A 57671-nucleotide genomic window follows, 5' to 3' on the forward strand; every position below is an offset into this window, starting at 1 on the left:
AGACGCTGAGAAAGTAACGTAACAATAAGTAGCAGTAAATCGATCGCAGCACGCATTGACGTCGATAACGTTTTATCTGCTTCAATTTGTGCTTTAATATTGTCGATATTCGACTCGATATCGATCCCACTTACTTTCATTTATTCACATCATAATCAAAGGAAAGCAACAGAATAACGCGTTGAAATGATCAAGCAAGTCGATCCCTTTTTTATTTTTGATCGTTTTCAATAAGCAAGGTTTAGTGCTGAGTAGTTACGGACCATCAAGTATTTTATATGGTCAATCAGGTCCTGGCGGCTTGGTTAATATGGTGACAAAAAAGCCAACTGCACAAACAATTTTTAATGTAGGTGGCGATGTCGACCAGCATGGCTCAACTCGCTTTATGGTTGATGCCGGTGGTGCATTAACAGAAGCCGAAGACTTACGTGCTCGCGGTATTTTAGTAAAACAAGACGTTGAATATTGGCGTGAATATCAAAACGGTGAAAACCGTGAGCGTGACCGATTTTTAGGTGCCTTAGTTGTAGATTACGATATTGGCGACAACGCACTTGTTCGTGTTCATTATGACCGTACCGATGACAAAGCAGGCTTAGATACTGGTGCATGGATTGATGATAACGCCAATGTGATTGGTGATGATAAAACGATTCGCGATATGTCTTGGGCATTTACTGACATTACTGTAGAAAACTTAGGTATAGATTTTAACGTATATTTATCTGATAACTGGCAGGTAAACCTAGGTTATAACGAGCAAACTTTTGAACGTCAGCGTTTTGAGTCATCACCTAGTCGAAGTTCTTACATCTCACAAACGAATACATACACCTCGAACCCATACGATCGTTTTGATGATTGGCAGTTTACCACCGCATTCGTTGATTTTATCGGTGAATTTGAAACTGCGGGCATTGAACATCAGTTTTTAATTGGTGCTAATTCACTTGACTACTTTTACCGCCAATTACGCACCTCTGCAGACTCTTTTAACTTCACTGCTGGTCAAAATGAGCCTGCTCGACCTGATATAAGCTATAAAACACCAGATAGAACAAGCGAAACTGAATACGATTACTACGGTATTTATATACAAGATTTAATTACTTTTTCACCACAGTGGCAAGTTTCACTTGGTGGTCGTTACGATAAACAAACAAGGAAAGGTAGAAATAACGAATCTTTCGTACCTAAATTTGGTGTGCTATATCACCCCAATGAATCAGCGACGATATATACTAGTTACTCTGAAGGATTTGAACCTCAAAACGAAACCATTAATAATCAAAATGATATTAATGATGGTATGAAGATTGATGCGGTTACCTCTGAGCAAAGAGAAGTAGGCATTAAATGGCAATTGTTTGATGATCGCTTAATGCTTAGCAGTGCACTTTTCGACATTAGCAAAACAGGCACGCTCGTTACTGAAGATTTACCTGTCGCTATTGGCGATATTACAACTATTACCACTCAAATTGGTGAACAACGTCATAAAGGCTTTGAACTTGCAGCACAAGGGGCGGTAACTGATCGCCTATTTGTGATGGCATCAACCATGTATTTAGATGCAAATTACGAGCGCGATGCTAAATTACAAGGTAAACGCCCTGCAGATGCACCTAAATGGTCTGCATCACTTTGGACTCGCTACGAATTAAACGATGCGATTGCGTTCAATGCTGGTGCTTTTTATGAAGGGGATCGCTTTGCTGATAGTAAAAATACAATTACCAAAGACGCTTATACGCGTGTAGATGTGGGTGCAACTTATAAATTTGTTATGAGTAACACCGATATTAACTTACGCCTTAACGTTGAAAACTTATTTGATACCAACTACCTTGGCGGTGGTGGTACAAACAATGTAACGGTCGGCGAAGGCACTAGCTTACGTTTAGCAGCGCAGTTTAATTTCTAAATTAGTTAGTAATTTTAAAAAGCCCGCACGTTAAACTGCGGGCTTTTTACTTTTTATCTCATTATATTTTTTAAGTCGGTCATTTAATGGTTAAATAGTCGGTAAATATCTAACAAGCCAAGGTCAATAATGAAAAAAATCATCACAGGGGTTCTGCTTGCTAGCAGCTTTTTGGTAAGTGCAGCAGAGCCTGAGTTTACAGCTCAACAACTTAAGCAAGTAGCTGAGCTCAGAACAAATGCTAGCAACAGTGACTTAAGCTATCAATTACTGGAATCTCTTACTACTGAGATAGGCCCACGCCTTCCTGGTACAGAAAATGATAAAAAAGCCGTTGCATGGGCGCAAGCTAAATTTCAAGCGCTGGGTTTTGATAAAGTATGGCTAGAAGAAGCCACGTTCCCTGAATGGCGCCGCTTCAGTGAAAGCGGTAAAATTCTTACCCCGAGTGAACAAACACTACATTTAACCGCACTTGGTCATAGTGTGAGCACACCAAAAGACGGTATTACTGCTGAAGTTATATTATTTGAAACCCTTGATGAGTTGATCGCAGCCCCAGCAAATAGCTTGAAGGGTAAAATTGCTTATATTAACTACCGTATGAACCGCGACATTGATGGTAATGGTTATGGCCCTGCCGTTCGTGCACGCTCAACTGGCTCTGTTGAAGCCGCTAAAAAAGGTGCAATTGGTTATATGATGCGCTCAGTCAGTACTGCACATCACCGTTTTGCACATACTGGTGGTAGCCACTATAAAGACGGTGTAACAAAAATCCCTAACGTAACAATTGCCAACCCTGATGCCGACCAAATTGCTCGCCTCATTGCGCTGGGCAAAAACGTTACTGTAAATATCAATGTGCAAAATGAAGATCGTGGTCAAGGTACTGGCTTTAATGTGATAGGCCAATTCAATGGTACCCAAAACCCTGAACAATATGTACTTATTGGCGGTCATCTAGATTCGTGGGATTTAGGCACTGGTGCGCTCGATGATGGTGCAGGTGTTGCATTAACAATGGCAGCAGCAAAACATATTAGCGAAATAAAGCGCCCTAAGCGTAGTATCCGCGTGGTATTATTTGCCGCCGAAGAACTGGGGTTATGGGGTGCTAAAGCCTACTTTAAGCAACATGCTAAAGAGCTTGATAATATTGTTGCCGCAGCTGAATCTGATTTTGGGGCTGATGTAGTATATGGCTTTGAGTCAAATGTATCTGCGCAGTCACTCCCGGTGGTGCGTGCTATTGCTAAACAACTTGCCCCACTCAATGTTCAATACATTGCAAAAAATACCGCTAACGGTGGACCTGACTTAATTCCATTGAAAAATGCCACCAGCGCACCTATTTTTGATTTACACCAAGATGGTACCGATTATTTTGATTACCACCACACGGCTGATGACACACTTGATAAAGTAGATCCTGAAAAACTGAAGCAAAATACGGCCGCTTATGCTGTGTTTGCTTTTATGGCTGCTGATGCTAGAACAACAATCAAACCAAAACCTGCAAAATAATACATATTTTCTTACAGTTTGCAGCTTTGCTTCTCACCTTCCTTGTTTTAACTTATGTAAAACAAGGAAGGGACCAAGGACTACATGCTACTTTTTAATACCAGCAACTCACTGTCATTCTTCAGCAAAACAAAAACCTGCCCACAGTGCAACAGCAATGACTATCAATTAAAAAACCATAGTCGCTTTTTACGTTTTACTATCCTACCTATCCTGCCACTGGCATGGCGATATAAATACCAATGTGCTAATTGCCGCCACAGCGAACCTGTGTCAATCATCAAATTGCCATTGTTAGAGCAACTGTCATTAGTAAAGTATTTTGCAGGCTCACTCTTACTGATATGTTTATGTATATATTTTTACGCACAACATCTTGAGGAACTCACAACAAAGAAAATGATTCTAGATTCACCTCAAGCATTTGATACCTATTTAGTAAAAGCTGACAAGTTTTCGCATGAGCCATTACGTCCAGAAAATTTGAAAGTGGCACAAGTACTCGAGTTCGACGAAAAATTTATTACCTTTCAAGTCAGCAATTATCGTTACAAACGCGATCGAGCAATCACAATGGCGATGCGCACCAGCTTATTGGTGCAAAAAGATTACTTTTCATCAAAGACATTGACCTTACCCCGCAAGGAAGTAAAGCGCTTATACAATGACGGCACTATTTACAATGTACTTCGCCCATATGCATACAGTTTATATGGTGGGTTTGTTATGTTTCCACCGACACCAAAACCCTTATATGAAGGTGTAAAGCTCAATAAGAATAATCAGCAAGGGATCGTATATTATAAAGATGGCTTATTTGAAGATGCATTTGAAAGCTTTTTGCTCGCCAGTAAGGAAGGTTCTCAGTGGGGACAACTTAATACTGCGCAAATGTATCGTGATGGTGAAGGTATAACAAAAGATATAACTCAAGCTATCTATTGGTATCAGCAAGCTGCACAACAAAATAACCATAAAGCAAAAGTGCAACTCAAAGAGTTATGCCAAGAGAATAGCTGCAAATAAAAAATGGCAAGCTATAAGCTTGCCATTTTAATTATAAAAATCATATTTTTACAAGGTTAAATGCTGGTCTAAAAATGCCAACACCTGTTTATAATAACGAGTGCGATGCTCTGGCTTGTAAAACCCATGCCCTTCATCTTCTAATAACTCGTAAACATAAGGATGATTCGCTTTTTTAAGCGCGGCCACAAGTGATTCAGCTTGTTCAATAGGTGCTCGCTCATCTTCCCCACCATGTACTATTAACACAGGTGCTTTTAACTTATCGATATTGTAGCTTGGGGAGAAGGCCTTTAGTTGGGCTTCATCAGTGCCAAGTACATTTTTAAGGTAACGCTGACCACTCTCACGCTCTGCCACATCGCCTTCATCAAACATCAGTGGTAAATCGTAAACACCAACAACACCGATAGCACACTTAAACATATCAGGCTCTATAATCGCACTTTGCAAGGCTGAGTAACCACCAAAACTGGCCCCCATAATACACATGTTATTTTTATCAACAGTTCCCTGCTCAATTAGGTGTTTTACGCCATCAATAATATCATACTGGATCTCAGCTCCCCACTTTCTATGCCCTGCATGCTCAAAGTTACGACCAAAACCACCCGAACCTCTAAAATTCACTTTTAATACCGCCATACCGCGATTGGCTAACAGCTGTGCATCGGGATCAAACCCCCACCAATCGCGCGGACCATGAGGGCCACCATGAGGCATAACAACCAGAGGCAAGTTTTTCTCTGTCGTATTGTTAGGGAGTGTTAAATAGCCATGAATAGTTAAACCGTCGCGGCTGGTGTAGCTAATTGGTCTTGTTTCAGCCATTAATTCAGGCTTTAGCCAACTACGTGCTGAAAATAAATAACGTAGCTTGTTAGCTTGTGCATTAAACATATAATAGTCACCAGGATTTCGGTCACTTGATGCAATAATGATATTAGTATTGCCATCTTCAGTGCTACTAACAAGTTGCACTTGATTCCCCTCCAACGCTGCGAGTAATGACTTTAAGTGCACACTCTTCTTTGACTCACTATCAACAAAAGCATACGTTGGATAATTTAACTCACTTTCAATGGCGAATAGCTCTTTTGATGTTTCATCCACCCAGATCTTCTTTGGCGATACACCTTCTTCTTTATGAATCAATTCCATTGCTTTGGTTTTTAAGTTGAGCTTGTACAAACCAGCAGCCTCACCACTCACTGACGCGGTTACATAAATTGAACTGCCCGTGCTATCAAAAGCGTGTAGCTGCACATCACCGTAAACCAAACTACCTAAATCAAGTTCTTGCCATTCTCCACCAGATTTTCCACGAGTATAAATTGTTGAACTTATATAATCATCCGTTGAGACTGCTATACGCACATTACCTTTATGATCTGTTAAAAATTGCGCCATTCGAGATGGTGAACGCGTTACTTTACGGCGTTTTCCAGAAAACAAATCAACTTCATAAACCACTGTATGTGGTTCAGTATTAGAAGACCACGGATATGTTACTATTAACATTCTACGATTATCATGGGTCAAAGGATCGAGCACAAAAGAAGTGCCATAAAGGGGCGTCGCCTTTTTCAAACGAGAGCCTGTTTGCATCTCCCCTTGATAGCCAACTAGGTACTTCCCTCGGGAACCATCAGCATTTACAGCAAATAATTCACCATGATACTGAGGATGATCTTGCCAACCTTTAAGATACTGTTTTTCAAGAACAACTCGTTCATTACTCACCCAATGGTAATCACCTATTTGTGCATTACCAGGAAACCTCACTGCATGGCTCATTTTAAAGCCATTGGTATCAAGAATAACTAATACGCTCTTCCCTTCAGGCTTGCTAATAACAGATATATAACTACCATCAGGTGAAAGCTTAACTTGACTATACTCACTGCTTTTACTGAAGCTTTCAATAGACAACGACTTTGTACTTGCATAACTACTAGCACTAAATTGTGCTATAAAAAAAATTAATACTAACAGCCACTTTTTCACGGCAATTCCTTTTTATATTATTATTAAAAAAACAAGATATTACCTATTATACCAACACCCCCTCCTTAGAAACAATTTATTTACTACCTGCATTAGTATGTCGTAATAGTCGGATAAAACTGCAGAGGTTTATAACGTAAGCTAAGCCAAACAGAAGAGCAATCAACATGACCAGAAACTCAAACCTATAATGGATTAAAAATGCCAATTAGAATCACTACAAAATTAATTGGCCATCACAGCTTAACACTGAAGATAATTGACGAGTGATCGATCCATTTCTAGTTACTGAAAAACTTACTAACAGTGTTAAGTATTGATACCCATGAGCAGATAAACGAAACGATACTTACCCTTGATTTCGTGCTAAATAAAATACATCGTTAGGTAATCAAGCGAACTCTACACATCCACATGAATATTAAGTACCACCAATCAATTTAATAATACTCTAACACTTTGCCGACAAAGTTAAGTTGTCGGCTTTTTTGCTATAAATCTCACCACAATATAATGTATTAGCACAATCATCGCACCAGCCAACAAACCTAAAGCACCATCAAACAAAAGCGGCGCAATTACCTCTCCAGCACTTCCTAAATGTGATAAGCCATAATCAGTAACAGTTTGTTGCCAATGATGAAGTATACTAATACCGTGCACTAAAATACCGCCCCCCACCAAAAACATAGCCACAGTGCCTGCAAAAGCCAAAAACTGCATTAAACGTGGGGCAGCCGCTAGTAAACCCTTACCTAATATTTCTTTAAAGCGATTACCTGTTTGCTGGGCTTGTTTAAGCAAATATAATCCGGCATCATCCAGTTTTACTATCCCAGCAACGAGACCATATACACCTATCGTCATCAGTACGGCAATTACACTTAGTACAAGTGCCTGATTAATTAAACTCGCTCCCGCAACAGTCCCAAGAGTAATTACTATTATTTCTGCTGATAAAATAAAATCTGTCCGGATTGCCCCTTTTATCTTTTGTTTTTCATATTCAACTAAATCAGTATCTGCCGCCTCATTATGATCATTAGATTTAGCCGCAGGAAAAGCTTTCTCCACTAACTTTTCAGCACCTTCAAAACATAAGAAAAGACCACCTATCATTAATAAGGGCGTTATCAACCACGGCAGCCACACACTGATCAACAATGCCGCAGGAACTAACATGGTTTTATTTAAAAATGAGCCTTTAGCAACAGCCCATACAACGGGTAATTCTCGATCTGCACTTACCCCTGTCACTTGCTGTGCGTTTAAGGCTAGATCATCACCGAGCACACCCGCCGTTTTTTTAGTCGCAACCTTGCTCATAGTAGCTATATCATCCAATAGCGCAGTTATATCATCAAGCAATGTTAAAAGGTTTGTGCCTGCCATCCTTGTTCCTTAAATTTTAAAATTATTTGATTTTAACATAGCGTAAAGCGACACTTTCACCAACGGTTAATTTTCGTTTGCTATGCTGTGCAAATACCATAACTCAAGGATACCTTTTATGTATAAAGCACTACTATTGACTACGAGCTTATTAATCACACTCAGCGCCTGCACACAGCAGGAGAATATTGATACATTTACATGTGATAGCAAACTCAACGCAACCATAACCAACCAAGATGAAGAGTCTGCAACGCTTGATTACAATAAACACCAATATCAACTAATAAGGCAACGCAGTGCATCAGGCGTAAAATACACCAACGAAAACGTGCTATTTTGGACTAAAGGCAAAGAGGCTATGCTGATTATCGATGGCAATAAATACCACTGCAATTTACAATAACTCAATATCCTCTCATCCTTATATTTTATAAAAAGACTGCTACACTCATTATTTAGCCTGTATTTATGAGTGTGCTATGCAAACAATTGCAATAAAATATAAAGTGGTATTTGCATTTTCCGCAATTGGTCTGCTGATGCTAGCCAGTAGTAGCTTTTTTTATTGGTCTCTTGGCAAAATTAGCATCGCGAACTCAGATATTGAAACGCTCGCAGTCCCTGTACAGCAGCAAAGTAAGGCACTGCAACTATCACTGCTGTCGATCACTAAATTTAATGCCGTCGCGTATAGCCAAAGTACAGTAGTAAAATTACAGCAAGAGCAGCAACGCACAATAGCTGAGCAAAAAAAGCTAAACGAAAAGCTCTCTCAACTGCAGCAACAGCTACAAGATCAGCCAAAAATGCAATCGCTACTATCACTTATAGGTAATAGCTATACAAACCTCGCTGAGACTAGCTCCAGCATGTTCAGTGCAAAAAAATCTGGCTTAGACGCTGGCATTGCTGTCGAAAAATCAAGCAGTTTTTATACAGAGAATCTCGCTACTTTAAGTAACGCGCTACTTGATTTAGAGCTTTTAGAAGTAACCAGTCAACAACAGCGATTATTGGATTCAATCGTGGGTACTGCAACTCGAATAGATGATCTACTTTTCACTCTTGCCAGTAATGTAAAAAGTATTAAGTACATTAGTTCACTAAAAGTGCTTAGCGAGCACCAACAAGACACCGATTTTTTACTTGATAATATTCGCTCAAACTTTACCTATTTACAGCAACAAGCCAGTGAACTACACAATGCAGCAAACTTTACGTCTCTTACAGCTCAAATGGCTGACGTTAATGAACAACTAGCTACCATTTACCAGCAGCAAAATACAATGCTTACTAATCGCATTTTAGCCGAAAAAACATTCACAGATTTTCAGCAACAATTTCAAGATACCGAACAACTAATAATCCAACTTACTCAACTTGCTGATCAACGCTTTACAGCCTTACAAAACGATGCAAAGTCAACAATAAGTACAGGCTCTACATTGGCTGTAATTATTAGCCTCATACTGATTTCATTTGCAGCTTTGATCTCTGTGCTGACTACAAGATCAATGCTTAAACCCTTAAATGCGGTAAATAAAGCGCTATCCAGAATAGCATCAGGAGATTTATCAAGACGTACTCACCCACGCAGTGATGATGAGTTCGGCGCATTATTAAATAATATTAATCGGCTCAGTGATGATTTAAGTAAATTGCTCGTTGATATCAGCGACAATGCACATACTTTGGACCAATCAGCAATTAGCACCAGCGAACAAGGGCAGCAAATGACTCTTGCAGCACAGCAGCAACTTACACGAATCGCAGACGCGACATCACTTGCCGAAAATATGCTAAACAATTCTCAAACAGTATGTGAACAAGCTGATATTACCTCTAATGAAATAGCCAATGCTTCGCAATTTGCTAATGACGTAAACCAAATTGCTGATAGGAATAGTCAGCGAATTGAAGCGCTACTTACTCGTCTTGATCAAGCAGTACTTTGTACAGAAGAGCTCACGCAACACACCCAATTAATTGGCGCAATTGTAGATACTATTAGCAGCATTGCCGAGCAAACTAATTTACTTGCCCTCAATGCTGCGATTGAAGCCGCCCGAGCGGGTGAAAATGGCCGCGGTTTCGCTGTTGTGGCCGACGAAGTTCGCTCTCTTGCTGCGCGAACGCAAAGTTCAACGAGCGAAATCCATACCATGATCCAAACGTTACAACATCAAGCCAGTTCTGCCCATCATGAAATCAACGATGGCCAACAACAAGCCCAACAATGCGTAACAAACAGCAGTGAGCTAAACCAAGCAGTCGATAAAATAAAAAGTACCTTAGCCACAATTAACCAAATGAGTCAGCAAATAGCTAACTCTTCACACCATCAACTTGATAACAGTAATGATATTAAACAAATCATGGCTAAAGTAACTATACAAGCACAAAACAATGCTAACCACGCCAACACTTTAGCCAGCCAAAGTGAGAATGTAAACCAACTAGCTCACTCTTTAGCAAGTGCTGTTGAAAGGTTTAAATTTTAATATGCGGACTATTCGCTTCTAAAAACAACTCAAATTCATCATTCGGTAAGCCCTTACTATATAAAAAACCTTGTATGTAATCGCAATTTAAATTGCGTAGAAAATCCTCTTGTTCTTGAGTTTCAACCCCTTCGGCAATCACTTTTAGTTTTAAATTATTTGCCATGGAAATAATGGCACTGACCAAAGCACAATCTTCAGTGTTATCAGGTAGTTCTTTTATAAACTCGCGATCAATTTTGAGCTTAGTTAACGGAAAGCGCTTTAAATAGCTTAAAGAAGAGTAGCCGGTCCCAAAGTCATCAATTGCTAAACCAACGCCTTGGGCGCGAATTGCTTGTAATTGCTTTAATGTTGTATCACTACTATCTGCAAGCACTGTTTCAGTAATTTCAAGACTTAAACACTCTGCTGCGAGTCCTGTTTCAGCCAAGCACTCTTTAACTAATTCAGATACATTCTGTCGGACAAACTGCACACTAGAGAAGTTAACCGTAATAAAGAAGTTACCATCGAGCTTACAACACCAGTTACTGGCTTGCTGACATGCTTCACGCAATACCCATGCGCCAATCGGCACTATCAAGCCTAGCTCTTCACAAATAGGGATAAAATCAGCAGGCGAAACATGACCTAATTCTGGGTTATACCAACGCAGTAGAGCTTCGCAACCGAGCCTTTCACCATCAATACTTATAATTGGTTGATAATGAATCGTAAACTCATTGTTACTGAGCGCTTTGTGTAACGCCCCCTCAAGCTGACTGCGAGCTTGTGCCTGTTCATGCATGCCTGGTGTAAAGAACTCAAAACAATTTCGCCCCTTTTCTTTCGCTTTATACATTGCACTATCTGCATTGCGAATAAGAATTTTACGCTCCAAGCCATCATCAGGGTAAAGCGTTATACCCATACTGCCCGAAACAAATACTTCATGCTCTGCGATTACAAAAGGTGAGTTCAAAGCATTAAGTACTTTTAACGCAATATGTTCAATTTGATTAACAGTATTGATGTTCGTCAGCAGGAGAGAAAACTCATCCCCCCCCAAGCGCGCAACAAGGTTACCACTACTCATACACGCCTTTATTCGTTTTGACGCCTCTAATAATAATAAGTCTCCCGTTGCATGTCCGAGGGTATCATTCACACTTTTAAATCGATCTAAATCAATAAAGCAAATAGCTAAGCGTTTTTGCTCTGCTTGAGCATGCAACATTTGCTGATCAACCTTATTATAAAAGTGCTGCCTATTTGGCAAGCCTGTTAACGTGTCTAAATTAGTTTGTAGCCACATTTCTTGTTCATTTTCTTTGCGTAAGCTAATGTCGTTTAGAATTGCCACAAACATTTCTATATTTTTTGTATCATCAAAAACGACTGCAATACTCAGCCAGCAAGGGTAAATACAACCATCTTTACGTCGGTTCCATATTTCACCTTCCCACTGCCCTTGTGTATTTAATTGCAAATACATCGCTTTGAAAAACTCACTATTATGTCGGCCAGAGTTAAGTAAACTTGGCGTTTTCCCTAAGGCATCATCTTGTGAGTAACCTGTAATATTTATAAAAGCACGATTCACCATAATGATTTCGTTTTTGCCATTGGAAACAAACACTCCCTCATTAGTAGTCGCAAAAACAGTACTCGCTAAACGTTGTTGACGTCGCGTGGCTATACGCTCTGAGATATCATGTATAAAATGAATGCTTCCCAAGTGACGAGCATCATTATCAACCACTTTCGTACAGGTATATTCCCCCCAAAAATTTCCTTCTGCACCTTTATATTCATGCTCATTAATTGCATCGCTAGATAGTGTTTGGCTCACCTCAAACTCATACATAAAACGACCAAAAAGTGGCATTTTAGCGGTTAGTATTTGTTGTGCTTTTTTATTTGCAGCAGAAATACGTTGGTTCGGTTCAGCAAAAATAAGTAAGTCATCAATACTATCAAAAATAGCTTGCAGCTTAGAGCTATCTTGCTGCGCTGCTCGCTTTGCTCTTCGTAATCGTGTTGCCAGTACACTTAAAATTAGTAATAGTACGCATAGTAAAGCAATTGAAATAATCGCTAGTAAAAGCTGATCACTTTGCTTCTTTTCTATTTCACCTATTTGTATACGAATTAGCTCTTCGAGGTTTTCTTGGTAACGCCATAACTCTTTTTCTAAGCTTCGTTGTGAAGAGATATCATGAATCACCGACAACAGCTGTGTTTTACCATTAACATTAAAGGGGGTTGAATAGACACTGACAGTACGCATATCACCGCTTGCTAAACGATGTTTAAAAACAAAATAATTACGACCTTCAGTACGTGCAGCTGCACGCTCTTGTGCCACCTGCTCGTTAGTAAAAATATTAATTTGCTGAATAGATTTTTTTTCCAGCTCACTTACATTGAAACCATAAAATAAGGCCGCGGCATCATTTGCTTGAACAATATCACCTGACTCAGGGTCAATAATTAACATAATAGCACTGTGGTTTTTAAAAAGAGCCGGGGAAATAATAGTGGATAAATCATCGGCAGCAATACCCGTACGACAATGAAGGCAGGCCATAAAAATAATTACTTTTAAAATTAATACCTTATCAATAAAAGTTTTGCGCAAGTGAACCCCCCTTTCTTATCTAAAGTATAACTATAGCCCAATGAAACTTTAATGTGAGAAAGGCAATAAATGAAAAATAATAATGTAGCATAAACAAAGCCGAGTAAACTCGCTAATAAAAATGACTCAAGTATAATGATTCTAATTTAAGCCTTAAAGCAGCCGACAATGAAATATAAAGATCTCCGTGATTTTATCAAATTACTAGAAGAAAAAGGTGAGCTTAAACGTATTCACCAAGAAATTGACCCTTACCTAGAAATGACCGAAATAGCCGATCGCACGCTGCGAGCTCAAGGCCCAGCTTTACTGTTTGAAAACCCCAAAGGGCATTCGATGCCTGTTTTAGCCAACCTATTTGGCACACCTAAACGTGTTGCTATGGGCATGGGTAAAGATGATGTTAGTGAGCTTCGTGAAGTTGGTAAACTACTGGCATTTCTAAAAGAGCCAGAACCACCAAAAGGCATTAAAGAAGCGCTAGGGCAAATTCCGGTATTTAAGCAAGTACTTAATATGCCAGCCAAAGAAGTAAAAAAAGCACCTTGCCAACAAATTATCATTGAAGGCAATGAGGTAGATTTAACTAAACTGCCAATCCAACATTGCTGGCCTGGCGATGTAGCTCCCCTTATCACTTGGGGCTTAACCGTCACCAAAGGACCTTACAAAAAGCGTCAAAACTTAGGTATTTACCGTCAACAATTACTTGGTAAAAACAAAATAATCATGCGCTGGCTTTCACACCGTGGCGGCGCGCTTGATTTTCAAGAATGGTGTAAAGAAAACCCTGGCGAACCTTATCCTGTATCAGTCGCACTTGGCGCAGATCCTGCTACAATTTTAGGTGCAGTAACGCCTGTACCTGACACCCTAAGTGAATACGCATTTGCTGGCTTACTTCGTGGTAGCAAAACAGAAGTAGTTAAGTCGATATCAAATGATCTACAAGTGCCTGCCAGTGCTGAAATCATATTGGAAGGCTATATCATGCCTGGTGAAGTAGCGCCAGAAGGCCCTTATGGCGATCACACTGGTTACTACAATGAAGTGGATGAATTTCCAGTTATGACCGTCACACATATGACGCATCGCAAGGATCCAATTTACCACAGTACTTTTACCGGCCGTCCACCAGATGAACCTGCAATTCTAGGCGTTGCACTAAACGAAGTATTCGTACCAATCTTACAAAAGCAATTTCCTGAGATTGTCGATTTTTACTTACCGCCTGAAGGTTGTTCATACCGCATGGCTGTCGTGACCATGAAAAAACAATACCCTGGCCATGCTAAACGCGTAATGATGGGGGTATGGTCGTTTTTACGTCAATTTATGTACACTAAGTTTGTAATCGTGTGTGATGACGACGTCAATGCCCGAGACTGGAACGACGTAATTTGGGCTATTACAACACGCATGGATCCCGCTCGTGATACAACTTTAATTGAAAATACACCGATTGACTATTTAGATTTTGCATCACCTGTTTCTGGCCTTGGTTCTAAAATGGGTATGGATGCAACCAACAAATGGCCTGGTGAAACAACGCGCGAATGGGGTGAACCTATCGTTATGGACCAAGCCACTAAAGACCGTGTTGATGATATTTGGCAAAGTCTTGATATTCTATAGTTTGATCATCTAACTGATGAATTAACAGTCTATAAAACCCCTGTGCTGATATGCTAGAATTGAGAAATTCGAATGCGTATCTGCAAACAGTGCTAAAAGGTAAACCATGCAAACATTACATGCTGACGTTGTTGCTATCAGCCCATTAACTGAATTTGTTCACAAAGTTATTTTAAAACCAATTGAAAGTGTTAAATTTGAAGCAGGCCAATACTTACAAGTTGTGCTTGGTGAGAAAGACAAGCGTGCATTTTCAATTGCTAGCCGTCCTTCACAGTGTGACGAGCTTGAATTACATATTGGCGCATCTGCAGTTGACTCATACGCCATGCAAACCCTTGAACATTTACGTGATGCACACACTAACAATACCAAAGTAACCATTGAAACGGGCTTAGGTATTTCGCAACTACGCCTACAATGCGAACGCCCGATTATTTTACTCGCTGGCGGCACTGGTTTTTCATACGCAAAATCAATGGCTGATCATTTAAGCGAAATTGGTTGTGACCGCCCTGTTTTATTTTACTGGGGTGTACGTGAAGAATCGGCTTTATATGCACACACTGAAATGCAAACGTGGGCTAATAGCCGAGAAAACTTTACTTTTATCCCTGTCGTTGAAAACCCAACAGACAGCTGGACAGGCCATACTGGCTACGTACATAAAGCCGTGATGAGCGATATTGCCTCCCTTTCGCCATATGATATTTACATGGCAGGGCGTTTTGACATGATTGGCATCGTACGAGATGATTTTATTGCTCATGGTGCAATCCGCGAAAACATGTACGCTGACGCATTCGCGTTTATTAAGTAATAAAAAAATCCATTATAGCCAGCTTAATTATTTCAATTGCACCAAATTGATATAATTAAGCTGGCTACTGACACTCCCTGACAATACATTATGGTTTACTGTTCGCTCTTAAACAAGGAGCACAATTATGACCACTAACGTAATCGAAGTTATCACTTTTAAACTAAATAACGACACAGATTTGGCACAATTTCATATCGCCAATAATACCTTCCAAAACTTTATCGACAAGCAGCCAGGAGTGTTTTATCGCTCACTTGCTAAACAAGCAGAAACCCAGCAATATATTGATGTTATATACTTTGCGACTCCCGCAGATGCGAAACGAGTGAGTGATATGTTTTTTGAAAACGAGCAGTGCCAACAATTTGCAGCATTAATTGAAAAACAAAGTGTACAATTAACCCATTACGAAGTATTAAGCCAAACAGCTTGCCAGCAAAGTTGAGTCACCTAAAGTCTGAGTTAAATTACTTCCTAAAAATCCGCGTAAATACATTAACTTAAACGATAAAGGATACGTTCGTGCATAAATCAGAGCGGCTGTTTCAATTAGTAAATATGCTAAAAGGTCGCCGCTTTGCGGTTACTGCAAATGAACTTGCTAATCGACTGCAAGTATCTCAACGAACCATTTATCGCGATATTCAACACCTTCAAAGTTCTGGCGTGCCCATTGAAGGTGATACGGGGGTGGGTTACCTAATAGCACACTACGATCTTCCCCCAATGATGTTTACATTAGAAGAATTACAAGCGCTTCTACTAGGTAGTAAAATGGTGAGTGCATGGACTGACCCACAATTAGCTGCCAAAGCCCAAGCTGCAATAGCTAAAATAAATGCCGTATTGCCTGAAAAGCTAAAACAGCAAGTCGAAGAATTACCTTATTTAGTATCGGCCTTTAACCATGATAAAACCCATCAAGAAATTACATTGCAACTTCGTAAAGCTATTACCAATAAAACCTGTATTGAATTTCATTACCTAGATGTTAACCAGCAGCCAAGCCACCGCATTGTAGATCCTCTTGGGCTCGTATATTGGGGCGCAAAATGGACGCTCATCGCTCACTGCCAATTACGTAATGACTATCGGGAATTTCGCTTAGATCGCATTCAAAGCATTACCTCACTAGCGAATACATTCAATACCAGTTCACACAAAAGTCTCTCACACTATATTGAGTTAGTTAAAGCAAAATACCACGTTGATATTGATTGCCCGGAAAATAAATAAATTACCACCAACTGGTGATCTGATTGTTTTAACCTATCAGAGCAATCAACATAAACAATTTCCCAAAAACCCATTCATTAACCATACTTTGTACAAGTCATTAACGGGGAGAGACCCAAATGTTAAATACAAAAGTAAAAGATTTTATGCAACGCAAACTACCCAATATCACACCTGAAACTGAAATGACTACGGCTATTTCAGAATTACAAAAATTCAAACTGATGGGGGCACCTGTATTTAATGAGGATAAGTGTTTGGTAGGTTTTATTTCTGAACAAGAACTACTAAAACCTTTAATGCAAAATAGTTATTTTTGTGATGGCGTAGTCAAAGTAGCTCAGCTGATGCAAACTGATGTAGTTACCGTCAGCGGTGATACCAATATTATTGAACTAGCCGAACAAATGAAAACGGGAAAGCCAAAAAATTACCCTGTTGTAGAGGGCACAACGGTGATTGGTATGATTGGCCGAAGCGATATTCTTAAAGCTCTTTTTGACAACTACTTAAGCTGTCAAAAAGAACATTAGGTGGCGTACGTCGCTGCTATTTAGCAGCGGCACTGTGTTTTAACTGTTGCTTTTCAGCATCACTCAAATAGGCTATCTCGAGTGCATTTACTTGCGCTTTTTCCATGTCAGCTTGCGTCAGACCAGCAGCTGGTGCGGCAACTGCATATTCATGCTCAATTTCAATGCCTTCAACAGCAGGATCATCCGTATTAATACACGCTAAAATACCATGATCTAAAAAGCGTTTCAGTGGATGCACATCTAAGCTAGCAACGGTACTCGTTTGCACATTACTGGTTAAGCATGATTCAATGCCTATGCGATTATCTCGCAGATAGTCCATTAGCTTTACATCTTCAATCGCTTTTACACCATGGCCAATACGCTCTGCTCCAAGCTCATTAATTGCTTGCCAAATACTTGCAGCACCAAGTGCTTCGCCCGCATGAATAGTAGCGGCTAGGTAGGCATTTCGGACCTGTTTAAAGTGATCAACAAATAGCTCTCCCGGAAAACCAATTTCATCACCGGCTAAATCTACAGCCACTAAATCATTTTTAAATGCAAGCAACGCATCAAGCTCTTGTTGACAAATTTTGGTGCCATAAGTACGTGACATAATGCCAATTAAATTAGCTTTAACACTGCTGCTTTGAGTGGCACTTTTTATACCATCAACCACGGCTTCTACAACGCCTTGCGGATGCAGCCCTTGGCTTTGCGCCATATAATAAGGGCTAAAACGAAGCTCAACATAATCTAAACCTTGCGCTTGTGCATCTTCAATGTTTTCAATTGCAATACGACGACAGGCATCATAATCACCCAGTACGGCGACACCCCAATCTAATTTTTGCAAAAAGGCCATTAGGTTTGGTTCTGGATCAATGACTTGCACATGCGGTATTAGCGCCGCCACATTATCGGCGGGTAATTTGATATTGAACTGACGGCCCAAATCAAGAATAGTTTGCGCACGAACATTACCGTCTAAATGGCGATGGATATCTAGCAAAGGGAGTTTTTTATTAATCATAATTAGCACTCAGTCAGTTAAATTTGCGCGGATCATACGCACTTAAATAGGTAATTCAAGTTTAGATGATTTTGTTTTCTTTATTGAGGTCATTTGTCTGCATGACAAAGATGAAAACATTTAAAATAAATGCCAAAAACGCTTTATATACCCAAGCCACCTCAAGATGCAGTTTCAGTTGGAGTTAAAAGCGATTTAGGCAAGGCATTGATTGCAAATAATGGTTGTTCCCTTGTTAAAATCATTCCCTTATAAAAGTAACGCTGTATAAATCGCTTTTAAACCAACCCGTTGGGCGTTTCACAGGCGCTTACTTTCAGCGTTGTTACTTATTAAAAGGGATGACCATTATTGCAAAGTAACGCCTTGATATTAAACACCTGTGAAACGCTGAAGTCTGCATCTTGAGGCGGCTTGGGTATACACTTATTGTAAATAATGCCACATCGTTTTAAATAATTTATCAGCATCAATTGGTTTAGTTAAGTAATCGTCCATACCTGTTGCTAATGCTTTTTTCGCATCCTCATCATGCGCATTTGCTGATAAGCCAATAATAGGCAACTCGCTCATAAATAGCTCATTACGAATAACCTTAGTCGCTTGTAAACCATCCATATTAGGCATTTGAATATCCATAAGAACTAGGTCATAAGGTGTCTGTGACACTTTTTCAATCGCCTCAAAACCATCATTAGCAATATCCGCAACGCACCCTTTTGTTTTTAATATTGCAGTTGCAACATGTTGGTTTAGGGGGTTGTCTTCTACTAATAATATTTTAAAATCAACAAACGATAAGCTGCTTGTATCTATGTCGTTGAAGCGTGTTTCTAACTGCTCTGTTTTTGCTAGCGGTGAAATGCGTGGCAAAGTAAAAGTAAATGTAGAGCCCAGTCCTTGCTTGCTTTCCAGGCCTATTGCCCCTCCCATTAACTCAACCAGCTTCTTGCAAATACTTAAACCCAAACCTGTACCACCATACTGGCGTGAAGTAGAACTGTCAGCTTGTGCAAACGGTTGGAATAATTGCTGTTGAGCATTGTCGTTAATACCTATGCCGGTGTCATTTACACTAAAATAAGTAACGCTCTCACTTTGCCATATTTTTAATGTAATAGTCCCTGTTGCGGTAAACTTAATGGCATTATTTAGTAAGTTTAATAACACTTGCTTTAGCCGAATTGGATCGGTATCTATCTGTAATTGTGCGCCACGATCTAACTCCAACTGCAAATTGAGTGCTTTAATATCCGCCTCAAATTGCACTAAGTTCATAACCTCATCAATAAGGTGATTAACCTTTATGGGTTCTTGTGCTAAATCAAGCTTATCGGCTTCCATTTTTGAATAGTCGAGCACATCATTCAGCACCCTCAAAAGCACGCTAAGTGCACCATCAGCTTGTTCTATGTAACGGCGACCTTGTTGCCAATCTTGCTGTTGCAACGCTAAATAATGCAAACCTTTAATACCGTTTATTGGTGTGCGTACTTCATGACTCATGTTCGCTAAAAATTGGCTTTTGATTTGACTCGCTTCATCTGCTTTTTGTTTTTCTTGACGTAAAATCCGTGTTTGCTGAGCAACTTGCTCCCTCACCTGAATATTAGTACCCGTTACTGATATCAAGAAGGTAATTAACAACCAAACAAATAACATACCCACTATTTGTGCAAGCCAATACATGACCCATGATGTTTTTGATTTAGGCTCAAATAGCTGCACTTGCCAAATACGCTTTCCAAGTAAAAGTTGATACTCGTTAAGCAATTCAACATTCGCACTTTGAGTTTGATAAATTAATTGCTGATCATTCTCATCTGTTACATCGTAAAAATGGGCGCTTATCTTACTGTCATGATTAAACCATAACGATTGAGATAAGCGCGATAAACTCACCACCCCAACAACAAACCCTTTAAAATCACCCTGAGTATCTAAATCTCCAAACACAGGGAAGAAAAACAATACACCATTACCATCAGCATTACTTTGGACTAACCCTATAGGTTCACTTATTACCAATTCATTCAATGCTTTTGACATCATTAACGCATCATATCGCTGCTCATTGGAAGCCAAATCAAACCCAAGTACAACCTCATTTCCTACTATTGGATGGGCATATTGCACAGGGTAGTACTCATCTCGAATTGAGACAGGCTGCCAGCTTTGTCCTGATGACTTTTCTTTAATATAAAAATCATCAACCCCTTCAAGCTGAATACCCTGTTGGTATTGGGTTAGCTCGGCTTTAGTAACACGCGGTACCCATTCAAATGCTAAAATTTCATGGCTATAATCCAACTGCTTTGAAGTGAAGCGCTTAAACTCTTGGTAATTAACCTCATCACTACTGGCAAAAAAGGTCGCGAGAAGAGTCAAATGCCCTGTTATTTCAGATATTTTATGATTGATTTCAGATTGCACAGCAGCAATCTTAGCACTTTGTTTTTGAATGTTTTTTTCTTTTTTGACACTAGCCGCAGCGTAAAAACTCAGGCTAATCACCATATAGATAAATAACGAAGGGAGAATAACCTGTAGTCGATGGCGCATTTGTGAATAATTGAACGCTGCCAATATTAGCGGTGTAAAAATCAACACCCCTATACTGTCGCCAATCCACCATGCTATAAAATTATCAACGGCGACATGGGCAGGAATAACCTGATTATAAACCAACAGTGTAGTGCCTATTGACGCTGCAATAACACAACAAATAGGGCCTGCAACAATTAAGCTATGAACGCTGCGTTTTAAAGATGATAAATCTAAAGGGGCTTTAACTACATTTACAATGAGGTAGCTACCAAACCACGCCTGAAAAGTTGCAGCTAAAGAAACTATTAAAGCCTGAAGGAATACTTGCCAATGTAATATATCAACAACACGATCAAGGTGAGCAAGATTAGTAAGCAGTGCACCGAGCAAAATCCCCGCTAAAGCTCGGCGCCCACATAATAAAAAACCAGCTAAAGCGATACCCGATGGCGGCCATGAAGCAACAGCATATCCATCAACAGTCAATAATAAATTACTAAAAAAACCAGTCGTAAAATAAGCAAAAGCAAGGCTAACAGTCAGAGTAAATATATTCTTCATATGCTCTGGCGCTCCTATGCCGATATAAGCCTATTTAGATTATAGGTAAAGATCTAGCGCTTTTTGTGGCTGTGCACTTTTACTATAACTAAGCTGAGCTTGTGCTAAGTAATCTTTACTGTTTTCAGGGTTTAACGCCTTATCAAATACACGTGCAGCAAGCTCGTATTCGCCATGTGCATTCGCTAAACACGCTAGCGATAGTAATAAGTCTTGATTATCTGGTTCTTTTTTCAGCGTATCTTGTAAGCTCGCCTGTAATTTCAGCGCATCTCCCGGTGCAGAAACGTTTAATACTTTGGCAAGATCATTATGTTGCTCTGATTTTTTAAGCATTTTTAATAAAGTTAGCTCAATTTCATTTAAACGCCCTACTTTTGCCATCACAGATAAATAAGCCATATGCGCTTTTACTTTCAAGCTTTTTGAGAGCTGTTGATATTTATCAATTAACTGCGAGTGCGGCTGTGCCATAAAATAAGCTGTGAATAATGACGACCACTGTGTATCGGTTAATGCTTGTTTACTTAATAAACGTGGCATAAATTGCTCAAGAGCCGTCCACTTTTGTTGTTGAACTAACACTTCCGCGTACATTTTCAGCTCTAATGCAGTTGCTTTTTTAGCTTCTGCTAATGCTTTTAAATCACCAGTCACCGTACTGCAATCGCCTGTGGCTAACCAAAGTTTAGCTGCTTTTAATTGATTTTCTGCTGAAATTTTCTCAAGTAAGGTAATTGCTTTATTTATCTCACTTTTTTGCAAAGCGGCTTTAGCTAATAAAGCATAGCGTACATCATGCCAATTATCCGCCACACTATTGTTTTCCAGCGCAAGCTCTAACTGCTCACTATCGCTGTTAATTAAACTCCAAATACCTTGTTCAATGGCTGCTTGCTTGCGCTCTTCACTGCGAGCAAAAAAGCGATGACGAGTATTACTGTATAAAGACCAAACATAGCGAATGAGTTTATAAGTAACATACAGTCCAAGTGCAATAACTAAAAATGCCGCACAAAAAGCAACAATTGAGCCCTCTAATGTAGTGTGATTAAACGAGATAAGTACATAGCCAACTTCACCAATTAACAAGGGTGATACAGCAAGCAAAATTGCGATGGCTAAAATAACCAAAATAATGCGTATCATTGTGCCCACTCCTTGACCTGCTCAGTACTTTTCAAAGTGATTTCAGGGTTAAAGTTTAGTGACTCTTTATTTAAGCCTGCCAATGTTTTAAGTACACTTTGTGTATGTGGATCATCTTGCTTAAAGTAATCACTCACTAATACATGAGCTTGGTTTAAAGCGGTAAAATATATACTTGCTTGTTTAGTTAAAAGTGCATCTTGCGCTTGAGATAAATACAGACTTAAACGCTGCTTAATTAAATGACGCTCTTGCTCTGTTAATAAAGGCTCAATTGCAATATCTTCACGTTGACGAATTTTAATAAAATTATCTTGCAGCTGTTCCCATGTTTTAGCTACGTTTTGTTGCCAGTCACTGACATCTTCACTCAAAGCATCTTGCTTCGTCGTAATTGCTACTTGTGGTAACGCCACCGCATTAAAATCTAACTTATCTATTTGTTCTAACACACCGTGAAGTTGTAAATAAATCGCTTCAGCAGGGATCGGTTTTACGATACTAAGCGCTTGCATATCACTATGAATTGCTTGGCGAATAGCACCGGTTCCTGGATGCTCTGCTAGCAAAGCATCTAATCGCGCCAGCACTGCGGCTGCACCTTTATAATCTTTCTCAGCCCATAACTTAAACTCGGCCATGCGTTGTAAACTTGTGACTTCGTGCGGATTAAGGCTGTATGCTTGTTGCTGAGCACGTTGCAATGCACTCTCTAGTTGCTTAGCTGTATTATCCGCATTCTCAGCCAAACTAGCAGCTACTTTTTGCTCACTATTAAATAACGCTTGTTGCAGTGTTTGCTGCGCTGCTTTCACTGCTTGCAATTCTTTACTCAATAATTGATTGTCAGCAGATAGCTGAGTAACTAATTGATTGGCTTGCTGCTCTGTATTAAATTTTTGATAAAATTGATAACCCACACCCGATGCAACGATTAGCGAGATAAGCAACGCCAAGCTGCCTGTTTTACTTATTTTTTGTTTATTATTTTGGTTCATCATGGGTTCTTTTTTAGCAGCTGGAGAAGTTGCCGCTGACTTTGCTGTTTGATTAGTTGATGATGCTGTTTTTACTTCAGCTGCCGGTGTTGTTGGCTTTGCATGTTCGCTCATAGTATTACCTTGACTGATGCAGGTAAACATAGCGCTATCGCTCGCACCTGCAGCAATGTGAATATTTTCCGAATTTACATGTTGTAGCTTGAGGTGTTCACAAATACGACTGCTAGCAACATAAAACTGGCACTGTCTTAACCATTCTAGTTGTTTTAAAGGAAGTTGATTAAAAATAGCATCAACCGCCGCATTACTAGTAATGACTATACCTTTAACATTAAGGCTTTGCCAGTGGTCTAGCCAGTTGCTTGGTTCCCCTTCGATTGGGGCTCGCTGATAAATCACTAAGTTATTTAAAAAAGCACTGCGCTGCTTTAATATTTTAGCTATTGTAGGACGACCATCTTTCCCCTTAACAAGCACAATATTTTGCCCGTCAATCTGTTGCAGCGACTGTAATGCAAGTAAACCTTCCGAATCATGCTGCTTAGGCACCGCGGCACGCACACCAAACCCTTGCCAAATGGCCTCTGCGGTTTTTTCACCTACAGCGTAAAACTGCGCTTTGGTGTTTATATCTGGTTTAAGTGCTAATAAAGCTTTGACCGCATCTTGGGAGATAAAAATAATTTTATCTGCGTTCAACAAAGGGGTTAATTGAGCGCTTTGTAGTGTGAAGTAATCAAGTGTTAAAACTGGAAATAAGGTCGCCTGATAACCCCCTTGCAGCAGCTTTTCTGCAAGGTCAGCGCCTTTTCCCTCTGGGCGAGTTATCAGGATATGTGACATTTATGCGTCTCGGTATACGTCAGCTAAAATTTTATCTGCACCTAATGCTAGTAGTTGCTCAGCTAATTGCACGCCCAACGCTTCTGCATCAATCGTGTTACCGCTAATTTCAGCGCGTAGTATTTCACTGCCATCGATAGCACCCACTAAGCCACGAAGATGAACCTGTTCGCCATCAACTAAAGCATAGGCACCAATAGGAACTTGACAACCTCCTTCTAAACGACGATTCATAGCACGCTCAGCATTCACGCGAATACGCGTTTCACTGTGCTCAAGTGGTGCAAGCAATGCTTTGGTAGCCTCGTCATCAATACGACACTCAATACCAACAGCCCCTTGTCCATTGGCCGGTAGCGATACTTCAGGCTCAATAAACGCTTTAATACGCTCATGCATGTCAAGACGAATCAAGCCAGCCGCAGCTAAAATTATCGCATCGTATTGGCCGTCATCAAGCTTTGCTAAACGGGTATTTACATTACCGCGTAGATCACGAATCTCTAGATCCGGGCGCAACGCACGAATTTGACACTGACGACGCAAGCTTGAAGTACCCACAATTGCACCTTGTGGTAACTGCGCAATATCAGCGTATGTATTGGACACAAACGCATCGCGCGGGTCTTCACGCTCACAAATCGTGTGCAGCGCTAAACCTTCTGGAAAATCTACAGGCACATCTTTCATTGAATGCACGGCAATATCAGCACGGCCATCTAACATAGCTTGTTCAAGCTCTTTAACAAATAACCCTTTTCCACCAATTTTAGCCAGAGGTGTATCTAAAATAATATCCCCTTGAGTCGACATCGGCACGAGCTCAACAGTAATGTCTTTATGAAAATGCTCAAGTTGCGCTTTTACAAATTCTGCCTGCCAAAGTGCTAAGGCGCTTTTTCGGGTTGCTATACGAACGAGTTTATTTGTGTTTGTCATAATAAAAAGTATCCAATTTATGTTCTTTACTTAGCCCTGCGCTGCAGCGTTTATCTGGCTAATATACGAAATTCTTTTTGTGCTAATAAGTGACCTTGCTGATCAATCACGTCAACACGCCAGTGGCCAAGTTGCTCTGATAAAATATGCTTCTTTGAATAAGTACGATAACGCGGTGATGTGACATCAAGTTCAATACTGGCCATTATTTCGTTTTCATAACGCCAAACATGGGTCACTTTTTGCCCTTGTAAATTTTTAAGCTCACTAAAAAAAGCTATAGTATCAACAAATTCACCAATTCGAATATCCGCTTTTAAGACATTAACAGGCTCGCGCCCCACTACATCACGCGTCAATACTGCTCGGCTTACTTTGTCTGTATCTATTTTTGCACCCAACGCAACACTTGCAACATGGGCGGTACTGGCAAAACTTTTTGGCTGAGCGACTGTTGAATCAGTCTCATCTGATACTGTCGTAATGTCAGCTTCAATATTCAGTGCTGTTGTTTCACTTAGTTCTGACTCATCGTTATTAGCGCTCTGTAAATCGATGGCATGTTCAATCTCAGCCATCGAGTTATTTGTAATTAGCGCAGGCTCAACCTGCACATCATCACTTTGTTCAATTATAGGCGTAACGAAAGGGAGACCTTCATCAGCACCCTTCGTAGAAACTAATATCGGTACGTCATTTGACACATTAGGCAGATCATTTTGCTCAGCATTAACCGAGCCCAATAGGCTATAAGTAAAAACAACTAATGCAAATAAACCCAGTAAAGTCACAGTGGCAATGCGTTTCCAATGCCATTGATAGGTTACTGACGGTGCACTTGGTTCTGCACGCCTCATATTTGCTGTAATTACTATTTTTTGTTTCATTTTAGCCTCGGTTACTCAACACTATTAACTTAAGCGAGCAATTAACCATTGGCGAATAGCCGCTAGTTCTTCCCCACAAACCTGATGGCCCATTGGGTATTCTTGCCAACTTACATCCATGTTATGCGCTGATAATATGTCAAACGCATGACGACCCGCGCCGTAAGGCACAACCTGATCTTGGCTTCCATGAGCCATAAATACAGTTAAGTCTGTATGTTTTGCTTCTGCGGTTAATTTCTCTGGCACGCACATATACGTTGAAAGAGCCATTACTCCTGCAAGCTTTTGCTCTAAACGTGGAGCTAAATGCAGTGAAACAACACCGCCCTGAGAAAAACCAGCCAATATTATTTTATCTGCTGGAATACCTTTTTCAATCTCATGGCTGATCAACGCTTCAACTTTGGCGGCAGATTCCCGCACCCCAGTTTCATCCGCACGTTTATCAAGATCCATTGATTTAATGTCATACCACGAGCGCATTTCCATACCACCATTAATAGTGACGGGTTGCACCGGCGCATGTGGAAATACAAAGCGTACGCCTAAATCATCAGGAAGTGAAAGTTGAGGTGCGACCGGTAAAAAACCATCACCAGAATCGCCTAGGCCATGTAACCAAATAATCGTTGCTTGATGCTTTGCTTTAGCTGGATATTCAACAAACTCTAAACTCATAATTCAGACTGCCATTGTACAGGTTGGCCGGCTTGACGAGTTGTTGCTTCATTCATAAACTGCCAAAATTCAGCACCAGAGCGGTTATCTATCCATTTATCGCCACGTAATTCAAAGTGGTGACCATTAAATTTTGTTGCAACCCATACTTGATGTAATGGTGCTTGCTTATTAATTACAATTTTACTGCGATCGGCAAAAATAATCTCCAAAATACCTTGTGCAGATTCATAATCAAGATCGGCTTCACAGTCATCCACTTGCTCTTCAATTGTGAACATAAGTGCTTCGGCTAATTGGTGGTATTCATGATCAGTCATTATTATTTCCTTTACGGCAGTAGGATAAATTTGCTTACGGTTAGTGTAACAGGAATAAAATCATCCGCGAATAGCTGCATTTTTTAGATATTCTGTTAATCTGCGATTATAAAGCCAGCAACACGATTAATCTAATGAAAGAGATGCATCTTAAAAAATTAAAACGACTTTCCCCTCTTGGTGTACTACTTATCGCTTTAGCTGGTTGCGGACAAAGCGGACCACTGTATTTGCCTGAAGAAAATACGCAGCCAAATCAAACAGAACAAGTAACTGAATCAGTAGCAAACCAAGACACGCCAACAACCGAATCGAAACAGGACTAACAAATGGACTTTTTTGACTATAAAAATAATCAGCTGCATGGCGAAGACATCGCTGTCAGTGACATAGCAGCACAATATGGTACACCTTGTTATATTTACTCACGCAAAACATTTGAACGTCACTACCTTGCGTTTGCACAAGCGGCTAAAAACCATAAAAATTTAGTGTGTTATGCCGTTAAAGCTAATTCAAATATTGCAGTATTAAATGTGTTGGCTCGCTTAGGTTCTGGTTTTGATATTGTCTCTAAAGGTGAGCTTGCCCGTGTTATTGAAGCGGGTGGTGACGCCAGTAAAGTGGTTTTTTCCGGTGTTGCAAAAACAGCTGACGAAATTGCTTATGCGCTAAAGCTTGGAATTAAATGCTTTAATGTTGAATCTGTATCTGAACTTGACCGTATATCTGAAGTAGCCAGTGAGCTTAATTTGGTTGCGCCAATTTCAATTCGTGTTAATCCTGATATTGATGCAAAAACTCATCCCTATATTTCAACTGGCTTAAAAGAAAATAAATTCGGTATTGATATCCTCACTGCAGTGAGTGTTTATCAATATGCTGCTTCATTACCTGGTTTGAAAATCACCGGTGTTGATTGCCATATTGGCTCGCAGCTCACCGAAATAAAACCATTTTTAGAAGCGCTGGACAAAGTACTCGCCCTAATTGATGACTTAAAAGCCAATGGTATTGAGCTAAGCCATTTAGATATTGGCGGTGGTTTAGGCGTGCCATACAATGGTGAAACACCACCACATCCAAGTGAATATGTGGCTCATATCACTGACCGTTTAACTGACTACCAACACTTAGAGCTGATTTTTGAGCCCGGCCGTGCCATTGCCGCCAATGCTGGGATTTTAGTAACAAAAGTTGAGTTTATTAAGCAAAACCAAGATAAGTTCTTTGCAATAGTTGATGCGGGCATGAACGATATGCTGCGCCCTGCGTTATATCAAGCATGGCAAAATATTGTGCCGGTAACGCCACGCAATGACGATACCCCCACACACAACTTTGATATTGTTGGGCCGGTGTGTGAAACAGGTGACTTTTTAGGTAAAGACCGCATGCTTGCACTACAACAAGGGGACTTACTTGCCCAGCGTAGTGCTGGTGCTTATGGTTTCACAATGAGCTCAAATTATAACTCGCGCCCGCGTGTGGCTGAAATTATGGTTGATGGCAAACAAAGCCATTTGATACGCGCTCGCGAAACTGTCGAAAGCTTATGGCAGGGCGAGAAAATTTTACCATAAACTTTTTGTAACACGGCTGCTCTGTGGCATGATTAGCGCAGAGCAAATCCGAATTAGAGCGCTATGTTAGTTAATTTTTCCAAAATGCACGGCCTAGGCAACGATTTTGTTGTAATTGATAACATTACACAAAACGTTTTCTTGTCACGAGATCAAATAAAAAAACTGGCCGATCGCCATTTCGGCATTGGTTTTGACCAATTGTTAATGGTTGAAGCGCCCTATTCTCCCGATCTTGATTTTCACTATCGTATTTTTAATGCTGATGGCAATGAAGTCGAGCAATGTGGCAATGGTGCCCGCTGTTTCGCCCGCTTTGTGCGGATGAAAGGCCTGACCAACAAACACAAAATTACTGTGTCTACAAAATCAGGTAACCTCACCCTGTATATCGAAAAAGACGGCCAAGTGACCGTTAATATGGGGCACCCTAATTTTGAGCCAAGCAAAATCCCGCTTAAAGCCACTAAACGTGAACTGACATATATTATTCGTGCACAAGAACACACTGTTTTTAGCGGTGCAGTCTCAATGGGCAACCCTCACTGCGTATTAGAAGTTGACGACATAGTAACAGCCGATGTCAGCACGTTAGGACCATTGCTTGAGAATCACGAACGCTTTCCGCAGCGCGTAAATGTAGGTTTTATGCAAGTAATAAACGAAGAGCACATTAAATTGAGAGTGTGGGAGCGTGGCGTAAACGAAACACTAGCCTGTGGTACAGGCGCATGTGCTGCGATGGTCATTGGCCAAATTCAAAATAAGCTAGCCACCACAGTGCAAGTTGACTTACCAGGCGGAAGTTTACAAATTCGCTGGCAAGGTGAAGGTCACCCAGTGCGTATGACAGGCCCTGCGGAGCATGTATTTGATGGTCAAGTTGCCTTATGAGTAACATTCTCAGCAAACTAACAAATGAACAAGTTAGTGAGTTTTTGCTAGAAAACCCTGATTTTTTACTGCAAAACCCAGCACTGTTAACGCAACTTGAATTGCAACAGCATGCTCAAGGCGCCACCTCTTTAGTGCATATTCAGCAGCGTCAATTGCGTGAACATAATGCAATGTTAAAACACAAAATTGATGAACTTATTGAACACGCAAAAGAAAACGAGCAAATTTATAGTTTATTTAGTGAGTGCCACCGCCAACTGTGGACTAATTATGACTTTAAAACGCTAGCAGTAAACTTACGTAATATTATTTGTACCAATGCGGCTATTAGTGAATGCCATTTACTTAAGTATGACACTAAATTTGATGATTTAATTACACATCGCTTAATGAACGATGGTACGTACCTTGGCCGTGTAAGCCAGCAAGAACGCGATTTACTGTTTCGCCCACAAACACAATCAACTGCGCTTTACTTAATTGGCAATAGTAAACACCCGGTGGCTATTTTGGCATTTGGCAGTGATGATGCAAACCACTTTGAACCCGCCAAAGACAGCCTGTTTGTGCTTGAATTTGTACGCTCATTACAATTGAGATTACTGGAACTTGAGCTGGCATGATCGAGCCGCAGCCGCCAAGTGTTGATGAATTGCATGAGCAATTAAGCGACCAGTGGCGCACACCTATTCAATCATTTAGTGATTATCTGCGTTTTGAAAGGCAGTACTCTCCACACACGATCACCCAATACACCACGCAACTGAACTTTGCTGCGTTGTATTTCAGTAAGCTATGCGATGATTGGTCAAGCGTACAAGGTGAACATATTCGCCGCTACAGTATGCAGCTCAGAAGCAAGCAACTGAGCGGGCGTACAATTAGTTTAAAGCTCAGCTGCATTCGTAGTTTATATAAATTTTTAAAAGCTAAAAATATCGCCCAACAAACACATTATCATAACCCTGCAGAGGCAATTAAAGGCCCTAAATTTGCCAAGCCATTACCTAAAAATCTTGATGTAGACCAAATGGCACGGTTACTTGATATTCAAGATGACGACCCTCTTGCGATTCGTGATCAAGCAATAATGGAATTAATGTATTCTTCTGGCCTGCGTATAAGTGAGTTAGTTGGTGCTAACCTACAAGATATAAACCGCAGCGCCAAAGAAATTTTAGTACGGGGTAAAGGCAGTAAAGAACGCTTATTACCCGTAGGCGGTAAAGCATTAGAATCATTAAATAAATGGCTAAAAATACGCCCTCAATTTGCTCATCCTGACGAAGTTGCGGTATTTGTTAGCAGTAAAAAATGCCGAATATCAGCACGTCACGTTAGGTCACGCATGCAAGAATGGGGAATAAAGCAAGGCATAAGTAGCCAAGTCCACCCGCATAAATTACGCCACTCTTTTGCATCTCATATTTTAGAATCTTCTGGTGACTTACGCGCTGTGCAAGAGTTATTAGGGCATAGCAGCTTATCCGCAACACAAGTTTACACTCATTTAGATTTTCAGCATTTAGCAAAAGTGTACGATAACACGCACCCTCGCGCCAAAAAGCGCACAGACCCAGAATAAGGAGCTTTTATGATCCGCTTTAATCGTGCTATTTCCCCTTTTTCCGTGCTTAGTTTTGACTTAGACGATACCTTGTATAACAATCGCCCCATCATTAAAGCCGCCGTACAGGCGCAGTTTGACTATTTAAACTCACTCACTCAGTGGCAAGCACAAGGTAGACATTATTGGCAACAATGCCGTGACCTAGCAGCTCAATCAAACCCCGCTTTAATTGATAATGTAACCCTATGGCGTAAACACACGCTTATGTTAGGGTTAAGTAAAATTGGTTATCACGATGCTGAACTCGAATATCATGTAAATAATGCCTACACAGCATTTACTGACGCACGCAGCAATATTGTCGTCAGTGAACAGGTACTCGAATTACTCTCCCAACTAGCTAAGCAATATCGCTTAATTGCTATTACAAATGGCAATGCTGATGTTGAACAGTTTAACTTAAAGGGAGTGTTTGAACTCGTATTACAAGCTGGCATGCATGGAAAAGCCAAACCACACCCAACCATGTTTGAGCAAGCTTGCGCGTATTTAAATGTCGCTCCACAGCAAATTTTACATATTGGTGATAGCTTAGATTCTGACGTACACGGCGCTCATAATGCAGGTTGCCAATCTGTGTGGTTAAACGATCAGCATATTAATTATGCTTACAAAGGGTTACCTGACATAGAAATTGCGAATGTGTTTGCTCTCAAGCAATTACTTAATTCTGCATCAGGGCAATAAAAACAGGATGCAAAGCACGTTATACGTCAAAGTCATCACACTGTTATTATTGGCCTCAGTCGCTTTAAATGGCTATTTTTTATGGTCAAAAGAGCAGGTGCAATTAGCATCAAAGCCGACGTTAATAACACACGAAAACACCTTGATAAATGATAAAAGCAAAACCAATCCGGTATATGAACAAGCCACAGCTGATTTTCAGCAACAGCGTTTTTCTCAGGCGGTTACAAGCTACCAACAACTAAAAAATACACACCCTTTACACGCTGAGCGCCTTTATTTTCACTGGCTCGATACGCTCGATAATTGGCTTAAAAATAATGAGCTCACCGTTGCAGATACTTTTTTACAAGCGTTTTTAAACAAGTACCCTTATGATATAAAAATGCTACGTCTTAATGCTGAGCACTTAGTTAAAAATCAGCAAATTCATCAAGCGATTGTTGCGTTTTTTTCTTTAAATTCATTCGCAAATGAGAGTGAGCAAGCTGTTATTTTACAACGCTTACAGCAATTGACCTTCGCGCAAATAAATACGTTGAGCAAACAACATGCTTGGCAAAAAATCGTTTCTCAAACTTCTGTGTGGCTTGATTATGATAACGACAATCCTCATTACTTACTCGCATTGGCAAATGCGTATTATCAACTCGATGATATAACCAGCTCACAATCAACTTTAGAGCGCTTTGCAGTGGAACACCCGCTACAAAAACAAGTTGATGAACTACAAATGCAGATAACACATGCACAAAGTGGTGTAGATTTAATCTCACTCAAATCATACGGCGCGCACTATTTATTAAACATGCAAATCAATAGCTCATTCAATACCGAGCTAATGATAGACACCGGTGCGAGCTATACGGTGATACCCAATACAGTATTTCAAGCATTACGACCAATACCAGACTATATTGATAGCATAAGAGTTAATACTGCCAACGGCCAAGCAATTGCGCAGCGCTATCAGGTAGATTCCATTTTAATTGGCAAACAATATATTGAGAACTTTGAAGTATTAGTAATTGATAGTCATAGTGACTATGGATTGCTTGGTATGAACTTTTTACAATTGTTTAAATTTAATATAAACCAACAAACTAATCAGCTAGAGCTAGCTAAATAATTAAGGATAACTATGACACTCAATGACTTTTTAAGTCGCCTAGCGGACGAACCACAGAATATCGCTTTTGCAGATACAATGGCCGTGATCGAAGCAAATTACACATTTACACCTAGCGCATTTAATAATCATGGGCTGAAAAGCACTGCAACTGAAAACAATGGTTCATGTAAAATTTTTGCTTTTGCCAAACTCAATCAGCTAACGAAACAAAACACCTTAGATTGCTTTGGCGCATTTTACCGTGATGACGTTCTGAAAGATCCTGATAACAACGACCATATGAACATTCGTACTTTTATGTTGGCACCAGAGGCAACACCGTTTTTAGGTCTCACTTTTGAACAGCAGCCGCTATCAGAAATAGCCTAAAATACCCTAGTACGTGTTGATCTTTGTGGATTGAAATTTGTTCAATCTAGGGGCGATTTAATCGCGGCGCGAGGTTTGTAACCTAGCGGGATCGATAACTGCTCCTGCGTTATTCTACTGGCTCACATCCATGTGAGAATAAGTAAAAGCCGAGCAAAGCTTCCGCGTCCTGCTCACGCCCTTACCTACATCCGTGTAGGTAACAAACAGTCAATCGCCCCTAGGAAGAACCCTTTGGGCAGCGCATGTTTGGTATTTATACTGCTGCAAAATCAATCACGAAAGGTCAACACGCACTAGTAGCGCGTTCTACATTGGATAGTCTCGCGCTACTAACAAATTTAGTATAAATGATTTTTACCATAAGGAACTTCTAACATATTGCTCGCTGTTTTTTCGCTTTGACCACACATTTCATCGTATGCACTGGTATGGCGTAACACCATTTGTGCGTAGCTCAAATGATCAAGGCGCTTTTGAATATGCAATGGACTCAGCCCTCGAATAAATTCACCTTTTTCGTCAGTGACATAATATTCAACATTATTAATCATTACTGATACTTGGTATAACGCCATTTCCAATGAATGAACAATGACTTTTTGTAACGGTTGATGATCTTTAAGTTCTGATAATTTAATAGCCATGATCTGACCTTTTTAGTATTAGGTTAAATTATCTGTACGCAGGTTTGATATACTTTGATCAACTTAAAACCAAATGAATTAATTAATGACTGAACAAACTCGCCTTGCTAAATATATCGCTCATGCGGGTGTTTGCTCTCGCAAACAAGCCTCTCGCTTAATTGACGAAGGCATAGTAAGTGTTAATAACCGCCCAGCAAACCATATTGACCATGTTGATGATAACGACAATATACGTATCGATGGCAAACGAATTCAAGGGCGTGCTGCGTTAACCTATTTTGCTTATAACAAACCCGTTGGCATTGATTGTAAACTCAATCCAAATGATGCAAGTAGCCTCATTCACCATTTACCTAGTGGTACGCGTGTTTACCCCATTGGCAGACTTGATAAAGATTCCCGAGGCCTCCTAATACTCACTAACGATGGCGAGTTTTGTAATCAACTGCTCCATCCTGACTTCCACCAGCCAAAGCGTTATTTAGTGACTGTTGATAAACCACTTGATGATAAATTTTGCCAAACAATGGCAAAAGGGGTGCCTGTTGATAAGCACATCACCTTGCCTTGCACAGTTGAAAAAATAGCTGTGCACCAATTTAGCATTATTTTAAAACAGGGCCTTAACCGACAAATACGTAAAATGGCGCATTATTGTGGCTATAAAGTTGTTGATTTATACCGTGAGCAAATTGCCGACCTTAATTTAGCGACTCTCAACTTAGCTGAAAATACCCACCTTAAAATAGACAAATCTAACATTTTAAAAAATTAATATATTTTTCATAAACTAGTTGCAAATTATGATTACGGGTGTAATCTAATATTAAGGATTACACTTGTAGGCAATATATTAATGATTGAGTTATCTAAAGCAGAATTTGAAGTGCTTGATGCCCTGTGGGTTAACTACCCTGCCACAGCAAGCCAAATTATCGAACGCTTAAGTGACGAAAAGCAATGGCACGAAAAAACCATTAAAACTTTACTCGGACGCTTAGTAAAAAAAGGCGCTCTGAGCTTTGAAAAAGACGGTCGCCAATACATTTACACGCCTTGTATGGAGCGTGCTGAATACACACTAAAAGAAAGCCAAAACTTTATCGAACGCTTTTTTAGTGGCCGTATTGCACCTTTGGTAAGCGGCTTTGCTAAATCCGAGCAACTTTCTCAACAAGACATCAATGAGCTAAAAAAAGTGATTGATGAGTGGGAAAAACAGCAAAAGTAAGGGATTACTATGTTAGAAATTACTTTTAACTGGCTTATTGAACAGCAATTATTAATCAGTGTAATCATATTCAGTTTACTCATTTTAGAGCGCTATTCGCTTAAGTGGCTCAGTGCAAATTTTGTGTATAAGTTATGGTTATTACTACCCGTTGCACTGCTGCTCGTTAATTTACCCGCGCATTTAAAGCCATTACAAAGCTCGATTATAAGCACGATGCTGATCACCCCAAATCAAGCACTGAACACTCATTTCAGTATTAGCTGGGCACTATTGTATAACGTAGTGCTTGGGCTATTGCTTATTGCTATGATTGTGACGCATCAGCGCTTTATCAAGCAATTAAGACTAACCAAGCTTAATGATGAACAACTGACCATCAGCAACCCTAATATACAGTTACTACAAAGTGAGGTCGTCAGTACCCCCATGGTGATTGGCCTATTTCGTACTCAATTAGTGATGCCAACCGATTATATGCAAAAAGTCGATAGTGCGTCATTAGCACTGATCATAGAACATGAAAAAGTACATATAAAACGCGCCGACAATTTATTCAACATGCTGCTATTAACAACCACCTTGGTGTTTTGGTTTAACCCATTAGCATGGCTTGGCTACATCAGCTTTAGGCGTTTACAAGAGCTTTCATGCGATGAAAAGGTACTCAAAAATAAAACCACCCAACAACGGATTTTATACAGCAAAGCGCTAGTAAACTGTGCTGCAAATACCCGCACCAGCTTAATGGCATATTCACACTATGGAGATAAAAATACGATGTTACAACGACTCAATCAAATCAAACACACTGGTAGTAGCTCAATTATTGCCAAAGGCGCGCTACTCATTTTTGCTGCGGGAATGCTAAGTAGCTTTGCTATTGCAAAACAACCTGATGGGATGAAAAAAGTGGATAAAATCACGCCAATTATCCGCATTGAACCAAAATACCCCACTCAAGCCGTCGAACAAAGTATAAGTGGCTCAGTGGTATTAAAATACGATATTAGTCCAACGGGAAAAACACTTAATGTATCGGTTGTCAGTGCTAGCCCTGACGGTGTATTCAATAAGGAAGCTAAAAAAGCGCTAAAACAATGGGAATATAAGCCGTCGGATTCAGGCTTTAAAGATTTGCTCGTACAGTTAGACTTTGCAATAAATGATGATTATAAATCAAAAGATTTAATAGAAAAAATTACGGTTGCTTCCAAGTAAGCATTTGTACCCAAAGACCCCAAAGCAAGCGCCTTGTTTAAGCCGCTTGCTTTGGCGTTTATACTGCAGCAAAATCAATCACGAAAGGTCAACACGCCCAAGTAACCTCAGCTTTTCAATCAACGTATTACATACTGACCGCAATCATTGCCACGGCAGAACCTAAGCCCACAAACCACACCAATGAACGTAATACATCTAAATTTAAGTAATAAAAAACACAATATAATACACGTGCAATAATATGGGTAATAGCGAGCAATTCGGTTACCTGATGAACACTGTTTGTCCCTAACACCACCGCCAAAGCCACTGCGAATACCGCCAAAGCTTCAAAACAGTTTTGATGTGCAGCTAAAGCTCTTGCGCCAAACCCTGTTAGCTTAGTTTGCTGGTCGCGCGGATGTTTATTATCGTAGCCATCGAGTTTGTTCATCGCGAACGCCACCGGAGCCTTAGCAAAGTAAGGCATCAGTACAGCAAGTAGTGCGCAAATAAGTAATGTCGTCATTGTTATTCCTCGTTAACCTGAATTCAAGTTAGTTAAAATTTTAATTAACTTAGCACAGCTAAACTCAACTCGTTATAACTTAAGGCACAATTCGAGCAATAAAAAAGCCGCGATTGCTTATATAGGCAATCGCGGCTAGCAATAACATCACACTAACTATAGCGCAGCGTGAGGTATTTGAAACTGTGGCATATTGTCGCAGTTGATGAATATTCATAAGCGGTAATCCTCCCTCGCTTTAAACTTCGCTGCCTGTTAACTTACCTCTCACTGCTATTTTTTTGTAACGATCATGATCTGGATATTTTTCACTTTTTTAGCCGCCTTTATGCAAGCGTGGCGTAATGCACTGCAAAGTAAATTAAGTAATGATATGAGCGTAGCGGGTGTAACATTAGCGCGCTTTATTGTTGCCAGCCCTATTGCCGCGATTTATCTTTATTCACTTTATCAATACCAGCCGACTGCTATGCCCTCATTTAATAATACCTTTTGGGCCTTTATTGTAGGTGCAAGTGTGATGCAAATTATTGCTACTGGTTTAATGGTTAAGCTATTTAAAATGAACAATTATGCTGTGGGTGCTGGGCTTGCAAAAAGTGAAGCGCTGGTTGCCGCAATTCTAGGCGTACTGTTTTTTGGTTCTGCACTGAGTTTACTCGGTTGGTTAGGGGTGTTTTTAGGCGCTATCGCTGTATTGATACTCAGCGGTATTACTAAAGTTAAACAGTTTAATTTAACCACCGCCTTGCTTGGGCTTGCCTGTGGCACCTGCTTTGCGCTTACTTCGTTGTGGGTGCGTGAAGCAAGCTTAAACTCGGGCCTATTATTTCCTCACTCTGCAGCATGGGTCTTACTATTTGTGATCAGCCTACAAAGTATTATGTTACTTGTGTATTTAGCTATTAAAGAGCCGCACACATTAAAGCAAATGTGGCGCTATAAAAGAATGGTCAGCTTAGTGAGCTTCTTTAGCTGTATAGGATCAATTGGCTGGTTTAGTGCCATGAGTTTACAACATGTCCCTTACGTTAAAACGCTGGGGCAGGTAGAGGTTTTCTTTACCATGTTGATCTCGGTGTTATGGCTCAAACAGCCTTTAAAGCGCCAAGATACCGCGGGGCTTGTATTAATCGCTATTGCCGCGGTATTGGTAATGTTGCCCACTATAAATTAAATAGGATATTTGCTTGGACTTAATATTATTACCTGGTCTCGATGGTTCAGGAATCCTTTTTAGGGATTTAATTGCAGCATTGCCGACAACCTTAAACCCACGTGTCATCTACCTAGATGAGTTAAATGGTGAGAGTTTCTCTGAAAAAGCATTCGATTTATCAAACAAGATCCAAGATTCTGAAGTCATAATAGTTGCAGAGTCGTATTCTGGACGGATTGCTTATGAGTTATGCGATTTGCTTGGCAAAAAAATAAAGAGGGTAATCTTTCTGGCTAGTTTTATAACTTCGCCAAGTTATACATCTAAGCTAGCTCATATTATTCCTACTGCGATACTTAAAGAATCTCATTTAAATACATGGCTCTTATTACACGTTGGCTTCGCAGGCTATGGCTCTAAACATCAAGCAAAACATGTTTTCAAATCAATCTCTCTAGCTGATAAACAAAAACTAAAAAATAGACTCAATAACATTGCCGCTTTAGATAAACCTCTAAAATCATACGATACTAAAGCAATTTATATCAAACCCACTCACGATTTACTGGTTAGCAAAAGGGCTATAAAGGAACTGCTGGTCGTATTTAAAAACACCCAAATCAACGCCCTTGAAAGCGGTCATTTTATCGCTCAAACACAGCCAATACAGTGCGCAAAAATAATAATTAGCGCGGTAAACGAATATAAAAATGAAAATAAACCGCGCTCTACTAACTCACTTCATTCTACGGCACCTTAGTTAGGTTGGTGCTGCATTTTATATCTAATGGCTTACTTTTAAAGTAATTACACCGCTGATAATCATTAATACACCGGCTATACGGCCAAATGTAGCGGCATCATTATAAAAAAGGATCCCCACTATAAATGTCCCGGCCGCGCCAATACCAGTCCATACAGCGTAGGATGTCCCCATTGAAATATCACGCTGTGCCAGCCATAACATAAAGCCACTGGCAACCATAAACGCCACGGCAACACCTATACCCAACCAACGATTTTCACCCTCTTGTGACATTTTCAATCCAACAGGCCAACCAATTTCAAGCAGGCCTGCGATAATTAAATACACCCATGCCATTTTTAGCTATCCCTCTTTTTCAAAATAACGTCGTATAAGTCTTCACGACGATCTTTTAAGTTACGGACGGTGCCTTCGCTGTGGAGTACCTTTAACTTATCCATATCTAAATCACTGAATAACAGCATTTCAGTATTGGGGGTGGCCTCGTTGAGCGTCGCATCGTGTGGGAATGAAAAATCCGACGGAGTCAGTACGGCTGATTGCGAATATTGCACATCTAGGCTTTCTACTTCTGGTAAATTGCCGACTGAGCCTGCAATGACTACATAGCATTCGTTTTCAATGGCGCGAGCCTGTGCACAATGGCGAACACGTAAATAACTGTTTTTAGTGTCTGTCCAAAATGGTACAAACAGAATGTCGAGCCCTTGCTTTGCTAAAATGCGCGACAACTCAGGGAACTCTACATCGTAACAAATTTGAATACCCACACGCCCTGCATCAGTTTCAAACACCGCTATTTTATCGCCACCTTGGATCACCCAATCATTTTGCTCATGCGGGGTAATATGAATTTTGCGTTGCTCATCAATTTTACCGCTACGGTGACATAAATAGCTGACATTATAAATTTTATCGCCTTCGGCAAGCGGCATTGAACCGGTAATTATATTGGCGTTATATTCAATCGCCATTCGCGACATCGCATCACGAAAAGTCTCTGTGTATTCAGCTAAATAACGAATTGCTTCGGTTTGATTTCTTTGTTCGCTGAGCCCCATTAATGGAGCATTAAAAAATTCAGGGAATAAAATAAAGTCACTTTTGTAATCAGATACTGTGTCTACAAAATACTCAACTTGCGTGAGCATTTCTTCAACCGATGCAACACTACGCATTTGCCATTGCACAGCACCAACTCGCACTATCGATTTGGTCGATTCGAGTACAGTGTCAGTTGGTTCAAACATAATGTTGTTCCACTCAAGCAACGTGGCATAACCAACCGAGTTTTGATCTTCAGGCAAGTACTTTTTAAGCAATCTTTTAACCTGAAAGTCGTTCGATAATTGAAAGCTCAATATAGGATCATACAGTTCCTTGTGATCCACCTTGGCGATATATTCTGTTGGTGTCATTTCATCGCTGTGATTGTAATAACGCGGAATACGCCCACCCGCTAAAATGGCTCTTAAGTTATACTGACGGCACAATTCTTTACGTGCATCATAGAGTCTGCGGCCTAAGCGCATACCTCGGTGAGTTGATGAAATAACAACATCAAGCCCATACAACGCATCACCATCGGGGTCACTAAATACCCGATCATGGCCGTCAACAATATCTTCGTAGGTATGTGGATTTGAAAAACGTGTATAGTCAACTTGCACACTGAGCGCAATCCCTACTAATACACCATCATCAACCATACCTAATTGGCCTTCAGGGAATTGGTCTATCAACCTAAAAATAGTATGACTAGGCCATGCCCCGCCTAAATCAGGATAGGCTTGGTCCATCAATGTTTTAATTTGTGGATATTGTTCTTTTGTTAAGTTACAAATCTCTAGATGGGTCTTTTCTGCCGGCATACACAACTCCTTTAGGCGTAGGACATTAGTTTGTGGCCACCGCAGTGGCCAACCTTATTATTTTAAGCTTCGATAAAACAGTGTAGTAACGCGCTCTTTTGGTAACCACCCTGCAAATTCAATATTCAGCTGGGCAAGAGGATCCGCTTTTAGTACATGTTCTAAACTGGCATTATCTTTCATCGCATTGAGCATAATTGCTTTTGCTCTAGCAACCAAGTCACGATATACCACCAGCTCTGAACGCTTGCTTAGCGGCCCATGGCCAGGAATAATATGCGTGTTATCGTTAATGCTTAGTAAAACATCGTCAACCGCATTTAATATGCCGTCAACACTACCACCACTGTCTACATCTACAAATGGTAAACCACCTGTATTAAAGAAGATATCACCCATGTGCACAATATTTTCTGATTCGAAAAAAACAACGGCATCACCATCGGTATGCGCATGAGGGTAATGCTTGAGCTTGGCGTGCTCGTTATTGAAATGTAACGTTAAATCATCATTAAAACTGATGCGCGGTAAGTAGTCAGAGCCCACACCATGCTTTTCAGTTAATCGCTTATGTACATTATTATGTGCGATGACATGAGCCCCCGCTTTCGCAAAGTTTTCATTACCCCCAGTGTGATCGCCGTGATGATGTGTATTTATGACAAACTGAGCACTGCCGGGTTTTAATTCAGTTAACGATTGCTTGATCTGCTCAGATAACGTTGCAAACTGGTCATCAACAATATAAATGCCATCGTCACCAACACTTGCAGCAATATTGCCACCTTGGCCAAATAATACATACACATGCTCACTGATTTTTTGTGTTTTAACAACGCTTTGTTCTGCATGACAACTTAAACTTAAAATTGCTGACGTAATGAATACCGGAATTAATTTTTTCATTATTGTTCTCTTATTTTATATGTAGGATAAATATAGAACGTTATGCTCATTATTTTCGCTCAAATTAATTTTTTATCTCCTATACTTTTAAAATGACTCACTCACATTTAGGAGGCCTTTTGACAACATCAGAACAACCCCTACATGCAAGTCTTGATGACGTTGAGCAAGTGAAATTTCAAATTATCAAAAAAGTGGCGTATTTTGCCTTAGCAACCCACGTATTACTGATATTATTTTTTGCGCAAATTGGTGCTCTGACTTTAGCAATTGTCAATATTTTTAGTGTCCTTGCTTGGGGCTCTGGGATCTTTTTAATAAGCCAAAGGTTGCATGCATTAGCCTTGCGAATATTTTGCATAGAAGTGGTATTACACTCGATTTTGGCATGTGCAACATTAGGATTAGAGCTCGGTTTTCAATTTTATCTATGGACTATTTCGTCAATGCTGTTAGTTGATTATCAGCTTAAATTGAAGCAGGCTGTTATTTACAGTATGACATTAATAATTACCTTTGCTGGATTGTATTTTTTCTTTGCTGATGTCACTTACAACTATGCGTATGTATCACTTTTACCTTACATTAATATTATTAATATTATTATCGCCGGGCTTCCCATGATTTATGCATTTAGCTTGATCAGAGAAATCTCGATTTCCCAGCGTATTGAATTAACTGAAATGGCAGCAAAAGATCACCTTACTAAATTATATAACCGGCGTTTTGCTAAACAGTTAATTATAGAAACTCGTCAAAAAAGCATCATGGCCGACAACCAAATTTGTGTAGTTATGGCTGATATAGATATGTTTAAACAGATCAACGACACCTATGGGCATGATAAAGGTGATGCTATCTTAACGATTATTGCAAGCGCACTAACAAACCAATTAAATTCAACCGATATTATTGTACGCTGGGGTGGCGAAGAGTTCTTGATCGTCCTCGCTAATACTAATGAAGCGGATGCTTTTGAACGTATTGAAGCATTACGCAATCACATACAAGCGCTATCACTTTTATCTATTAAACCAAATCTAACCATTACTATGAGTTTTGGTTTAATAGAATGGCGTCCTTTGGCATCATTAGAAAAAACATTACAACAAGCCGATGCTGCACTTTATAAAAGTAAAAACGATGGCAGAAATATGACCACCATCGCCACACCAGAACAAGACTACATGATAGGTGTATAATTTAGACTTACAGGTGTTATTACAATTTGATGGTTCAGCTTTTGCGGTAATAATGGCGTGAGTTCCGCTGCAATATAGCCCATGAAACCCGCTCGATAAAAAGGTGATAACGGATGCCCAGATTGCCCTCCAGGAATAGCCATTACTGCTTTATCTAGGTGGCCTGGTTGAGCTATAAATCGCTGTGAAGCACCAAAGTTTGGCCCTTGCACTGCTGGCATAAAACTATCACCAAACCCTGCCGCTTTAGGCATATTTAATAAATTACTTAATTGAGGGATCTGCTTTGAAAACGGATGTTCAATGACTAATTCATTCACCTTACCCCATTGCCAATTTTGAATATCACTGCCAAATTCCAGCGTTAAATTTTCAATCGTTTTAATAAATGCACCGACTAATTGAGCATCCCAACTTTTAAATTGAGGATTGAGCCAACTGCTTGGCTGCTGCTCAATTAATTGCCAAATTGCAGGCTCTAAATCACGCTTAATATAACGCAGCGATCCACCTTCGGTTTTTAGCTTTGCCTGCATTGCACTAAAGGCAATGTTAATTACTTCATCACGATAGTGCCTTACTAAAGTGTACCCTATAGACTCTGCACATGCGCACGCTTGCCAGTTTTCAACTGCGCTAATATAGCGCTTATTCTCAAGACTATTTTGATTAAGCTGCCTAAGCAACAAGGTATGCCATGGCTTTAAAAAGCGCGCCTCATTATCATGTTGTAATTGATTAAAGTCAGCTTCAGTAAACTGCTGTTTTTCGTTAAGCCGGTCACGTATTTGACTAGAACGTGCGCCAAGCGCATAACCACCATTACCAAAACGCTTATTATCTTGCGCTGACACAACGCGAGAATTACCCGTCCATAAACGACCATTTTCAGGGTTTTTAACGTCCGGCCTAATTAATTCATTATCCTGCCACTGCGCTGAATAATCACTTTCCTGCACAGCGAGTTCACTAGGTTGAATACGCCCAGGAATTGCCCCCATATTTTTCCATGCGGCATTCCCCTGACTATCGACCACCATTAGGTTTTGTACGGGTATACCCACATCACTTGCAATTGTCAGCGCATCGTCAACCGTAACTGCCTGCTCGAGTTTTAGTAAATCCATATCAACCGCATAAGATTGATGTGCAACCCAACTTAATGCGTAACGTTTACCGCTAATTTCACGCACTGGTCCATAATTACTGAGCGTAAGCTCATAGGGCTGTGTTGTACCATCAGGCAACCTAATTTGCTCTGTCACTTGCCAAGTTTTACTCTCTGCATCAAGCGCAACCCAATCAGCCGTATCAAGGTAACCGTTCGTGAAACCCCAGGCGATTTTATTATTAGTTCCCACCACGATAGCCGGCGCGCCGGGTAAAGAAACCCCCGTTACTTGAGTCGCTTGCCCCGACACTACATAATTAAGTTGAGCTCGATACCAAATAACAGGAACCGCCATCGATAAATGCATATCGTCAGAAAGCATACCCGCACCCGTTTGTGTTAATTGCCCTGTGACCGCCCAGTTATTACTGCCACGCTCTTGATTAACTGCAATTGATTGCCATGCATAAGCATCTGGTATTGCAGGATCTTGCTTTCGCAGCTGCGGTATGTCATCTATGTATTGACTAAGGAGACTGCCATCTAATGCTGCTTGGAATTTACTTGGCTGCGTTAAAAAGGCCACCATTTCTGCGCCATATAATTGCTCTATTTGTATTAACGCTTTATCTCGTTCGAATGTTGCCGTTTGCAAATCCAAATACATACTAAAAATCACCAGTAAACTATCTTCACTGCGCCACGGTTTTTGAGCCGCGCCAGTTAATATATATTCAAAACTAGCAAACCCTATTTGCGCTAACCCTTCATTGACACCCGCAGCATAGCTTTTTAGCAATAGCTGATCAGCCGCTGGCAACTGCTTAACAATCGAGACACTACGTTTACGCAATTGATGAAAACGCATTTTTTTATCCAACTCTAAAGCTGCCTCACCAAATAGCTCACTCAATTCTCCTGCTGCGTTTCGGCGCAATAAATCCATTTGAAAAAACCGATCCTGCCCATGCGCAAAACCTAAACCATAGGCAGCATCATTTCGGCTATTAGCATTGATCACCGCTTGCCCTAATTCATCTCGGGAAATTGTCACTTTGTTACCGACTTCATGGCTGTGTCCGTTACCATCAAGGGTTGGTAAGCTTAATGACAGAGCACCATAAATGATACCGGTAGCAGCAAGCCCTAAAATCAGTACTGTTAGTCCCAACCACTTAATAATTTTTAGCATGAACGTAATCCTTACAAATGAGTTGCCCTATTCTAAGCATACTTTTATGAAAAAATAATGTTCATTTATTGAAAAATGAAACAAATCAAAACGAGGGACTTTAAATGAGCTAACAAGCCAAAAAGCTGAATAAAAACATATAGTGTAATTTTTCCACACTATTTTTCTTTCCGTGATAAATTGACTATAGTTGAACAGTCTAACCATAAAAAGCTTAATCACTAATGCCGTTGTCACAAACACAAGATCACAAACAAATATATAAGTTTAAGCTGGCATTTTGGTTGTCACTTACTTTTATAGTGCTTACGAGCCTAGTGTTAGATCAAATAAGTTATAGCCGCGCTAAAGATGCGCATCGCTTGCTTATCCTATCCGAAATTAGCACCTATCGCACGCGCTTAGAATCAAAGCTTGTTTCTAATATCCAATTAGTACGAGGCTTAGCTGTTGCTGTAGCGGCGGAGCCCAATTTAGATCAGCAGCGTTTTGCACAAATTGCTGCACCATTATTTGATACCTCATCAGAACTACGCAATATAGGTGGAGCGCCAGATATGGTGATCCGCATGACCTACCCATTAAAAGGTAACGAAAAAGCCATTGGCTTAGATTTTCGTAAAAATAAATACCAACGCGCAGATGCCCTTCGCGCTCGCGACACTAATCAAATAGTGATGGCAGGGCCGCTGACTTTAGTACAAGGCGGTGAAGCACTGATCGCCCGAGTTCCTGTTTTTATCCCGCCAGAACAGCAGTTCTGGGGATTGCTTTCTGTTGTACTAGACATTGAAAAAATTTATAAAAATTCAGGCATTTATGAGCTTGAAAAAAATTATGACGTGGCCATACAAGGCCGCAATGGGTTAGGAACTAAAGGTGCTTTTTTTCGAGGTTCAGCAGAAATATTGGCCCGCGACCCGCTAGCATTTAATTTAAATTTTCAAGGGGGGGAATGGGAAATTTATGTCACCCCTAAAGCAGGCTGGGCCCCTCCAGGTTCAGCCATCTGGCCATTAAGGCTCGCCATATTAATCATTTGCGGATTGTTAATATGGGCATTTATGTTCTTCTTAAAAATGCTAAACCGCCAGCAACAAAGTGAAAAAATGCTGATCACCATGAGTAACATTGCAAAAATTGGCGCATGGTCATTTAGCCTTGAAAATCAAAAAGTTTATTGGTCTGATATGACCAAAGAGATTTTTAAATACCCGTTGGATAAGCAACCAGATTGGCCCACAAACCTTAATTACTTTAAACAAGGTGAAAGTAGAGACACGATAAAAAAACTCATTGAGCGCGCAATTAAGTTTGCCGAGAGTTATGAGGTTGAACTCCAGGTGATGAACTCTGAAAGTGAATCGATTTGGGTGTTAGTTCACGGTGAACCGGAGTTTCGTAACGGGCGCTGCGTGCGTATTTTTGGATCCTTGCAAGATATTAATACCCGTAAAATTGTTGAGCTAGAAAACAGTAAAATTGCACTTCATAATGAAGTTCTTGCATCTTTGACCGTTAATAATGCTGTTTTAACCGGCTATTTAAAACAATCTAAAGATATTATCACGCAGGCTATTTGCCAAGGGCTCACTGTTGAGCGCGCAAGTATATGGCTTTTTAATGAATCTAAAACCCAACTAATTCCTTTTGCTTATCATGGTAAAAATGTACATGAACATTCGATGCTGCAAGTATGGGAAAGCACTGAGCTCCATGATTTTTTCATTGCGGTAAACAAGCAAGCAGTCGTCGATGCCTCAAATGCCAAAAGTCATAAGCTTACAGCCCCACTGAGTCAAAGTTATTTAACGCCTTTAGGTATTCAATCAATGCTCATCGCCAGCCTTTCCGGCGGAAGTGGGACTATTGGCATTGTGTGCGCCGAACAATGCCAACATCCTCGCGTGTGGTCACGAAACGAAGAAAGCTTTTTAATTGCAGTTGCCGCTTTAATTGGCAGCTTACACTCTAGTGAGCAACGCATTGAAACAGAGCAAAAATTAGTAACCGCTAAAGAGGCCGCTGAACAAGCCGTTGCTGCTAAAAGCGAGTTTTTAGCCAGTATGAGTCATGAAATACGCACACCAATGAATGGTGTATTAGGCATGCTTAATATTGTGCAACAAACTGTGCTTGATCAACAACAAGCGCATCATATTGAATTAGCACAATCGTCAGCACAATCGCTGCTGAATATAATTAATGACATTTTGGATTTTTCTAAAATTGAAGCAGGCAAATTAGATATAGAAGAAGTGGCTTTTAATTTACCTAAATTACTTGGTGAAGTAGTCGAATCTTTTGCCTTGAAGGTAGAGCAAAACAATACTAAATTAATTTTAGACGCCACTCGAATAAACGTTAATAAGATCGTTAGTGATCCAAATAGATTACGCCAAATTATTAATAATCTATTAGGCAACGCAGTAAAATTTACCACCGATGGTGAAATTATTGTGATTGCTGACTTAAAAGACACCACCGATGGGACTTTCCTACATTGTTCTATTATTGATACTGGAATTGGGATTAAACTAAATAAACAAGCCACTTTATTTGATTCATTTACTCAAGCTGACACCTCAACTACACGCCAATATGGTGGTACGGGCCTTGGTTTAGCTATTGTAAAGCAGCTATGCCAATTAATGGATGGAGAAATTAATGTTACCAGCGTGCATGGACAAGGAAGCACTTTCACATTCTCTATCAAAGTAAAACCATTGCTCAGTAAAGCCAGTGACTTGCCAAGCCATATCATTAAAAATAAACATATATTAATTATTGAAAACTGCCCATTAAATAGCACGATTGCAAAAAAACAGTTAACGACATGGGGAGCTGAAGCAGAAATCATTAATGATTATTCACAAGTGGTTGAAATAATAAATGATGAGTATAAAAATCCAGACGCCATCTTGCTCGACTATTATTACTTTAAACAAGTCAATAATCATGATATCCAACGCTTAAAAGCATACATTAGCAAACATAAAATCAAGCTTATCTTAATGGCGCCTATGAGCTTATCTCAAGAAGATGCCAAACTAGAAATCAATGTAGATTGCATGATTTTCAAACCCCTTACTCCTTCAGATTTATTTGACTCTTTAGCAAATGAGAAGTTTATTGAGCAACAGCTTAGTAATAGCTCGCCAATCACTGATATTAAACTAACCAACCAAGGCACTGAAAATATTTCCACCTTATTGCTTGTTGAAGATAATAAAGTCAACCAAGTAGTCGCTTCTGCACTACTCAAACAAGCGGGTGTTAATTTCGATATTGCTGAAAATGGTTTGCAAGCTATTAACCAGTTAAAAGAGCGAGTCAAACAACCCTACCAATTGATATTAATGGATTGCCAGATGCCAGAAATGGATGGCTACCAAGCGACGCAAGCGATTCGTAATGGGGACGCCGGCGAGCTTTATAAAAACATAACGATCATTGCCTTAACAGCAAATGCAATGCAAGGCGATAGAGAAAAGTGCCTAACAGCAGGAATGGACGATTATTTAACTAAACCACTCGATGCAGGCGCACTTAACCCCAAACTACAGCAATGGCTTGGCAAACAATAAACGTGTAAGCTCAGAGTCAGTAATTTGAATTCAGGATAATAAAGCTATCTCCTGCGGCTATTTTAAACGCTAACTGCGTTGAACTCACTTGCAATAGGCCTGCTTAAAGGATAGTAAATAATTAAATCAATGTGTTAATAAATATCTTAACCCCAGTTTAGGTTAAGTAACAAAAAGAGAACATTTATTATGCTACTTAGCGCAATTCAACAACGAGTCATTGGTTGTTTGCTTGAAAAACAAAGTACAACACCCGAACATTATCCACTTTCACTTAATGGATTGACCAATGCCTGTAATCAAAAATCGAATCGCGACCCCGTACTCGCTCTAAGTGAAGCACAGGTGCAAGATGCACTTGATGAACTTACTACACAACGCTTAGTAACAACCGATGAGGGTATTTCTGGGCGAGTAAATAAATACGCTCACCGTTTTTGCAATACCGAATTTGGTAGCCTGCAACTGACTGAACAACAACGTGCAATTATTTGTTTACTGCTTTTACGAGGCCCACAAACACCGGGTGAACTACGAACGCGTAGTAACCGCTTAGCTGAGTTTACTAATGTAAATGAGGTTGAAGCTGCACTTAATGAGTTAATTGGCGCAGAGCATGTTGTTAAACACCCTCGCGAGCCGGGTAAGCGAGAAAGCCGCTACAGTCATTTGTTTGCCGATCAACAAAGTGCACTTGAAATTCAACCAAGTGCAGCTATTTCACCAGAACTAAAAGGTGAGGACCTGAATGATTTACTTACTGAAATAAACGAGCTAAAAAGCGAACTGCAAAAAATAAAACTGCATTTGGGGCTTTAAATCCCCCTTTTGAATTACATTATAATAGTGACAACCAGCATATTTAATTAGGAGCCCTGCATGCGCGCCCAGATCATGGCAGAAATGAAAGTTCAGCCAAATATTAACGTAGCAACCGAAATTACTCGTCGTGTTAACTTCATTAAAAGTCGCTTAATAGCCGCCCACTCTCGCTCTCTAGTGTTGGGTATTAGCGGCGGTGTGGATTCCTCAACATGCGGGCGTTTATGTCAACTTGCTGTCGATGCATTGAACAACGAGCAACAAACAAACCGCTACCAATTTATTGCCGTACGCTTACCCTATGGCGTGCAAGCGGATGAAGATGAGGCACAACTTGCGGTTGACTTCATTCAGCCAAGTAAACGCATGACTGTGAATATAAAACCTGCCGTTGAGGGTATGCATGACCAAGCGCTTGAGGCTGTTGTAGGCTGTGGTGAAGCACTGCCTGAGCAAGCACAAATTGACTTTATAAAAGGCAATGTAAAAGCTCGCCAACGTATGGTTGCCCAATATGAAATTGCTGGACTGTGCCAAGGTTTGGTTGTGGGCACTGACCACAGCGCAGAAAACATTACCGGTTTTTACACTAAGTTTGGTGATGGTGCATGTGACTTAGCGCCTTTATTTGGCTTATCAAAACGTCAGGTTCGTGCGTTAGCGCATCAATTAGGAGCGCCTGACTTACTCGTAAATAAAGCACCTACAGCCGATTTAGAATGTGATCGACCAGGCATTACTGATGAAGAAGCGTTAGGTTTAAGCTACGAACAAATTGATGATTTTTTAGAAGGCAAAAATGTAAGTGACGACGTAAACGAAAAGCTCATCGCCATTTATCTGCGTACTCAACATAAACGTCAAGCGATCCCAACTGTTTACGACGAGCTTTAAGCAATCAATACTCAACCAGCATGGCTTCAAGGGCAATTAATAGCAGTGAAAACGAATTAATTGCCCTGTTTTTACTTTTGTACACACTCACTGCCAGTGATTAAAGTGTAATGGCTGATCCCCGTAATTATTTTTTACGTATATCAAATACATCTTACGCTATAGGTGAAATATTACTGTAATTTAGTTTATAGTTAATGGCACTGAAATATAGCGTTAAACAGAGAACACTGAATTTTATGACATCGCCCATTTTGATAACAGGCGCAGGCCAACGCATTGGTTTGGCGTTAGCAGAGCATTTGCTCGCGACAGGACAAGACATCATCGTCACTTATCGTACTCGTCACTTGTCTATTGATGATTTAGAGCGTAAAGGCGCTACATGCCTGTACGCTGACTTTAGCCAGGATGATGCTATTTACTCATTCATTAATGAATTGAAGCACCACACAACAAGTTTAAAGGCGATTATTCATAATGCATCAAGCTGGGACTGCGAAACGAACAACCCTGACAGCGCTGCACTTTTTGATAACATGATGCGCATTCATGCAAAAACACCATACCTAATCAATTTGCAGTGTGCTCATCTACTATTGGCTTATCAAAATAAAAATAATACTCCCGCTGATATTATTCATCTAACCGATTATGTTGTCGAAACGGGCAGTCCAAAACACTTAGCTTATGCTGCCAGTAAAGCTGCTTTACATAATTTAACTAAATCATTTGCCGCTAAATATGCGCCACATATAAAAGTAAATGCCATTGCACCATCGCTGATAATTTTTAATGACGATGACGACGAACATTACCGCGCTAAAACCTTAAAAAAATCGCTAATGGGTATTGAGCCAGGCTGTGGTGAAATAATTAACAGTGTCGAATTATTACTAAATAGTCATTACATCACAGGGCGCTCCTTACCTGTTGATGGTGGCCGACACTTAAAATAAATAATTTAAAAGGATTGAGAGATTTATGCATAACGAATTAAAAAATAGTTACCAAGAAATTATTAGTGCTGTGGGCGAAGATCCACAACGTGAAGGCTTACTAGATACACCAAAACGCGCAGCAAAAGCGATGGAGTATTTAACCAAAGGGTATCGTCAAACATTAGATGAAATCACTAATAACGCCGTATTTACGTCAGATGCGGATGACATGGTGTTAATTCAAGATATTGAACTTTACTCTATGTGTGAGCATCATTTACTGCCATTTGTAGGGCGTTGTCATATTGCTTACATTCCTAACGGTAAGGTATTAGGTTTGTCTAAATTCGCGCGCATTGTAGATATGTACGCACGTCGTTTTCAAATTCAAGAACAACTTACCCACCAAATTGCCAAAGCCGTTGAAGAAGTAACAGGCGCAAAGGGTGTTGGTGTTATTGTTGAAGCAAAACACATGTGTATGATGATGCGCGGTGTTGAAAAGCAAAACTCAAGTATGCGAACATCTGTTATGCTGGGTAACTTTAGAGCCGATCCAAAAACCCGCAATGAGTTTTTACAGCTAATAAAGGGCTAATAGCATGGCGAATGCGATTATTAACGTCACCAATTTACGATTACGCACGTTTATTGGCTTTAACCCTGAAGAACGTGAAAAGAAGCAAGACGTAGTGATCAATCTTGAGATTCACTACCCTGCAGATGAAGCCTGTGAAACTGATGAAGTAGACCAAGCGCTAAATTATAAAGTGATCACAAAAGAAGTAATCACTATCGTCGAGCAAGGGCACTTTTTGTTATTAGAAAAGCTCGTTGCTGAGATATTAGCCGTATGTCATAGCCACAGCAGTGTGAATTACGCGAAAGTACGCGTTGATAAACCCCATGCTTTGCGTTTTGCAGACTCAGTATCTCTGACATTAGATTGGGTTAAAGCCTAAATTAGCGTGTCTAAACCTAGGGCAAAGGCCAGCACAACTAGATAGCGTGCGCCTTTGCCAAGACTTACAATCCATAAAAATGTCCACCAACGTACCTTAAAAATCCCCCCGACAACGGTCAGTGGATCGCCAACAATGGGCAGCCATGCAAACAACAAGCTATACACACCATATTTTTCAAAGCGAGCTGTAGCCTTATCAATATTTTCCTGCGAAACAGGAAACCACTTACGCCCCTTAAAACGCATAACTTGCGTGCCTAACCAATAATTTACGCAACTCCCTAATACATTACCAAGCGTCGCGCACAACCATAATAACCAAAGCAAATACTCTCCTTTGGCAACCATTGCCGTTAGTATCACTTCCGATGAACCGGGCAATAAAGTTGCCGAAAAAAACGCAGTAAAGAATAGGGTTATATAAGCCATGCCAACCTTTAAATTAAGCAAATAAAAACCCAGCAATTTGCTGGGTTTTATAATACGACTAATAGTAACTCAAAATAACGAGTGAGCTATGTAATTACTTAATCAAATTTAAACTCAGTGGATAATTAAATTCTTTTCCGTCATTGGTTTTAATTGCGCCAACAATCACCATAATGAACGAGAAAATAGCCACCAGAGGCAATAAGATAACGCCAATTACAGCGAACATTAAAATTAAACATACAATATAAGCAATTAATATCGTAATTTGAAAGTTTAATGATTTACGACCATGTTCAGCAACAAGTGGCATTTCATCTTTTTTTATTAACCACACTATCAATGGGCCAATAATGCTACCCATAGGCACAATAAACCCCGTTAACGCACTCAAGTGACATAACATCGCCCACATACGCTCATCTTTAGTCGTTACAACTGGTTCAACCTGTTGATTATCTTCCATTATCATCTCCTTGTTTATTTATCCTTTATCCTGAGTGTTTTCTGGCATAATGTCTAGGGCGTGTTGACCTTTGTGGATTGAAATTTGTTCAATCTAGGAGCGATTTAATCGCGGCGCGAGGTTTGTAGCCTAGTGGGCTAAGTAAAAACCGAGCAACAAAGAGTTAATCAGCCCCTAGGAAGAACCCTTTGGGCAGCGCATGTTTGGCATTTATACTGCGTTATCGCCTATTTGTGGGGAACAACCACACACCATAGGCGCTGCCTTGCCTAAATACCAAATAGACTGCTGCAAAATCAATCACGAAAGGTCAACACGCCCTAGATTATAATCAACATAAATAAAAGGAACTTAAAATGAAACCCCTATTAAGCCATATAGCTGCATTATGTTTAACCTCTTTTGCCTTAACGGCCTGTAGTAATAATGCTCATACACCAGAGCAAATGCCAGCTGCCACTGCAACCACTAACGACAAAGGTTATCAAACTTACATCCACGCAGGTGAACATTTTAAGCAAAACACCTTTACTGATATTGATAATCAAGAAGTGAAACTAGGTGATAATAAAAAGCTGGTTATTTTATTTGCCACATGGTGCTCTGACTCACAGCGGGTTATTAAGCAAATTCAAGCATCGCCACTGATCAATGATACTCAACTACAAATCATTGCCATAGGCCGAGAGGAAACAACACAGTCTCTTACCCAATTTGCACAAGATTATAACCTTGAATTTTCACTCATTGCCGACCCTGAGCGTGCCATTTACAGTCAATATGCAAATAAAGGGATCCCACGCTTAATTTTACTTGATGAGCATAACAAAGTAATAAAAACACTCATTGGTGAAGATCCTAATACCCTCCAACAGGTTGTTTGGTAAGGTTTAACTATACTGTGATAAAAAAGTGATAAGTTTGTGAGGCTTTCATGATGTCGGTATTTGATACTCGTACTCGAATCATCAATTACAGGAACTAAAAATGAAAGCTTCTACCCTATCTCTCGCTGCAATTGCAGTACTAGCAAGTCAATCAGTTATGGCTGCAGAACTTGAATTAAAACTTACTAACCTTACTCAAGGCATTCACTTCACGCCGATTTTAATTACTGCACACAATAACGAAGAGCACTTATTTGAAGTTGCAATGCCTGCATCAACGGCACTGCAAACAATGGCTGAAGGCGGAAATCTTGATCCATTAGTTGCACAGGCAACTGCCGCTGGCAGTGATATGGCAGCTAATCCAGCTGCTGGGTTATTAGCCCCGACCACATCAACAATGACTACACTTATGACAACTGACGGTAATGATTACCTGTCGGTTACTGCAATGTTACTGCCTACCAATGATGGTTTTGTTGGTCTTGATAGCTGGAAAATCCCAACAGAAGCAGGTACCTACACTGTTTATTTAAATGGTTATGATGCTGGTACTGAAGCAAACGATGAACTTGTCGTAGCGGGTTCTGGCGCGCCGGGCACACCAGGTATCCCAGCAGCTCCAGGTGGTAATGCAGGAACTGGCGGGGCAGGTTTAACCAGTACCGAAAGCAACACGAATGTACATATCCACGCAGGTAATTTAGGTGATGACGATCTAAGTGCTGGTGCCAGTGATTTAAGCAATACAGTGCATAGATGGTTGAACCCTGTTGCGAAACTCACCGTTACGGTTAAGTAGGAGCGCTGTTATGTTACGTTTTAATAAAAGCTTAATTATTATTGCCCTTGGAGCGAGTTTAGCTGCATGTGGCGATTCAAATAACAATGAAGTCGTTACACCGCCGACTCCTGAACCTGTTAGTTATCAATTTAGCGTAGAAGTAAGTAACTTAACCGCTGGGCAACCGTTCTCACCTGTTGCACTCATCGCACACAATGAAGGTAACTTATGGCAAATAGGTGAAAGTTCATCAGCAGCGTTAGAGTTAATGGCTGAAGGGGGTGATAATTCAGAGTTACTAAATTTTGCCTCTGCAATTGCTACCAGCTCGGGTGATGCACCGGTAGGCCCTGGCGCGCAAACGACCTTAACAGTCACAACCAGCAGCCTAGAAGAATTAAAATTATCACTTGCGACAATGATGGTGAATACAAATGATGGTTTTACCGGTCTTAACTCTATTGATGTGTCCGCATTAACTGTAGACGAAGCATTAACTCACTTCACATTCGCGTATGACGCAGGAACTGAAGCAAACTCAGAAGCAGAAGGTTCAATTCCAGGTCCTGCAGATGGGGGAGAAGGGTTTAATGAAGCACGCGACGATATAGACCTTGTTTCTATGCATCCAGGTGTTGTAAGCCAACAAGACGGGCTGTCTGGCTCCACCTTAAACAGCGAACACAAGTTTGATAATCCGCTAGCTAAAATCGTTATTACACGGACACAGTAATCATTAAACTGCCTAGCAGTTTAGGGGGAAGTTAGAGCTCATGGATGGGCTTTTTCCATTAGGATGACTGTATGCGCCATGAAAAAATATTAATCGTTGAAGACGACCGAGCTATCGGCCAATTAATTATTACCCAGCTTGAACCACTTAACTTACACATTGAACATGTAGAAAGCGCAGAGTTAGCGCTAAAAAAAATAGCAAAACAACCTTACGGTTTAATTTTACTCGATATTAATTTGCCACAAATGGATGGCTTAAGTTTGTGTCGTAAAATTAAAGAGCACTATCCCACCACGTCGGTTATTTTACTCACCGCGCTAAGCTCAGATATGGATCGAGTCATTGGCCTTGAAATGGGCGCTGATGATTATATCTGCAAGCCTTTTTTTGCACGTGAATTACAAGCGCGTATAAAAACTCAATTACGCCACCGCGCCCAAATACTTGCTGCAAATCCTAGTGTTGAGGAAGCTATCGCGACTGAAAAAAATATTCAACTAGGATCGTTGAATATTGAGTTTTCTAGCCACCAAGTATACCTCGCTGAGCGGGCTTTAAATCTCACAGCCACAGAATTTGATTTGCTCGCCTACTTTGCTCGCCACCCAAACCATGTTTTTAGTCGCCAACAATTACTCGATAAAGTATGGGGTTATCAACATAGTGGTTATGAGCATACCGTAAATTCTCATATTAACCGATTACGCGCTAAGCTTGAACTACACCATCAAGCACCTTTTATCGAAACAGTTTGGGGAGTCGGCTATAAATTAAATCCGACTCAACTGAGTAACTGATTAACGAAATAACACAGCTCAAAAAGCAACGGGTGAAAATCACATGAATTTATCTCTGTATCAAAAACTAGCATGGTCTTTAGTCGTTATTTTTTGTTTTATTTGCGCACTTGTTTACGGTTGGAGTAAGCAACTTGAACAAACTTCTCAGCATCATGGCGAGCAAAATTTACATCTACAACTTGCGGAACATTTAGTACAAGATAACCCGCTCATAAAACAGGGTATTTATGACTATAAAGCGCTTGAAAACCTATTTCATACTTTAATGTTATTAGGCCCTGCTTTTGAATTTTATTTTGTTGATCCACAAGGAAAAATCCTCACTTACTCAGCCGAACCAGGAAAAGTAAAGCGTAGCCATATAAACCTCACACCATTAAAGCGATTAATTACCGATCCAACAATTACGCCTTTATATGGCGATGACCCGCGAGATAATAATAAACAAAAAATATTTTCTGTTGCACCTGTTTATAATCAAGACTCATTGCAGGGTTATTTATATGTGATTATTGGTGGAGAAGCCTATGACACCACTCTTAACAATATCAAAGCCAATGATAATCTGTGGCTGGCTGTACTTTGGTTAGCGGCAGCTTTGTTATTTTTGTTTGTTGCAATGCTGGTTTTATTCCGCTTTTTTACCGCTCCAATTAAGAAGTTAGCAGCCGAAGTAAGTCTTATTGAAGCCGCTAATTACAGCTTAACCGATAGCAAACTATCTGCCTATTCAAATAAAAATAATGAAGTAGATAATCTTGGTAGAGGCATTCAAGCTATGCTCACGCGCATTGATGAGCAATTCAAAGCCCTAGAACAAAGCGACAAGCAACGCCGCGAATTACTCACTCATTTATCACATGATCTGCGTACGCCGCTGGCATCATTGCAAGGGTTTTTAGAGGTGCTAAACCAGCCTCATCGCCAATTAAGCACGCAAGAGCGTCAGCACTACCTTGACGTTTCTAGTGATAACTGTCAGCAGCTAAAACAATTAATAGAGCAAATATTTGAGTTAGCAAACCTAGAAAATGGCCAAGTGAAAATTCACCCAGAAACCCTTA

53 protein-coding genes and 1 pseudogene (1 of these 54 running past the window's edge) are annotated in these 57671 nt (G+C 40.2%); 35 read left to right on the forward strand and 19 right to left on the reverse strand.

Going from position 1 to position 57671, the window contains the following annotated elements:
• Window positions 1-259: 259 nt before the first annotated feature.
• The 3 genes and pseudogenes from HH219_RS02975 to HH219_RS02985 form a co-directional block, all read left to right on the forward strand.
• Window positions 260-1927: pseudogene (locus HH219_RS02975) on the forward strand (TonB-dependent siderophore receptor); the annotation flags it as partial.
• Between the two features lie 129 nt (window positions 1928-2056).
• Window positions 2057-3454: a M20/M25/M40 family metallo-hydrolase gene (locus tag HH219_RS02980; protein WP_169326582.1), complete on the forward strand. Its 1398-nt coding sequence runs from the start codon at window positions 2057-2059 to the stop codon at window positions 3452-3454.
• Window positions 3455-3538: 84 nt separating this feature from the next.
• Window positions 3539-4480, forward strand: a complete 942-nt coding sequence (locus HH219_RS02985) for a tetratricopeptide repeat protein (RefSeq protein ID WP_169326583.1) — start codon at window positions 3539-3541, stop codon at window positions 4478-4480.
• A 48-nt stretch (window positions 4481-4528) separates the two neighbouring features.
• Here the strand turns inward: HH219_RS02985 and HH219_RS02990 are convergent, their stop codons facing one another.
• Window positions 4529-6487, reverse strand: coding sequence for a S9 family peptidase (locus tag HH219_RS02990; protein WP_169326584.1), 1959 nt, complete (start codon window positions 6485-6487; stop codon window positions 4529-4531).
• Window positions 6488-6958: 471 nt separating this feature from the next.
• Window positions 6959-7879 carry a DUF808 domain-containing protein gene (locus tag HH219_RS02995; RefSeq protein ID WP_169326585.1) on the reverse strand — a complete coding sequence of 307 codons (921 nt, stop codon included), beginning with the start codon at window positions 7877-7879 and terminating at the stop codon, window positions 6959-6961.
• Window positions 7880-7997: 118 nt separating this feature from the next.
• Here HH219_RS02995 and HH219_RS03000 point away from each other — a divergent pair, with 118 nt between their 5' ends.
• Window positions 7998-8285 (forward strand): MliC family protein, encoded by a 288-nt coding sequence (locus tag HH219_RS03000; protein WP_054205222.1) that lies wholly within the window; start codon window positions 7998-8000, stop codon window positions 8283-8285.
• Between the two features lie 76 nt (window positions 8286-8361).
• Window positions 8362-10383: a methyl-accepting chemotaxis protein gene (locus tag HH219_RS03005; RefSeq protein ID WP_169326586.1), complete on the forward strand. Its 2022-nt coding sequence runs from the start codon at window positions 8362-8364 to the stop codon at window positions 10381-10383.
• Here HH219_RS03005 and HH219_RS03010 read toward each other — a convergent pair.
• On the reverse strand, window positions 10373-13006 hold the full coding sequence (locus HH219_RS03010; protein WP_249118436.1) for an EAL domain-containing protein: 2634 nt from the start codon (window positions 13004-13006) through the stop codon (window positions 10373-10375). The genes HH219_RS03005 and HH219_RS03010 overlap by 11 nt on opposite strands.
• A 168-nt stretch (window positions 13007-13174) precedes the next feature.
• Between HH219_RS03010 and ubiD the strand changes: the two genes are divergently transcribed.
• From ubiD to HH219_RS03035, 5 genes are all read left to right on the forward strand, one after another.
• Entirely contained in the window at window positions 13175-14641 is a 1467-nt protein-coding gene (gene ubiD / locus HH219_RS03015) for a 4-hydroxy-3-polyprenylbenzoate decarboxylase (protein WP_169326587.1), read from the forward strand.
• A 106-nt stretch (window positions 14642-14747) separates the two neighbouring features.
• Window positions 14748-15461 (forward strand): NAD(P)H-flavin reductase, encoded by a 714-nt coding sequence (gene fre / locus HH219_RS03020; protein ID WP_169326588.1) that lies wholly within the window; start codon window positions 14748-14750, stop codon window positions 15459-15461.
• 127 nt (window positions 15462-15588) lie between these two features.
• On the forward strand, window positions 15589-15909 hold the full coding sequence (locus HH219_RS03025; protein ID WP_054205226.1) for a hypothetical protein: 321 nt from the start codon (window positions 15589-15591) through the stop codon (window positions 15907-15909).
• 77 nt (window positions 15910-15986) lie between these two features.
• Window positions 15987-16700, forward strand: coding sequence for a YafY family protein (locus HH219_RS03030; RefSeq protein WP_054205227.1), 714 nt, complete (start codon window positions 15987-15989; stop codon window positions 16698-16700).
• A 119-nt stretch (window positions 16701-16819) separates the two neighbouring features.
• Window positions 16820-17233, forward strand: coding sequence for a CBS domain-containing protein (locus HH219_RS03035; protein WP_054205228.1), 414 nt, complete (start codon window positions 16820-16822; stop codon window positions 17231-17233).
• Between the two features lie 16 nt (window positions 17234-17249).
• Here the strand turns inward: HH219_RS03035 and add are convergent, their stop codons facing one another.
• The 8 genes from add to cyaY all read right to left on the reverse strand — a co-directional run bounded on the left by add (window position 17250) and on the right by cyaY (window position 27179).
• Window positions 17250-18251 (reverse strand): adenosine deaminase, encoded by a 1002-nt coding sequence (gene add, locus HH219_RS03040; RefSeq protein WP_169326589.1) that lies wholly within the window; start codon window positions 18249-18251, stop codon window positions 17250-17252.
• Between the two features lie 426 nt (window positions 18252-18677).
• Complete coding sequence (locus HH219_RS03045) at window positions 18678-21359, reverse strand: CHASE domain-containing protein (protein ID WP_169326590.1); 2682 nt, start codon at window positions 21357-21359, stop codon at window positions 18678-18680.
• 39 nt (window positions 21360-21398) lie between these two features.
• Complete coding sequence (locus HH219_RS03050; protein WP_054205231.1) at window positions 21399-22508, reverse strand: heme biosynthesis HemY N-terminal domain-containing protein; 1110 nt, start codon at window positions 22506-22508, stop codon at window positions 21399-21401.
• Window positions 22505-24352: a uroporphyrinogen-III synthase gene (locus HH219_RS03055; protein WP_169326591.1), complete on the reverse strand. Its 1848-nt coding sequence runs from the start codon at window positions 24350-24352 to the stop codon at window positions 22505-22507. The genes HH219_RS03050 and HH219_RS03055 overlap by 4 nt, the downstream gene beginning before the upstream one ends.
• Complete coding sequence (hemC, locus tag HH219_RS03060; protein ID WP_054205233.1) at window positions 24353-25291, reverse strand: hydroxymethylbilane synthase; 939 nt, start codon at window positions 25289-25291, stop codon at window positions 24353-24355. It abuts the gene before it with no gap.
• Window positions 25292-25341: 50 nt separating this feature from the next.
• The gene (locus tag HH219_RS03065; RefSeq protein WP_169326592.1) at window positions 25342-26178 is read right to left on the reverse strand and encodes a DUF2914 domain-containing protein; all 837 of its coding nucleotides are present in this window, start codon (window positions 26176-26178) and stop codon (window positions 25342-25344) included.
• Window positions 26179-26202: 24 nt separating this feature from the next.
• The gene (locus HH219_RS03070) at window positions 26203-26859 is read right to left on the reverse strand and encodes a dienelactone hydrolase family protein (RefSeq protein WP_054454422.1); all 657 of its coding nucleotides are present in this window, start codon (window positions 26857-26859) and stop codon (window positions 26203-26205) included.
• Window positions 26856-27179: an iron donor protein CyaY gene (gene cyaY / locus HH219_RS03075; protein ID WP_054205236.1), complete on the reverse strand. Its 324-nt coding sequence runs from the start codon at window positions 27177-27179 to the stop codon at window positions 26856-26858. The genes HH219_RS03070 and cyaY overlap by 4 nt, the downstream gene beginning before the upstream one ends.
• A 134-nt stretch (window positions 27180-27313) precedes the next feature.
• Between cyaY and HH219_RS03080 the strand changes: the two genes are divergently transcribed.
• The 8 genes from HH219_RS03080 to HH219_RS03115 all read left to right on the forward strand — a co-directional run bounded on the left by HH219_RS03080 (window position 27314) and on the right by HH219_RS03115 (window position 33477).
• Entirely contained in the window at window positions 27314-27505 is a 192-nt protein-coding gene (locus HH219_RS03080) for a lipoprotein (RefSeq protein ID WP_054454424.1), read from the forward strand.
• A gap of 3 nt (window positions 27506-27508) precedes the next feature.
• Window positions 27509-28762, forward strand: a complete 1254-nt coding sequence (gene lysA / locus HH219_RS03085; RefSeq protein WP_169326593.1) for a diaminopimelate decarboxylase — start codon at window positions 27509-27511, stop codon at window positions 28760-28762.
• 63 nt (window positions 28763-28825) lie between these two features.
• Window positions 28826-29656, forward strand: coding sequence for a diaminopimelate epimerase (dapF, locus tag HH219_RS03090; protein ID WP_054205239.1), 831 nt, complete (start codon window positions 28826-28828; stop codon window positions 29654-29656).
• A complete protein-coding gene (locus HH219_RS03095) occupies window positions 29653-30282 on the forward strand; it encodes a DUF484 family protein (RefSeq protein ID WP_169326594.1) in 630 nt (209 codons plus the stop codon). Before dapF ends, HH219_RS03095 begins: the two co-directional genes overlap by 4 nt.
• Window positions 30279-31244 (forward strand): tyrosine recombinase XerC, encoded by a 966-nt coding sequence (locus tag HH219_RS03100; RefSeq protein WP_169326595.1) that lies wholly within the window; start codon window positions 30279-30281, stop codon window positions 31242-31244. Before HH219_RS03095 ends, HH219_RS03100 begins: the two co-directional genes overlap by 4 nt.
• 9 nt (window positions 31245-31253) lie before the next feature.
• Window positions 31254-31976, forward strand: a complete 723-nt coding sequence (locus tag HH219_RS03105; protein WP_169326596.1) for an HAD-IA family hydrolase — start codon at window positions 31254-31256, stop codon at window positions 31974-31976.
• Window positions 31977-31983: 7 nt separating this feature from the next.
• Window positions 31984-33105, forward strand: coding sequence for a retroviral-like aspartic protease family protein (locus tag HH219_RS03110; protein ID WP_169326597.1), 1122 nt, complete (start codon window positions 31984-31986; stop codon window positions 33103-33105).
• Window positions 33106-33117: 12 nt separating this feature from the next.
• Window positions 33118-33477, forward strand: coding sequence for a HopJ type III effector protein (locus HH219_RS03115; protein WP_169326598.1), 360 nt, complete (start codon window positions 33118-33120; stop codon window positions 33475-33477).
• Between the two features lie 341 nt (window positions 33478-33818).
• Here the strand turns inward: HH219_RS03115 and HH219_RS03120 are convergent, their stop codons facing one another.
• On the reverse strand, window positions 33819-34124 hold the full coding sequence (locus HH219_RS03120) for a DUF6482 family protein (protein ID WP_054205245.1): 306 nt from the start codon (window positions 34122-34124) through the stop codon (window positions 33819-33821).
• A gap of 85 nt (window positions 34125-34209) precedes the next feature.
• Between HH219_RS03120 and HH219_RS03125 the strand changes: the two genes are divergently transcribed.
• From HH219_RS03125 to HH219_RS03135, 3 genes are all read left to right on the forward strand, one after another.
• Window positions 34210-34902: a pseudouridine synthase gene (locus HH219_RS03125; protein ID WP_169326599.1), complete on the forward strand. Its 693-nt coding sequence runs from the start codon at window positions 34210-34212 to the stop codon at window positions 34900-34902.
• Window positions 34903-34983: 81 nt separating this feature from the next.
• Window positions 34984-35358: a BlaI/MecI/CopY family transcriptional regulator gene (locus HH219_RS03130; protein ID WP_054205247.1), complete on the forward strand. Its 375-nt coding sequence runs from the start codon at window positions 34984-34986 to the stop codon at window positions 35356-35358.
• Between the two features lie 9 nt (window positions 35359-35367).
• The gene (locus tag HH219_RS03135; RefSeq protein WP_169326600.1) at window positions 35368-36579 is read left to right on the forward strand and encodes a M56 family metallopeptidase; all 1212 of its coding nucleotides are present in this window, start codon (window positions 35368-35370) and stop codon (window positions 36577-36579) included.
• Between the two features lie 127 nt (window positions 36580-36706).
• Here the strand turns inward: HH219_RS03135 and HH219_RS03140 are convergent, their stop codons facing one another.
• Window positions 36707-37090, reverse strand: coding sequence for an MAPEG family protein (locus HH219_RS03140; RefSeq protein WP_054454434.1), 384 nt, complete (start codon window positions 37088-37090; stop codon window positions 36707-36709).
• Between the two features lie 292 nt (window positions 37091-37382).
• On the opposite strand from HH219_RS03140, the gene HH219_RS03145 reads away from it, so the two are divergent.
• Together HH219_RS03145 and HH219_RS03150 are read left to right on the forward strand one after the other, a co-directional pair.
• The gene (locus tag HH219_RS03145) at window positions 37383-38267 is read left to right on the forward strand and encodes a DMT family transporter (RefSeq protein WP_211841985.1); all 885 of its coding nucleotides are present in this window, start codon (window positions 37383-37385) and stop codon (window positions 38265-38267) included.
• Between the two features lie 13 nt (window positions 38268-38280).
• The gene (locus HH219_RS03150; protein ID WP_211841986.1) at window positions 38281-39009 is read left to right on the forward strand and encodes an alpha/beta hydrolase; all 729 of its coding nucleotides are present in this window, start codon (window positions 38281-38283) and stop codon (window positions 39007-39009) included.
• 24 nt (window positions 39010-39033) lie between these two features.
• On the opposite strand, the gene HH219_RS03155 is transcribed toward HH219_RS03150, so the two are convergent.
• The 3 genes from HH219_RS03155 to HH219_RS03165 are packed head-to-tail and all read right to left on the reverse strand — an operon-like array spanning window position 39034 to window position 41792.
• Window positions 39034-39351: a multidrug efflux SMR transporter gene (locus tag HH219_RS03155; protein ID WP_169326602.1), complete on the reverse strand. Its 318-nt coding sequence runs from the start codon at window positions 39349-39351 to the stop codon at window positions 39034-39036.
• A 2-nt stretch (window positions 39352-39353) separates the two neighbouring features.
• Window positions 39354-40886: a carbon-nitrogen hydrolase family protein gene (locus tag HH219_RS03160; RefSeq protein WP_054205252.1), complete on the reverse strand. Its 1533-nt coding sequence runs from the start codon at window positions 40884-40886 to the stop codon at window positions 39354-39356.
• A gap of 57 nt (window positions 40887-40943) precedes the next feature.
• The gene (locus HH219_RS03165; protein ID WP_169326603.1) at window positions 40944-41792 is read right to left on the reverse strand and encodes an MBL fold metallo-hydrolase; all 849 of its coding nucleotides are present in this window, start codon (window positions 41790-41792) and stop codon (window positions 40944-40946) included.
• Window positions 41793-41911: 119 nt separating this feature from the next.
• On the opposite strand from HH219_RS03165, the gene HH219_RS03170 reads away from it, so the two are divergent.
• Window positions 41912-42994 carry a GGDEF domain-containing protein gene (locus HH219_RS03170; protein ID WP_249118437.1) on the forward strand — a complete coding sequence of 361 codons (1083 nt, stop codon included), beginning with the start codon at window positions 41912-41914 and terminating at the stop codon, window positions 42992-42994.
• Here HH219_RS03170 and HH219_RS03175 read toward each other — a convergent pair.
• Window positions 42976-45297, reverse strand: a complete 2322-nt coding sequence (locus HH219_RS03175; RefSeq protein WP_169326605.1) for a penicillin acylase family protein — start codon at window positions 45295-45297, stop codon at window positions 42976-42978. The two genes, HH219_RS03170 and HH219_RS03175, sit on opposite strands and share 19 nt — an antisense overlap.
• A gap of 224 nt (window positions 45298-45521) precedes the next feature.
• Here HH219_RS03175 and HH219_RS03180 point away from each other — a divergent pair, with 224 nt between their 5' ends.
• The 6 genes from HH219_RS03180 to folX all read left to right on the forward strand — a co-directional run bounded on the left by HH219_RS03180 (window position 45522) and on the right by folX (window position 52503).
• Entirely contained in the window at window positions 45522-48884 is a 3363-nt protein-coding gene (locus HH219_RS03180) for an ATP-binding protein (protein ID WP_169326606.1), read from the forward strand.
• 189 nt (window positions 48885-49073) lie between these two features.
• Complete coding sequence (locus HH219_RS03185) at window positions 49074-49703, forward strand: YceH family protein (RefSeq protein ID WP_169326607.1); 630 nt, start codon at window positions 49074-49076, stop codon at window positions 49701-49703.
• Between the two features lie 60 nt (window positions 49704-49763).
• On the forward strand, window positions 49764-50600 hold the full coding sequence (gene nadE / locus HH219_RS03190) for an ammonia-dependent NAD(+) synthetase (protein ID WP_169326608.1): 837 nt from the start codon (window positions 49764-49766) through the stop codon (window positions 50598-50600).
• A gap of 239 nt (window positions 50601-50839) precedes the next feature.
• The gene (gene folM / locus HH219_RS03195; protein ID WP_169326609.1) at window positions 50840-51559 is read left to right on the forward strand and encodes a dihydromonapterin reductase; all 720 of its coding nucleotides are present in this window, start codon (window positions 50840-50842) and stop codon (window positions 51557-51559) included.
• Window positions 51560-51584: 25 nt separating this feature from the next.
• Window positions 51585-52139 carry a GTP cyclohydrolase I FolE gene (folE, locus tag HH219_RS03200; protein WP_054205260.1) on the forward strand — a complete coding sequence of 185 codons (555 nt, stop codon included), beginning with the start codon at window positions 51585-51587 and terminating at the stop codon, window positions 52137-52139.
• Between the two features lie 4 nt (window positions 52140-52143).
• A complete protein-coding gene (folX, locus tag HH219_RS03205; RefSeq protein WP_054205261.1) occupies window positions 52144-52503 on the forward strand; it encodes a dihydroneopterin triphosphate 2'-epimerase in 360 nt (119 codons plus the stop codon).
• Here the strand turns inward: folX and HH219_RS03210 are convergent.
• A complete protein-coding gene (locus HH219_RS03210) occupies window positions 52500-52934 on the reverse strand; it encodes a YqaA family protein (RefSeq protein WP_169326610.1) in 435 nt (144 codons plus the stop codon). The two genes, folX and HH219_RS03210, sit on opposite strands and share 4 nt — an antisense overlap.
• A 94-nt stretch (window positions 52935-53028) precedes the next feature.
• The gene (locus HH219_RS03215; protein ID WP_169326611.1) at window positions 53029-53400 is read right to left on the reverse strand and encodes a DUF4870 domain-containing protein; all 372 of its coding nucleotides are present in this window, start codon (window positions 53398-53400) and stop codon (window positions 53029-53031) included.
• A gap of 356 nt (window positions 53401-53756) precedes the next feature.
• Between HH219_RS03215 and HH219_RS03220 the strand changes: the two genes are divergently transcribed.
• The 5 genes from HH219_RS03220 to HH219_RS03240 all read left to right on the forward strand — a co-directional run.
• On the forward strand, window positions 53757-54287 hold the full coding sequence (locus HH219_RS03220; RefSeq protein ID WP_054454444.1) for a TlpA disulfide reductase family protein: 531 nt from the start codon (window positions 53757-53759) through the stop codon (window positions 54285-54287).
• Between the two features lie 100 nt (window positions 54288-54387).
• The gene (locus HH219_RS03225; protein ID WP_054205265.1) at window positions 54388-55089 is read left to right on the forward strand and encodes a spondin domain-containing protein; all 702 of its coding nucleotides are present in this window, start codon (window positions 54388-54390) and stop codon (window positions 55087-55089) included.
• A gap of 10 nt (window positions 55090-55099) precedes the next feature.
• Window positions 55100-55804, forward strand: coding sequence for a spondin domain-containing protein (locus HH219_RS03230; RefSeq protein ID WP_054205266.1), 705 nt, complete (start codon window positions 55100-55102; stop codon window positions 55802-55804).
• A gap of 71 nt (window positions 55805-55875) precedes the next feature.
• A complete protein-coding gene (locus tag HH219_RS03235) occupies window positions 55876-56604 on the forward strand; it encodes a response regulator transcription factor (RefSeq protein ID WP_054205267.1) in 729 nt (242 codons plus the stop codon).
• Between the two features lie 43 nt (window positions 56605-56647).
• On the forward strand, window positions 56648-57671 hold the 5' portion of the coding sequence (locus HH219_RS03240) for a HAMP domain-containing sensor histidine kinase (protein ID WP_169326612.1). 458 nt of this gene lie beyond the right edge of the window; 1024 of the gene's 1482 nt are visible here — the first part of the coding sequence; it begins with the start codon at window positions 56648-56650; its stop codon lies off the right edge, out of view.

Source organism: Pseudoalteromonas sp. NEC-BIFX-2020_015, assembly GCF_012952265.1.
Lineage (GTDB): Bacteria > Pseudomonadota > Gammaproteobacteria > Enterobacterales > Alteromonadaceae > Pseudoalteromonas > Pseudoalteromonas neustonica.

Excerpts from the sequence above, each read along its gene's own strand:
- HH219_RS03185 (WP_169326607.1), top strand. The coding sequence starts at position 49,074 with ATGCTACTTAGCGCAATTCAACAACGAGTCATTGGTTGTTTGCTTGAA.
- HH219_RS03175 (WP_169326605.1), bottom strand. The coding sequence starts at position 45,297 with ATGCTAAAAATTATTAAGTGGTTGGGACTAACAGTACTGATTTTAGGG.
- HH219_RS02980 (WP_169326582.1), top strand. The coding sequence starts at position 2,057 with ATGAAAAAAATCATCACAGGGGTTCTGCTTGCTAGCAGCTTTTTGGTA.
- HH219_RS03235 (WP_054205267.1), top strand. The coding sequence starts at position 55,876 with ATGCGCCATGAAAAAATATTAATCGTTGAAGACGACCGAGCTATCGGC.
- HH219_RS03225 (WP_054205265.1), top strand. The coding sequence starts at position 54,388 with ATGAAAGCTTCTACCCTATCTCTCGCTGCAATTGCAGTACTAGCAAGT.
- HH219_RS03080 (WP_054454424.1), top strand. The coding sequence starts at position 27,314 with ATGAAAGAGATGCATCTTAAAAAATTAAAACGACTTTCCCCTCTTGGT.
- HH219_RS03000 (WP_054205222.1), top strand. The coding sequence starts at position 7,998 with ATGTATAAAGCACTACTATTGACTACGAGCTTATTAATCACACTCAGC.
- HH219_RS03065 (WP_169326592.1), bottom strand. The coding sequence starts at position 26,178 with ATGAAACAAAAAATAGTAATTACAGCAAATATGAGGCGTGCAGAACCA.
- HH219_RS03220 (WP_054454444.1), top strand. The coding sequence starts at position 53,757 with ATGAAACCCCTATTAAGCCATATAGCTGCATTATGTTTAACCTCTTTT.
- HH219_RS03025 (WP_054205226.1), top strand. The coding sequence starts at position 15,589 with ATGACCACTAACGTAATCGAAGTTATCACTTTTAAACTAAATAACGAC.
- HH219_RS03035 (WP_054205228.1), top strand. The coding sequence starts at position 16,820 with ATGTTAAATACAAAAGTAAAAGATTTTATGCAACGCAAACTACCCAAT.
- add (WP_169326589.1), bottom strand. The coding sequence starts at position 18,251 with ATGATTAATAAAAAACTCCCTTTGCTAGATATCCATCGCCATTTAGAC.
- HH219_RS03105 (WP_169326596.1), top strand. The coding sequence starts at position 31,254 with ATGATCCGCTTTAATCGTGCTATTTCCCCTTTTTCCGTGCTTAGTTTT.
- HH219_RS03115 (WP_169326598.1), top strand. The coding sequence starts at position 33,118 with ATGACACTCAATGACTTTTTAAGTCGCCTAGCGGACGAACCACAGAAT.
- HH219_RS03130 (WP_054205247.1), top strand. The coding sequence starts at position 34,984 with ATGATTGAGTTATCTAAAGCAGAATTTGAAGTGCTTGATGCCCTGTGG.
- HH219_RS03140 (WP_054454434.1), bottom strand. The coding sequence starts at position 37,090 with ATGACGACATTACTTATTTGCGCACTACTTGCTGTACTGATGCCTTAC.
- HH219_RS03110 (WP_169326597.1), top strand. The coding sequence starts at position 31,984 with ATGCAAAGCACGTTATACGTCAAAGTCATCACACTGTTATTATTGGCC.
- HH219_RS03135 (WP_169326600.1), top strand. The coding sequence starts at position 35,368 with ATGTTAGAAATTACTTTTAACTGGCTTATTGAACAGCAATTATTAATC.
- HH219_RS03120 (WP_054205245.1), bottom strand. The coding sequence starts at position 34,124 with ATGGCTATTAAATTATCAGAACTTAAAGATCATCAACCGTTACAAAAA.
- HH219_RS03005 (WP_169326586.1), top strand. The coding sequence starts at position 8,362 with ATGCAAACAATTGCAATAAAATATAAAGTGGTATTTGCATTTTCCGCA.
- HH219_RS03050 (WP_054205231.1), bottom strand. The coding sequence starts at position 22,508 with ATGATACGCATTATTTTGGTTATTTTAGCCATCGCAATTTTGCTTGCT.
- cyaY (WP_054205236.1), bottom strand. The coding sequence starts at position 27,179 with ATGACTGATCATGAATACCACCAATTAGCCGAAGCACTTATGTTCACA.
- HH219_RS03070 (WP_054454422.1), bottom strand. The coding sequence starts at position 26,859 with ATGAGTTTAGAGTTTGTTGAATATCCAGCTAAAGCAAAGCATCAAGCA.
- dapF (WP_054205239.1), top strand. The coding sequence starts at position 28,826 with ATGTTAGTTAATTTTTCCAAAATGCACGGCCTAGGCAACGATTTTGTT.
- HH219_RS03125 (WP_169326599.1), top strand. The coding sequence starts at position 34,210 with ATGACTGAACAAACTCGCCTTGCTAAATATATCGCTCATGCGGGTGTT.
- HH219_RS03055 (WP_169326591.1), bottom strand. The coding sequence starts at position 24,352 with ATGTCACATATCCTGATAACTCGCCCAGAGGGAAAAGGCGCTGACCTT.
- HH219_RS03145 (WP_211841985.1), top strand. The coding sequence starts at position 37,383 with ATGATCTGGATATTTTTCACTTTTTTAGCCGCCTTTATGCAAGCGTGG.
- HH219_RS02985 (WP_169326583.1), top strand. The coding sequence starts at position 3,539 with ATGCTACTTTTTAATACCAGCAACTCACTGTCATTCTTCAGCAAAACA.
- HH219_RS02995 (WP_169326585.1), bottom strand. The coding sequence starts at position 7,879 with ATGGCAGGCACAAACCTTTTAACATTGCTTGATGATATAACTGCGCTA.
- HH219_RS03095 (WP_169326594.1), top strand. The coding sequence starts at position 29,653 with ATGAGTAACATTCTCAGCAAACTAACAAATGAACAAGTTAGTGAGTTT.
- HH219_RS03100 (WP_169326595.1), top strand. The coding sequence starts at position 30,279 with ATGATCGAGCCGCAGCCGCCAAGTGTTGATGAATTGCATGAGCAATTA.
- HH219_RS03165 (WP_169326603.1), bottom strand. The coding sequence starts at position 41,792 with ATGAAAAAATTAATTCCGGTATTCATTACGTCAGCAATTTTAAGTTTA.
- folE (WP_054205260.1), top strand. The coding sequence starts at position 51,585 with ATGCATAACGAATTAAAAAATAGTTACCAAGAAATTATTAGTGCTGTG.
- HH219_RS03045 (WP_169326590.1), bottom strand. The coding sequence starts at position 21,359 with ATGAAGAATATATTTACTCTGACTGTTAGCCTTGCTTTTGCTTATTTT.
- HH219_RS03210 (WP_169326610.1), bottom strand. The coding sequence starts at position 52,934 with ATGGCTTATATAACCCTATTCTTTACTGCGTTTTTTTCGGCAACTTTA.
- HH219_RS03230 (WP_054205266.1), top strand. The coding sequence starts at position 55,100 with ATGTTACGTTTTAATAAAAGCTTAATTATTATTGCCCTTGGAGCGAGT.
- fre (WP_169326588.1), top strand. The coding sequence starts at position 14,748 with ATGCAAACATTACATGCTGACGTTGTTGCTATCAGCCCATTAACTGAA.
- folX (WP_054205261.1), top strand. The coding sequence starts at position 52,144 with ATGGCGAATGCGATTATTAACGTCACCAATTTACGATTACGCACGTTT.
- hemC (WP_054205233.1), bottom strand. The coding sequence starts at position 25,291 with ATGACAAACACAAATAAACTCGTTCGTATAGCAACCCGAAAAAGCGCC.
- lysA (WP_169326593.1), top strand. The coding sequence starts at position 27,509 with ATGGACTTTTTTGACTATAAAAATAATCAGCTGCATGGCGAAGACATC.
- HH219_RS03180 (WP_169326606.1), top strand. The coding sequence starts at position 45,522 with ATGCCGTTGTCACAAACACAAGATCACAAACAAATATATAAGTTTAAG.
- folM (WP_169326609.1), top strand. The coding sequence starts at position 50,840 with ATGACATCGCCCATTTTGATAACAGGCGCAGGCCAACGCATTGGTTTG.
- nadE (WP_169326608.1), top strand. The coding sequence starts at position 49,764 with ATGCGCGCCCAGATCATGGCAGAAATGAAAGTTCAGCCAAATATTAAC.
- HH219_RS03215 (WP_169326611.1), bottom strand. The coding sequence starts at position 53,400 with ATGGAAGATAATCAACAGGTTGAACCAGTTGTAACGACTAAAGATGAG.
- ubiD (WP_169326587.1), top strand. The coding sequence starts at position 13,175 with ATGAAATATAAAGATCTCCGTGATTTTATCAAATTACTAGAAGAAAAA.
- HH219_RS03160 (WP_054205252.1), bottom strand. The coding sequence starts at position 40,886 with ATGCCGGCAGAAAAGACCCATCTAGAGATTTGTAACTTAACAAAAGAA.
- HH219_RS03155 (WP_169326602.1), bottom strand. The coding sequence starts at position 39,351 with ATGGCATGGGTGTATTTAATTATCGCAGGCCTGCTTGAAATTGGTTGG.